The 57671-nt window shown below is 58.0% G+C and carries 46 protein-coding genes (2 of these 46 running past the window's edge); 20 read left to right on the top strand and 26 right to left on the bottom strand.

All coding sequences use genetic code 11. The features are described 5' to 3' along the window. Positions 1-42, bottom strand: the start of a protein-coding gene (locus EMB92_RS06280) for a glycosyltransferase family 2 protein (protein WP_150394174.1). It extends 2400 nt beyond the left edge of the window; the window shows 42 of its 2442 coding nt (coding positions 1-42); it begins with the start codon at positions 40-42; its stop codon lies off the left edge, out of view. A 134-nt stretch (positions 43-176) separates the two neighbouring features. On the opposite strand from EMB92_RS06280, the gene rfbA reads away from it, so the two are divergent. Beyond that, a complete protein-coding gene (gene rfbA / locus EMB92_RS06275; RefSeq protein ID WP_150394173.1) occupies positions 177-1076 on the top strand; it encodes a glucose-1-phosphate thymidylyltransferase RfbA in 900 nt (299 codons plus the stop codon). Between the two features lie 57 nt (positions 1077-1133). Then, positions 1134-2546, top strand: a complete 1413-nt coding sequence (locus tag EMB92_RS06270) for a glycosyltransferase family protein (RefSeq protein ID WP_150394172.1) — start codon at positions 1134-1136, stop codon at positions 2544-2546. Here the strand turns inward: EMB92_RS06270 and EMB92_RS06265 are convergent. The 5 genes from EMB92_RS06265 to EMB92_RS06245 all read right to left on the bottom strand — a co-directional run bounded on the left by EMB92_RS06265 (position 2525) and on the right by EMB92_RS06245 (position 8460). Continuing rightward, positions 2525-3589 carry a glycosyltransferase gene (locus tag EMB92_RS06265; RefSeq protein WP_150394171.1) on the bottom strand — a complete coding sequence of 355 codons (1065 nt, stop codon included), beginning with the start codon at positions 3587-3589 and terminating at the stop codon, positions 2525-2527. The two genes, EMB92_RS06270 and EMB92_RS06265, sit on opposite strands and share 22 nt — an antisense overlap. A 90-nt stretch (positions 3590-3679) precedes the next feature. After that, the gene (locus EMB92_RS06260) at positions 3680-5236 is read right to left on the bottom strand and encodes a sialate O-acetylesterase (RefSeq protein WP_190973581.1); all 1557 of its coding nucleotides are present in this window, start codon (positions 5234-5236) and stop codon (positions 3680-3682) included. 61 nt (positions 5237-5297) lie between these two features. Further along, a complete protein-coding gene (locus tag EMB92_RS06255; protein ID WP_150394169.1) occupies positions 5298-6221 on the bottom strand; it encodes an NAD-dependent epimerase/dehydratase family protein in 924 nt (307 codons plus the stop codon). A gap of 54 nt (positions 6222-6275) precedes the next feature. Then, positions 6276-7625 (bottom strand): ABC transporter ATP-binding protein, encoded by a 1350-nt coding sequence (locus tag EMB92_RS06250; protein WP_150394168.1) that lies wholly within the window; start codon positions 7623-7625, stop codon positions 6276-6278. 1 nt (position 7626) lies between these two features. After that, the gene (locus EMB92_RS06245; RefSeq protein WP_150394167.1) at positions 7627-8460 is read right to left on the bottom strand and encodes an ABC transporter permease; all 834 of its coding nucleotides are present in this window, start codon (positions 8458-8460) and stop codon (positions 7627-7629) included. Between the two features lie 130 nt (positions 8461-8590). On the opposite strand from EMB92_RS06245, the gene EMB92_RS06240 reads away from it, so the two are divergent. The 5 genes from EMB92_RS06240 (at position 8591) to EMB92_RS06220 (ending at position 17744) form a co-directional block, all read left to right on the top strand. Continuing rightward, positions 8591-10498 carry a DUF4422 domain-containing protein gene (locus EMB92_RS06240; protein WP_150394166.1) on the top strand — a complete coding sequence of 636 codons (1908 nt, stop codon included), beginning with the start codon at positions 8591-8593 and terminating at the stop codon, positions 10496-10498. Between the two features lie 3 nt (positions 10499-10501). Further along, on the top strand, positions 10502-11665 hold the full coding sequence (locus EMB92_RS06235; protein ID WP_150394165.1) for an acyltransferase family protein: 1164 nt from the start codon (positions 10502-10504) through the stop codon (positions 11663-11665). A gap of 130 nt (positions 11666-11795) precedes the next feature. Next, the gene (phoA, locus tag EMB92_RS06230) at positions 11796-14147 is read left to right on the top strand and encodes an alkaline phosphatase (RefSeq protein WP_150394164.1); all 2352 of its coding nucleotides are present in this window, start codon (positions 11796-11798) and stop codon (positions 14145-14147) included. Positions 14148-14328: 181 nt separating this feature from the next. Then, positions 14329-16239: an alpha/beta hydrolase fold domain-containing protein gene (locus EMB92_RS06225; RefSeq protein WP_150394163.1), complete on the top strand. Its 1911-nt coding sequence runs from the start codon at positions 14329-14331 to the stop codon at positions 16237-16239. A 431-nt stretch (positions 16240-16670) separates the two neighbouring features. After that, complete coding sequence (locus tag EMB92_RS06220) at positions 16671-17744, top strand: hypothetical protein (protein WP_150394162.1); 1074 nt, start codon at positions 16671-16673, stop codon at positions 17742-17744. Between the two features lie 282 nt (positions 17745-18026). Here EMB92_RS06220 and EMB92_RS06215 read toward each other — a convergent pair whose 3' ends face one another. Both EMB92_RS06215 and EMB92_RS11690 read right to left on the bottom strand, forming a co-directional pair. After that, positions 18027-18335: a hypothetical protein gene (locus EMB92_RS06215; RefSeq protein WP_449727606.1), complete on the bottom strand. Its 309-nt coding sequence runs from the start codon at positions 18333-18335 to the stop codon at positions 18027-18029. Positions 18336-18462: 127 nt separating this feature from the next. Further along, positions 18463-18786: a hypothetical protein gene (locus EMB92_RS11690; RefSeq protein ID WP_223847599.1), complete on the bottom strand. Its 324-nt coding sequence runs from the start codon at positions 18784-18786 to the stop codon at positions 18463-18465. A 175-nt stretch (positions 18787-18961) separates the two neighbouring features. On the opposite strand from EMB92_RS11690, the gene EMB92_RS06205 reads away from it, so the two are divergent. From EMB92_RS06205 to EMB92_RS06195, 3 genes are all read left to right on the top strand, one after another. Then, positions 18962-20365 carry an AAA family ATPase gene (locus EMB92_RS06205; protein WP_190973579.1) on the top strand — a complete coding sequence of 468 codons (1404 nt, stop codon included), beginning with the start codon at positions 18962-18964 and terminating at the stop codon, positions 20363-20365. Next, positions 20352-21020 (top strand): retron system putative HNH endonuclease, encoded by a 669-nt coding sequence (locus EMB92_RS06200; RefSeq protein WP_190973578.1) that lies wholly within the window; start codon positions 20352-20354, stop codon positions 21018-21020. Before EMB92_RS06205 ends, EMB92_RS06200 begins: the two co-directional genes overlap by 14 nt. Before the next feature lie 246 nt (positions 21021-21266). Beyond that, complete coding sequence (locus tag EMB92_RS06195; RefSeq protein ID WP_150394159.1) at positions 21267-21770, top strand: hypothetical protein; 504 nt, start codon at positions 21267-21269, stop codon at positions 21768-21770. Between the two features lie 629 nt (positions 21771-22399). Here the strand turns inward: EMB92_RS06195 and EMB92_RS06190 are convergent. The 8 genes from EMB92_RS06190 to EMB92_RS06155 all read right to left on the bottom strand — a co-directional run bounded on the left by EMB92_RS06190 (position 22400) and on the right by EMB92_RS06155 (position 31029). Beyond that, the gene (locus EMB92_RS06190; protein ID WP_150394158.1) at positions 22400-23224 is read right to left on the bottom strand and encodes a hypothetical protein; all 825 of its coding nucleotides are present in this window, start codon (positions 23222-23224) and stop codon (positions 22400-22402) included. A 35-nt stretch (positions 23225-23259) separates the two neighbouring features. Beyond that, positions 23260-24546 carry an AAA family ATPase gene (locus EMB92_RS06185; protein ID WP_150394157.1) on the bottom strand — a complete coding sequence of 429 codons (1287 nt, stop codon included), beginning with the start codon at positions 24544-24546 and terminating at the stop codon, positions 23260-23262. A 704-nt stretch (positions 24547-25250) separates the two neighbouring features. Next, positions 25251-25508, bottom strand: a complete 258-nt coding sequence (locus EMB92_RS06180) for a hypothetical protein (RefSeq protein ID WP_150394156.1) — start codon at positions 25506-25508, stop codon at positions 25251-25253. Next, positions 25505-25768, bottom strand: coding sequence for a hypothetical protein (locus EMB92_RS06175; RefSeq protein ID WP_150394155.1), 264 nt, complete (start codon positions 25766-25768; stop codon positions 25505-25507). Before EMB92_RS06175 ends, EMB92_RS06180 begins: the two co-directional genes overlap by 4 nt. A gap of 774 nt (positions 25769-26542) precedes the next feature. Then, positions 26543-27376 carry a carbohydrate ABC transporter permease gene (locus tag EMB92_RS06170; protein WP_190973605.1) on the bottom strand — a complete coding sequence of 278 codons (834 nt, stop codon included), beginning with the start codon at positions 27374-27376 and terminating at the stop codon, positions 26543-26545. 41 nt (positions 27377-27417) lie between these two features. Beyond that, positions 27418-28371: a carbohydrate ABC transporter permease gene (locus EMB92_RS06165; protein WP_150394153.1), complete on the bottom strand. Its 954-nt coding sequence runs from the start codon at positions 28369-28371 to the stop codon at positions 27418-27420. 152 nt (positions 28372-28523) lie between these two features. Next, positions 28524-29774, bottom strand: coding sequence for an ABC transporter substrate-binding protein (locus tag EMB92_RS06160; protein ID WP_150394152.1), 1251 nt, complete (start codon positions 29772-29774; stop codon positions 28524-28526). A gap of 208 nt (positions 29775-29982) precedes the next feature. Beyond that, on the bottom strand, positions 29983-31029 hold the full coding sequence (locus tag EMB92_RS06155; protein ID WP_150394151.1) for a LacI family DNA-binding transcriptional regulator: 1047 nt from the start codon (positions 31027-31029) through the stop codon (positions 29983-29985). 209 nt (positions 31030-31238) lie between these two features. Between EMB92_RS06155 and EMB92_RS06150 the strand changes: the two genes are divergently transcribed. The 4 genes from EMB92_RS06150 to EMB92_RS06135 all read left to right on the top strand — a co-directional run bounded on the left by EMB92_RS06150 (position 31239) and on the right by EMB92_RS06135 (position 36689). Continuing rightward, the gene (locus EMB92_RS06150) at positions 31239-33377 is read left to right on the top strand and encodes a beta-galactosidase (RefSeq protein ID WP_223847598.1); all 2139 of its coding nucleotides are present in this window, start codon (positions 31239-31241) and stop codon (positions 33375-33377) included. A 39-nt stretch (positions 33378-33416) separates the two neighbouring features. Then, on the top strand, positions 33417-34454 hold the full coding sequence (locus EMB92_RS06145; protein WP_223847619.1) for a GmrSD restriction endonuclease domain-containing protein: 1038 nt from the start codon (positions 33417-33419) through the stop codon (positions 34452-34454). 266 nt (positions 34455-34720) lie between these two features. After that, positions 34721-36019 carry an HsdM family class I SAM-dependent methyltransferase gene (locus EMB92_RS06140; RefSeq protein WP_190973577.1) on the top strand — a complete coding sequence of 433 codons (1299 nt, stop codon included), beginning with the start codon at positions 34721-34723 and terminating at the stop codon, positions 36017-36019. Next, on the top strand, positions 36000-36689 hold the full coding sequence (locus EMB92_RS06135) for a hypothetical protein (RefSeq protein ID WP_190973576.1): 690 nt from the start codon (positions 36000-36002) through the stop codon (positions 36687-36689). Before EMB92_RS06140 ends, EMB92_RS06135 begins: the two co-directional genes overlap by 20 nt. 5 nt (positions 36690-36694) lie before the next feature. On the opposite strand, the gene EMB92_RS06130 is transcribed toward EMB92_RS06135, so the two are convergent. After that, the gene (locus EMB92_RS06130; protein WP_150394148.1) at positions 36695-36952 is read right to left on the bottom strand and encodes a hypothetical protein; all 258 of its coding nucleotides are present in this window, start codon (positions 36950-36952) and stop codon (positions 36695-36697) included. Positions 36953-37416: 464 nt separating this feature from the next. Between EMB92_RS06130 and EMB92_RS06125 the strand changes: the two genes are divergently transcribed. Then, positions 37417-38688, top strand: coding sequence for an ATP-binding protein (locus tag EMB92_RS06125; protein WP_107044950.1), 1272 nt, complete (start codon positions 37417-37419; stop codon positions 38686-38688). 830 nt (positions 38689-39518) lie between these two features. Continuing rightward, positions 39519-40769, top strand: a complete 1251-nt coding sequence (locus tag EMB92_RS06120; protein WP_150394147.1) for a nucleotide sugar dehydrogenase — start codon at positions 39519-39521, stop codon at positions 40767-40769. 272 nt (positions 40770-41041) lie between these two features. On the opposite strand, the gene EMB92_RS11825 is transcribed toward EMB92_RS06120, so the two are convergent. Next, a complete protein-coding gene (locus EMB92_RS11825) occupies positions 41042-41164 on the bottom strand; it encodes a hypothetical protein (protein ID WP_258175730.1) in 123 nt (40 codons plus the stop codon). A 273-nt stretch (positions 41165-41437) separates the two neighbouring features. Here EMB92_RS11825 and EMB92_RS06110 point away from each other — a divergent pair, with 273 nt between their 5' ends. Both EMB92_RS06110 and EMB92_RS06105 read left to right on the top strand, forming a co-directional pair. Next, positions 41438-42811, top strand: coding sequence for an ATP-binding protein (locus EMB92_RS06110; RefSeq protein ID WP_150394145.1), 1374 nt, complete (start codon positions 41438-41440; stop codon positions 42809-42811). Between the two features lie 273 nt (positions 42812-43084). Next, positions 43085-44575, top strand: coding sequence for an MATE family efflux transporter (locus EMB92_RS06105; RefSeq protein WP_190973575.1), 1491 nt, complete (start codon positions 43085-43087; stop codon positions 44573-44575). Positions 44576-44916: 341 nt separating this feature from the next. Here EMB92_RS06105 and EMB92_RS06100 read toward each other — a convergent pair whose 3' ends face one another. From EMB92_RS06100 to EMB92_RS11975, 6 genes are all read right to left on the bottom strand, one after another. Then, on the bottom strand, positions 44917-46371 hold the full coding sequence (locus EMB92_RS06100) for a sugar nucleotide-binding protein (RefSeq protein ID WP_150394143.1): 1455 nt from the start codon (positions 46369-46371) through the stop codon (positions 44917-44919). Positions 46372-46492: 121 nt separating this feature from the next. Continuing rightward, positions 46493-47515: a dTDP-glucose 4,6-dehydratase gene (gene rfbB / locus EMB92_RS06095; RefSeq protein ID WP_150394142.1), complete on the bottom strand. Its 1023-nt coding sequence runs from the start codon at positions 47513-47515 to the stop codon at positions 46493-46495. Between the two features lie 81 nt (positions 47516-47596). Then, a complete protein-coding gene (locus tag EMB92_RS06090) occupies positions 47597-50224 on the bottom strand; it encodes a family 78 glycoside hydrolase catalytic domain (protein ID WP_449727605.1) in 2628 nt (875 codons plus the stop codon). After that, positions 50187-50387, bottom strand: a complete 201-nt coding sequence (locus EMB92_RS06085; protein ID WP_150394140.1) for a hypothetical protein — start codon at positions 50385-50387, stop codon at positions 50187-50189. The genes EMB92_RS06090 and EMB92_RS06085 overlap by 38 nt, the downstream gene beginning before the upstream one ends. Before the next feature lie 181 nt (positions 50388-50568). Beyond that, positions 50569-51747, bottom strand: coding sequence for a UDP-galactopyranose mutase (gene glf, locus EMB92_RS06080; RefSeq protein WP_150394139.1), 1179 nt, complete (start codon positions 51745-51747; stop codon positions 50569-50571). 100 nt (positions 51748-51847) lie between these two features. Beyond that, positions 51848-53512, bottom strand: coding sequence for a glycosyltransferase family 2 protein (locus EMB92_RS11975; RefSeq protein WP_150394138.1), 1665 nt, complete (start codon positions 53510-53512; stop codon positions 51848-51850). Positions 53513-53964: 452 nt separating this feature from the next. Here EMB92_RS11975 and EMB92_RS06070 point away from each other — a divergent pair, with 452 nt between their 5' ends. After that, complete coding sequence (locus tag EMB92_RS06070) at positions 53965-54510, top strand: hypothetical protein (protein WP_150394137.1); 546 nt, start codon at positions 53965-53967, stop codon at positions 54508-54510. Positions 54511-54537: 27 nt separating this feature from the next. Here EMB92_RS06070 and EMB92_RS06065 read toward each other — a convergent pair whose 3' ends face one another. Continuing rightward, entirely contained in the window at positions 54538-55611 is a 1074-nt protein-coding gene (locus EMB92_RS06065) for a glycosyltransferase family 2 protein (RefSeq protein WP_150394136.1), read from the bottom strand. A gap of 226 nt (positions 55612-55837) precedes the next feature. After that, entirely contained in the window at positions 55838-56614 is a 777-nt protein-coding gene (locus tag EMB92_RS06060; RefSeq protein WP_190973604.1) for a TetR/AcrR family transcriptional regulator, read from the bottom strand. A gap of 593 nt (positions 56615-57207) precedes the next feature. Here EMB92_RS06060 and ftsY point away from each other — a divergent pair. Continuing rightward, positions 57208-57671: the 5' end (the start) of a signal recognition particle-docking protein FtsY gene (ftsY, locus tag EMB92_RS06055; protein ID WP_395951903.1), read on the top strand. It continues 880 nt past the right edge of the window; 464 of the gene's 1344 nt are visible here — the first part of the coding sequence; the start codon lies at positions 57208-57210; the stop codon falls past the right edge of the window.

The following is a 57671-nucleotide window of genomic DNA, read 5'->3' as shown; positions in this document are numbered from 1 at the left end:
CTTGCCGCTACCACGGCAAAGGCCCAGCATCTTGATGCTCATCGTTGTTCTCCGTTTCCGTATAGCTGTACAGACTCTAGCATTGGGGACGGAACCGATCGTTAGCACGAACTGAAGTGACAAAAGCTGTACGGCTGTATGATTGCCGTATTCGCCTTATGTGGAAAGGAAGACAATTGAAAGGCATCATTCTGGCCGGAGGCTCGGGCACGAGGCTGTACCCGCTCACCTCGGTGACCTCCAAGCAGCTGCTTCCCGTCTATGACAAGCCGATGATCTACTACCCGCTGTCCACGCTCATGCTGGCCGGGATCCGTGACATCCTCATCATCTCCACACCGCACGATCTGCCGAACTTCGAGCGTCTGCTCGGCGACGGCTCGCGCTTCGGCCTGAGTCTGAGCTACAAGGTCCAGCCCTCGCCGGACGGCCTCGCACAGGCCTTCCTCTTGGGCGAGGAGTTCATCGCCGGCGACGCGTGTGCGCTCGTGCTCGGTGACAACATCTTCTACGGCAACGGGCTGTCCAAGCAGCTCAAGGAGGCAGTCCGCTACGCCGAGCAGGGCGAATCCAGTGTATTCGGCTACTACGTGGACGATCCGGAGCGTTTCGGCGTCATCGAGTTCGACCGTGACGGGCGCGCGATCTCCATCGAGGAGAAGCCCGCTGAGCCGAAGTCGAACTATGCGGTCACCGGACTGTACTTCTACGACAATCGCGTCGTCGACTTCGCCAAGCAGGTGAGGCCGTCCGCACGAGGCGAACTTGAGATCACCGACCTCAACCGCATGTATCTGGAGGACGGTACCCTGCGTGTCACCACGCTCGGCCGCGGCTACGCGTGGCTGGACACCGGCACGATGGAATCGCTGTACGAGGCCGCCGAATTCGTGCGTTCCGTCGAACGCTCGCAGAGCCTGCCCATCTCCGTGCCGGAGGAGATCGCCTACGAGCATGACTGGATCAGCAAGGAGGCGCTGGTCGAGGCGGCCCACGCCTACGGCAAGTCCAATTACGGCAAGCATCTGCAGCAGGTCGCGGAGGAGAAGGTCCTCCTGAACAGGAGAAGCCATTGACGATGGTATGAATCTTGAGCAGTTTGGTTGACCATTGACATTAGAGGATAAAATAAGATGAATACCATCAGGAGAGTCCGTCATAAGTTAATGAGTCATGATGCTATGCCGCAACGATTGCTGCTTGCTGCTTTTCTGGTGGCATATTTTGTCATACTGTGCGCGCTTTCGGTGAGAGCTCCTATTGACAAGGATTTCTTCCCCGATGAGAAGTGGCGTCTGACGCTTCCTCTGTACTTCTATGAACATGGATCATTGCCGACGGGCTACGAGGAAAGCACACGCATGACTCCATGGGGATTCTCCTATGCGAGTTATCCCCTGATGCTGAGCACCGTCCTTGGTGGAATACTCATGAAGATCATGGGATTGATGACGTCCAATATCAATTGGATCGTCTTCGCCGGGCGATTGGTGTGTATCGGCGCCGGAGTCGTATTCGCATATTTCGTGATACGTATCTCGGAATTGCTGTTCGATGCACCCATCAGTTACCTATTCGCATCTACGGTGATTTTCCTGCCGCAGATCGTATTCTGTTCCCTGTATTTCAACAACGACATCATTGCCCTTTGCGGCAGTTCCATGATTCTGTATTCATGGCTATTGGGATTCAAAAACGGCTGGTCCATACGAAGCGGCATCCTACTGACATTGGGAGTTGCTGTCATCGCGTTGTCGTATTACAACGCCTATTCGTGGATCCTGATGAGCATATTCGTGTACTTTCTGGTATGGCATCGCTCTTCGGATAGCTTTGTTTCATTATTCCAGAATCGACGATTCTATCGCATGACGTTCATGATCATCGGCATCGTATTGGTGCTGATACTTCCGTTCTTCATTCGCGCTGCGATCATCAACCATGGAGATTTTCTGGGATTTTCCACGGTCTCCCGTATGAGCGAGCAGTACGGCGAAAGCAGTTACAAGCCGTCGGGACGCCCTACGCCACAACACCTCGGCATGAGCCTTTGGGGCATGCTGACCACGAACCATTATCTGGGTGGTACGAATAGCTGGCTGCTCTTCACCTATCGGAGCTTCATCGGCGTATTCGGCCCCATGAAGGTGTTCCTGCCGCAGATCATGTACATACTGTTCGGACTGATATTCTCGGTTGGCGTGGTGGGTTGCATTGCCGGAACCATATTCGATGCCGTACATGGGGCGTACGGGAAGCGCTGGTGCTTCGATGCGGTGATGCTGTGCAATATGGTGATCGTGATCGCCCTTGCCCTGCAGTACAGCTATGCCACGGATTATCAGGCGCAGGGACGCTACATTCTGCCGATGGTGTTGTCCTTCATGTATTTCGTCACGCGAGGCTGGTCCTATGCACTCAACGCCGTTGGTGTCGTCACTAGGCGCAAGGAGCTCATATATCTTCTGTGCGGAGGTGTGATCGGCGTCGAGTGCTGTCTGGTGATCGTTTCGTTCGTGGCGTACTACCTGCCGGCGGTGCGCTGAGCCGCATCGTCTGAATCATCTGAATCATTGAAATCCGGAATGTACTCTCCCAAGGGCCCCTGCTTGGGGTCCTTGGCGATGAGATACAACGGCATGCCCATCGAGGAGCGGACGCTGATGCCGATGTATTCGGCCACGATACCGATGGACAGCAGAATCAGACCGCTGAACACCAGGAATACGATCATCAGCGAGGTCCATCCCGGTACCTTGATCGCATGGCTGAACAGCTGCATGAAGAACAGTACGATGGCCCACACGATGCCGGCGAAGGATGTCAGTCCGCCGATGGCACTGACGAAACGCAGAGGACGCGTGCCTCCGGTGATGACCATGCGCCAGAAATGGCCCAAGAGACGAATCAGATTGTACGACGACTGATGATCGCCCTCGGATCGCAGCGCAACAGGGCAGGTGGCGATGCGATTGCCAACCCATCCCAAAGCAACGTCGAGATACGTGTCATTGCCGGCATGAACGGCCAGGGCACGTGCCACATCGCCAAGGATAAGACGGAAACTCTGGTACTTCGGTGCATCGTTCGAGCCGAGCAGGTGCTTCGCGACGAACTTGGCGCCCCATGAGGTGAGGTTGCGGAACAGCGAATGCGGGGCCGCATTGGTCGGCTTCGCATAGATGATGTCCGCCTGCTCGCGCATGGCGACATCCAACATGTCCCCGATGGCATGAGGATCGTGCTGACCATCCTCATCCATGGTCACCACCCAGTCTCCCGTGCTTTGCGAGATGCCGGCGAGAGTGGCCGGGTGCTGGCCGTAATTGCGGCTCAGCCAAACTCCATGGACGAAGGGATACCGCCGTTCAAGCTCTCGGATGACGATATCGGAGCGATCTCGGCCATGATCGAATACCGGCAGGATTTCGCTCACTCGGTACAGGTGTCCTTGGGAGGATCGCCGAACGGTATGGAAGTCAGCCAGCTCTGTGACCACCTTCTCAAGGGTCTTCTCTCCTCCGTATACCGGGATGACCGCGGAAACGTTGTGGACATACTGATTGCTTGTCGTCGATGACTGTTCCACCGAAACACCTTTCTGTTTGATGGGCCGAATACGTCTTCTCACCGTGTAAAGATACTCGGGTTCATACCCTTGACCGCGGTTTAAGCAATGTCATGATTCATCATTCAGAACACTGAGAGTAAACGGACTTGCTGGAAGATGATAGGAATTGTATAAGAGCGTGTCGCATTCAGGATTTGCGGACCATAGATAACGCACTTGACGTATGTCGTCTACTGCATCTGAAAAAACGGAGATGGTGTCATCCTGAATGACAGCTTCGGCTGAATGGTAGACACTATCGCTCCCCGCCACCTCAAAGCCGGTGAGAGACTCATCAGTTGCACGCGACAGATTCTTTGAGGTCGCGTTTTTGGAATAGTTCGGCCTGCGAACATTCAGACCGTTAGCGGTATCTTCACGGAAGGTGATCTCCGCTACCTGACCACGATGACGAGAGACCGCTTTTTGCGCCAGTGGACCGCTAGGAACGGTACGGTTATTGTTGATCGCCTTCCACTGGCTTGCCATGCGCTGGGCCAGTATTTCCTTTCCAAGCGGATGGATGATGCCGTTGGTTCCCTTATCGGTGTCGAGGCTCACGGTCATCGCTGTACCATCCTTGCCATCGACGTTTGTTGCGACAACGAACTGTGCTTGGCGCACTTTGGCCCAATCGTCGTTGCCGGGGAATCGAGCGAGTTGCACGTATAGGAACGGTAGCTGTGAATTATCGAATAGTTTCCGATACTGCTGGATAAGTGTGGAGAAGTTGTACTGGTAGGCAAGCGCCATGTCGTCTGACATACCGTCTTGTTCGCCCTGATACCAGAGAATTCCAGCGATATTGAACATTTTGAGCGGGGCGACATGGTTGTTGTAGATATCACCTCCGGCCATATGTCGTGCGATTTCAGTGCCGCCCCACGCCGTTTGGATAATGCCTATGGGGATTTTCGGGCTGTTGGACCGTAGTTGCTCTGCAAAATACTGCGGTAGATAGCCAAGGTAGTCAGCATTGACGGTATTCGCAGGTAGCCAGGAATCCGAATTATACTCTCGGAGTGGAAGATTGTCTTGTGTCTGCTCCGAGGATTGATGATCGGTCACCAGAAAATACACATGCGTGTCGTTGATGGGAGCTGGCAAATCAGTGACATCTGCTGCGTTGCCGAGATTCGCACGTTCCTCAGATTCTGTATTGTAGTAGTCGTAGTAGTTGACTTCCATATTAGACTGTCCTGCAGCAAGAAAAACATTGCCTACATACGCATGTTTGATTTGCCGCAGGACTTTGTTTCCGCTTGAAATGGTAAATGTGTATGCTTTGAGCTGGGCAGGTGGGGCCGGTAATGCGATTTCAAATCGCCCTTTGTCATCGGCAGACGATGTCTGCGAACTCTGCTCCGTTTTTGACTGTAGAGTTGCGGTAAGAGTGCCATTGGGCGATGTCTTTCCCTGAATGGTGATGGTCTTTCCTTGTTGGAAAACCATGTTTTCCTTATAGTAGTTTGGAAGGATGACCTTGTTGGCTTGGGTAAATGGCGTCATTGGTTCTCTGGCGAATGAGCGCTGATCGAAAAATAGATATACCGAACCGATGGTGATGATCACAACAAGCATCGCGCTGATAATAGCAATGACTTTGTGCGACCACTCTGCGTTCATGAACGCCGTGCCATTTGTTTCTTGGTCCTCGTTAGATGACATGGTAACCGCCGGTTAATTCTTATTCGGAGTGAGTGACGAAGAAGTTATGAGTATGCTTAATGCCTTCTGCCAAGGGAATGAATTCGTCGATGGTAGATATAGCGCGATATTTCGAGATATCCAAGACTGAATATGGCGCGTCAACTTTACGCGCTGGCTCGTACATTATGTTAAGCGATTCCGGCAGTGCAGCTTCTATTGTCGTGATCACATCGGCAACGGAGACTCCGGTTCCGCGTCCGAGATTGTATATGGAGTTCATTTCGCCGTGTTCGATGACATCGATGATTCCCTGAATGGCATCATCGATGTAAATGAAATCGCGTACTACCGATCCGTCGCCAAAGATATGAATGGTGTCGTGGTTGGTCGCCTGGTAGACCAGTTTCGTAATCAGCCCTAGTGGACCGTGCGGGTTCTGCCCGGGGCCATAGGGGTTGGAAAGCCGGATGATCTGGTACTGCATGGAGCTGTAATGCGAAGTCAGTTGCAGCGCCTGTTCGATCATCACCTTTTGCAAACCGTATGTGTTATATGGTGAGGGCGGATCCGTCTCGCGATTGGCGCGATATGCCGAACCGCCATAGATCGTGCCACCGCTGGAAAGGAACAGCAGCCTTGCGACGCCTTCGGCAACGCAAGCGTCAAAAAGCTCCACGGAAGGAATGACATTGGCGTGGATCTCATCCAATGGTCCTTTTTCCGTTCCGGGAACTGATGTGCTGATCAAGTGAATAACAAGGTAAGCGCCCCGAACTAGGCTGGCGAAGTCGTACCCAGTGACGAATTCGCCCGAAATGTACTTGACGTTGGCTAATCTCTGATTGCTTGAGGGCAGCTTGCGATCGTAGACGACTACGGCATTAGTGGGAATTTGGCTGAGTTGTTCAGTCAACTTTTTCCCAAGAAAACCGTTTCCGCCTAATATGACGATCTTTCGCATCTGTTGCCCCTCTTAGCAGCTATTTGCATTGCAATTGCGTATGCTCAGTAAACGTTATCGCTGCTTGATGACTGTCTGCCGTACTGCGAGATCGGCATCAAGAGACTGGTACTGCAATACTGACTTGTTGATCAGCGCGAAGTTATCTGCACCCTTCGGATCGCGCAGCGAGAAGTCGCACGAATTGCCTTCGTTGGTGAAAGCCACCATCTGTACATGCTCATGGTCGTCCGTGCTGTTCAGGTATTCGTGCATTGATGCCATGAGTCTGAACTCCCCGTTGTTGAAGAGGTTCATCGGCAGATGGAAGTGCGCTGTGTGGCGCCCGCGCTTCGCGAGATCGAAGCTGTCTCCGTACGAGACGCCTCCTCGGCGGATGTCGTGCAGAGCCAGTGCCACGTAGAAATCCTTGTCTCCGCGGTAGTCGTATTCGACTTCGAAGTCGAAACCGTCCATCGTGCACACCGGTTCCTTGCTGGGCCGCACGGCCAACAGCGGAACCGTCTCGTTCAGACCGGTCGGGTACGAGCCGTCGGAACGCTGACCGGAATCCGCGGCCTTCCCTTCGCGCTTGAGATTCTCCAGCGTGTACCGATCCGCCACGTCGTTCTTGTTGCCGCTGACGATGATCTCACCGTCCTTGATGAGGATGGCCTTGTTGCAGTATTTCTTGACCGCGTCCATCGAGTGGGTGACCAGGATGACGGTCTTGGTGGGGTCCTTGCGGATCTCGGCGAAGAAGTTGTCGCACTTGCGCTGGAACGCCTCATCGCCCACGGCGAGCACCTCGTCGAGGACCAGAATGTCGCCCTGCGCCTTGATGGCCACGGAGAACGCGAGTCGCACCTGCATGCCGGAGGAGTAGTTCTTGAGCTTCTGGTCCATGAAGTCGCCAAGTTCCGCGAAGTCGACGATGTCGTCGTACATCGCGTCGATCTCCTCGCGGCTGAAGCCGAGGAGCGCGCCGTTCAGGTACACGTTCTCACGGCCGGTGAGCTCCGGGTTGAAGCCAACGCCCAACTCGATGAACGGCACGAGCTTGCCCTTGACCGTCACGTGGCCCTTCTCGGGCATGTAGATCTGGGAGATGATCTTGAGCAGCGTGGACTTGCCGGAACCGTTGCGTCCGACGATGCCGAAGAAGTCGCCCTGATGCACCTCGAAGTTGATGTCGCGCAGCACCTGCTGCTCGGTGTAGCCCTTGATGCCGCGAGTCCAGTTGAGGAACGCCATCTTGAGACCCGTGGCCTGTTCGGTGGGCAGGCGGAACGACTTGGCGACGTGCTCGACCTTGAGCACGACCGGACGGTCGTCATTGGAGTCGTTGGTGTTCTCGACTTCGGTCACGCTGGTCTTATCCGTCACGTTCGAGGTCTCCTTCTTCTCGATTGCGGAATCACCCATATCACAGCACCTCCGCGAACTTCGCGCTGTACTTGCGGAACACGTGGATGCCGGCCCACAGCACGATCACGGACAGCACGTACGGCAGCAGGCACAGCCAGCGGTTGTCGATCATCGTCCAGATCGTCGGCACGTACTCCGGCGAGAGCAGGTTGTGGCGGATGTCCATGATCGTCTGCGTGGTGGGCGAAAGCATGAGCAGATCGGCGGCCCAGCTGAACTTGGGGTTCTTCTGGACCATCGAGATCGGGTAGATGATAGGGGTCGCGTAGAACATCGCCTGCAGGACAACCTCCCAGATGTGCCCGATATCACGGAAGTACACGTACAGGGAGCCGAGCAGCAGCGCCACACCAAGGGAGATCGCGTACAGCTGGATGATGCTGGGGATGACCAGCAGCACGCGCCACGTGTAGTGGGCGTGCGCGAACGTGCCGAAGAGGATCACGACGCACAGGTTGATCGCCAGCGAAATCATCGAACCCATCGTCGTCGACGCGACGATGATGTAGTTCGGGAAGTGGATCTTGCGCAGCAGATCGCCGCGGTCGACGATCGCGCGCATGCCCATGCTCGTCGATTCGGAGAAGAACTGCCACAGGCAGGTGCCGCACAGCAGGGAGATCGGGAACGTGGGCGTACCGTCGGAGAACTTGAGGAACTTGACGAACACCACGTACATGACGGCGAACAGCATCAGCGGCTGCAGCACCGACCACAGGACTCCAAGGAAGGAGCCCTGGTAGCGCAGCTTGAAGTTGGTCTTCACCAGCTCCTTGAACACGATCAGCGCGTAGTGGTACCTCTGCTGGAGACTCTTGACTAGGTTCTTCACAAGCGTCCTATCCTATCTCATGCGTATCTCATGCGAAACTTTCGGGGACGGATCCGCCGCCGGTCGCTCGGCACTCCCATATATTCTAAAGTGTTAGTCGTATTTGTCGAAGTAAGACGGAGTACTACACATGGCTCTTACAGCGCAGTCTTCCAAGCCGCAGCAGCCGGCCCGCATCAAGCTGTTCGTGTCGGCGCACAAGCCGGCGGCCGTGCCGGACGGTGCGAGCATCGTGCCGATCCAGGTGGGAGCGGCCAACGCGCCGAGGCTGTTCGAGGATATGCTGCACGACGATGACGGCGAGAATATCTCCGAGAAGAACCCGATGTACTGCGAGCTCACCGCCCAGTACTGGGCGTGGAAGAACGCCGACGCCGACTACTACGGCTTCTGCCACTACCGCCGCTACTTCGACTTCACCGAGCTCGAGCACCAGCAGAACGATTACGGCGAGATCATGGACAGGTACATCGACGATCTGGCGATCGCCGAGTATGGTCTGGACGACTACAGCATCGCCCGCGAGGTGAATGGCTGGGACGTGATCACCTCGCCTCTCAACGACGTGCGCGCGTTCGGTGGATTCGCCAATCTCAAGGATCATTGGGATGGCGATGCGCACCTGCGCCTCAAGGATCTGCGCCACATGTACGACATCCTGTGCGCGCGCCACCCGGAGTACCGTGAGGATGCGGATACGGTGCTGAATGGCCACAAGGCGTGCTTCTGCAACATGTTCATCATGAGGAAGGCGATCTTCAACGAGTACTGCGAGTGGCTGTTCCCGCTGCTCGACGAGTTCACGGAGGAGTGGGATCATTCGCTCGCGGACGTGCAGACGCTGCGCACGCCGGGGCATCTCGCGGAGCGACTGCTCAACATCTTCATCGCGCATCACCAGCGTGTCTCCGGTCCGGAGCATGGCTGGAGGATCAAGCAGCTGCAGTGCGTCCACTTCACGTACCCGGAGCCGGTCGGCTCTCTGGAGCCGCTGGACCGCAATCCGCGTGACGTCGTGCCGGTGATCTTCGCGGCGGACGATAACTACGTGCCGATGCTCACCACCACGATCTACTCGATGCTCGCGAATGCGAACCCGGAGCGCTTCTACGACGTGATCGTGCTGGAGCGTGACATCTCCGAGCAGAACAAGCAGAACATCACGCAGTTCCTCGCCGAGTTCCCCAATGCGGAGATTCGCTTCTACGACGTGAGCCGGGCGATGGCCGGATACGAGCTGACCACGAGCAACGCGCACATCAGCGTGGAGACCTACTATCGGTTCATTATCCAGGACGCGCTGCCGTTCTACTCGAAGATCCTGTACCTCGACTCCGATCTCGTGGTCAACGCGGACATCGCCGAGCTGTACGACACCCCGCTCGGCGACTGCGCGCTCGGCGCGGTGCGTGATCTCGACTTCCTTGGCAACCTCAACATGAAGGACGGCAAGCGCTTGGAATACGTGGATGCCAAGCTGCACATGAAGCAGCCGTTCGACTACTTCCAGGCGGGCGTGCTGGTGATGAACCTCGATCGCATGCGTGACATCCACACGGTGCAGGAATGGCTGGATATTGCCTCGCAGCCCGGATTCATCTACAACGATCAGGACATCCTCAACATGGAGTGCGAGGGTGACGTGACGTATCTGCCGTACGACTGGAACGTCATGCACGACTGCGCCGGCCGCGTGCACGGCGTGTTCGACTTCGCGCCGGCCGCGGTGTATCAGGCGTATCTGGAGTCTCGCAAGCATCCGAAGATCGTGCATTATGCGGGCTTCGACAAGCCGTGGAAGAACCCGTGGTGCGATTTCGGCCCGCTGTACTGGAGCTACGCGCGCAAGACCCCGTTCTCGTTGCAGACGATGGCCGTGCTTGCGGACGTGAAGCGTCCGAAGCCCGCCGTGCATCACGAGCGCGCGATCGCCGAGGACAGCCCGATCAGGAAATACGCGGATGCGATCGCACCGAGCGGGTCGAAGCAGAGGGAACTGCTCAAGGTGGTGGCTCGGAAGCTGCAGGGGAAGAAGTGATTCGTGGTATTTGACGCTGAGCATAAGAGCTTTGGCAATATGGTTGCGGGGCAGAAGACAGCATCGCTGCATCGTGTCGCGGCATATGATATGGCGCGAGGCATGGGAATTATATTTGTGGTCATCGGCCATACTTTGCCAATGGACACTTATGGTAGAGCTCTCATATACTCTTTTCATATGCCGCTCTTTTTCATTATTAGTGGCGCTGTTATGAGACGAGAACGGCTTACTGGCTCATTGTGGGATAGGATTTGTGCGTCTCTGCATAGTGAGAGAAAGCTGTCTGCAAATTATATTTTTTATTCATTGTGCTTCTTGGTCTATGACCTAATAGTGCGTTATTTCTACTTGCGGCAGATGGGGAAGCGCGATCTTGTATGGGATGTTTATCAAACTCTTGTTCTGTATGGTATCAACGTACTGTGGTTTTTGGTCACGCTGGTAGTTGCAAAAGCAGTGACTTCTATACTGGCTTCATATGTTCAATCAGAGCTGTATCTAGTTGGCATTGCCATACTTATGTATATGGTTTTTGCGTTTGTGGGTAACTATGTAACTGCAAGAGTGCAGCCATTCAGTGTGATGAAGGTAATTTATTATCCACTGACTGCCTGTATTGAAATACTTACTATGACTCCGTTTGTACTTTTGGGATACGTGGCTCATGTATACCTGCCTGCGGTCATAGATCGTTTTAAGTTCTTGTTGCCATTGTTGATTGTGCCCAATGTAATATGGTGTTTTGCTTTTGGTGCAGTGGATTATCATATGCTCAGAGCGAGCTTCCCGCCACTTTCTTTATTGCTGGCTATTACTGGCGCCATGGCTGTATTTGGCATTGGTGCAATTGTTTATAATATTCCATTGATTAGTGATATTCTGAATTGGTCTTCTCGTAATTCATTATTTATTATGGTGACACATGAGTATCTTCTTATAGGGTACTTCATTATTGAACCGATTCTTTACCGATTTAATATAGGGGATAATGCCTTATATATTGCCATACATGTGATCTTGCTGATGGTTATCGAGGTTCCCCTGTGTCATTATTTTAAGCCGATGGCGGATAAGTGCATTGGACGAATGCTTGACTTGACCGGCAGATGTGGGCGGCATTCTTGTTCTTCTGATGAGAAGGTTGCTGGCATTCCCCGGTATTGATTATCATTCTCAGAGTATTCCAAGAATTCACCAAAATATCCCCAAGGTGCCCCATAGGTGTCGTTCAGGCGACGGATACGATTCCTAACGTGAGCCTCGTACTGAAATCAGAGGTACGAAAGGACCAATCATGGGGAAGCACAATGGTCTGAAGGCGGCAGTGGCCGCCTTCGCCGCGGTGGCCACGCTCGCGGGTGTCGCGGGCACGGCGAACGCCGCCGACGGTAAGGACGTCGCGGCTCTGTCCGTCCACGGAGGTGCGCAGCGCATCGCCGCCGTCGGCTCGAAGAACGCGAAGAACGTGATCCTGTTCATCGGCGACGGCATGGGTGATTCCGAGATCACCGTCGCCCGCAACTACCTGCACGGCCTCAACGGCAAGTTCGAGGGCATCGATCGCCTCGGCCAGCCCACGCAGGGCGTCGAGACCGGTGTCGGCCAGTACACCACCTTCTCGCTGGGCAACAGCTCCAACGATGGCCTGCTGGCCAAGAAGTCCGACGGTACGCTTGCCGGCTCCAAGACCGCAGGCGTCCTGACCCCGGTCACCGACTCCTCCGCCTCCGGCTCCGGCTGGGCCACCGGCACCAAGACCTACAACAACGCCGTCGACATCGACGTCAAGGGCAACCCGCAGCTCAACCTCATCGAGCTCGCCAAGGCTGCCGGCAAGGCCACGGGCAACGTGACCACCGCCGAGATCCAGGACGCCACCCCGGCCGTCCTCGAATCCCACTCCTCCGAGCGCGCCTGCTACGGCCCGCAGGGCAAGTGGGACGGCAAGACCGACACCAACAAGGACGGCAAGATCGACGCCTCCGACGGTGCCGCCGAAGCCGCCAAGCGCTGCCTCGCCGACCAGCTCAAGGCCAACGGCGGCATCGGCTCCATCTCCGAGCAGCTGCTCGACACCCGCGCCGACGTGACCATCGGCGGTGGCGCCAAGTACTTCAACCAGTTCGGTCTCGACGGCAAGACCCTGTGGGATCAGGCCGCGGCCCGTGGCTTCCAGACCGTCAAGTCCGGTGACGTGAACGGCTTCAAGAACCTCTCCTCCGCCGACCAGACCAAGCCGGTCCTCGCCCTGCTCGGCGACGGCAACCTGCCGACCGAGTTCAACCCGTCCGTCGCCACCAAGCAGGACCCGAAGAAGGACGAGAACCCGACCGTCTGCACCGTCAACCAGAAGTGGCTCGGCAACCAGGGCGCGTCCCTCGCCGACTTCACCAGCAAGTCGATCGACCTGCTGCAGAAGAACCCGAACGGCCAGAAGAACGGCTACTTCCTGCAGGTCGAGGGCGCCTCGATCGACAAGCAGGACCACAACGCCAACGCCTGCGGCCAGATCGGTGAGACCGACGACCTCGACAAGGCCATCTCCGCGGCTCTGAGCAAGGTCGACCTGAGCAACACGCTCGTCATCGTCACCGCCGACCACGCCCACACCTCCCAGATCGTCGAGTCCCAGCCGATCTACGCCCTCAGCACCGTGCTCAAGAACCGTGACGGCTCCAAGACCGTCATCTCCTACGGCACCTCCGAGGACGACCTCTACGGCAACGGCAAGGACACTTCCAACGACGTCGAAGGCAAGGCCGATCCGAGCAAGACTCAGGGCAACATGAGCCACACCGGCACCCAGCTGCGCATCGCCGCCTCCGGCCCGAACGCCTCCCGTGTCGACGGCCTGACCGACCAGACCGACAACTTCTACACCATCGGCAACGCGCTCGGCCTCGCCACCAGCACCGACGCCCAGAAGAAGCTGTCCGACGGCGCCCAGGTGAGCGTCGAAGGCAAGGACGGCGCCTACACCGCCAAGGCCACCGGCTTCAACGGTGACGCGGTTCTCGCCTACCAGCTGACCGACGCCTCCGGCAAGGTCGTCGACCAGTCCGCCTCCAGCACCCCGCTCTCCGGCGTGCGCGTCCAGACCGCCGGCATCACCGAGATCGCGCTGAAGAACGCGAAGGAAGGCTACAAGCTCACCGTCACCGGCCGTCAGTCCGGCAAGACCGTGACCGTGACCCTCGGCAAGGGCGGCCAGACCCCGGGCCAGCCGGAGCAGCCGACTGAGGGCAAGGTTCCGGTCTACCGTCTGCACAAGGGCAGCCAGCGTCTGCTCACTGCCGACGAAAACGAGTACAAGGTTCTGCAGGCCAACGGCTGGATTGGTGAGGGCGCTGTCTTCGATGGTGTTCCGACCGACACGAAGGATGCGACCAAGGTCTACCGTCTGCGCAAGGGCACGGTGTTCCTGTACACGGCTGATGAGAATGAGTACAAGTTCCAGCAGAGCCATGGCTGGACTGGTGAAGATGTTGCCTTTGCTCTGCCGGCTGACGGTACCCTGTCTGTATACCGTCTGCGCAAGGATGGCAACTTCCTCTACACGTCCGACGAGAATGAGTACAAGGTTCTGCAGAACAACGGCTGGATTGGTGAGGGTGTTGCCTTCAAGGCATATGATCCTGCCGAGTGACTATCAGCCGCTGTCTGAGGCGATAATTGGATAACTTAGTCAGATAGGTGGGTGCCGGAGGCGAATTCCCCGGCACCCACCTTTATTGGTTGTATGAGAGCATTCGAATAATGCGATGTACGTCCATCGACTATAGTGGCTCAAGTATTTGTTGAGAGCCGAGACTGTAGGTGATGGCTATATGGGTGGACGTGCATCCTCTCGAATGACGCATGTCGTATGCGCGGTACTGGCCGTGATGGCAATGTTTGCTGCTGCCGTAATGCCGGTGCGGGCACTGGCTGATTCCGTGGTGCCGGAAAGCGCTGCTGCGTCTCTTCAGGAGACCGATCGCAACACCGGAGCTGCCTCGAATGATCAGGAATCGAGTACCGAGGCCGAGGAAGACAAGTCTGCTGAAACGGATGACGAGGATGTTCCATCCGCTAATGAGCTGAACTCGGAATCAGACAAGAATGCTAGTGCCAATGATGGAAACTCTGTCGATAGCACGACAGGTGCTACGAACACAGGTACTGAAGCCAGCGCCGGCACAAGCGACGATAACAGTGATTCGACGACTTCGGATGGAAACGCAGATTCCGATAAATCTGACGCGGCACCGGTCACTCCGTCGACCGGCACCACGGTAGTCAATGGGAACATCGTTACTCACGCGGACGTTCCCTATATGGCTCCGTGGAGCGCGGAACAGACACAGAAACTGGATGTCTACAATGCGGCGAGTGCTGCGACGGCTGCAGACGGCAAGGGGCAGCCGGTTGTCGTCTTCATCCACGGCGGCGCATGGATCCACGGCGATAAGTCGTTCCTTTCCGAACGCATGCCGCTGGTGAATACGCTGTTGCAGAGCGGCTATGTCGTCGCATCCATCAACTATCGACTTGCCGCGGAATCCCCTTGGCCGGCTCAGATCAATGATTGCAATTCCGCCGTGCGCTTCCTGCGTGAGCACGCTGCAGAATACGGCATCGATCCAGATCGTATCGCCGTATTCGGAGAATCTGCCGGCGCGCATCTGGCGATGATGATGGGCGTGACTAACGGGAGTCGCCAGTTCGTCAACACTCAGGATGGCAACAAGGCAGCCGTCTCCAGTGACGTTCAGGCGGTCATCAGCGGCTTCGGCATCTCCGAGGTCGACGACTGGGGCAAGCTCTCGGGGGACGATGTCTCCACTGCCGTATATGCGAAGAATCTGCTGTTCGGAGTGACGGAGGGGAAGCAGTACACCGAAGCGCAGGCCAAGGAGGCAAGTCCTCTGACCTACGTGAGTGCCAAGGCAGCCCCGATGCTGCTGGTTCACGGACAGAACGATAGGACCGTGTCCTACCGTCAGACGGTGATGATGGAACAGGCTCTTAAGCAGGCTGGCGCCAAGAACGTGTCTACGTGGTATCCGGAGTATGGGCCGCATGGCTTTACCGATGTGTTCTGCGAGAACGTCACGGCTCAGCAGCGCTACCTCGATTTCCTCTCAAAGGTGTTCCCACAGTCGCAGCAGGGAAGCACTGACAGTACGCACACTATTGAAACGGTTCCCGTATACCGTTTCTATCAGTCTTCGCATCGCACTCACCTGTTTTCTGCACAGGCCAATGAGACCACGGTGCTCGGTCAGGATTGGACCGGCTGGCTTAAAGAGGGAATCGTATTTCGAGTGCTGCCTGATGCGGAATCTGGTCCGGCTCAGGATTCGGGTGAGACTTCGAATAACTCAAACAAGGATGCTGTTTCATCGGGGATTTCTTCGGCGAATGGGATCTCCGCAGACGAGACGGGCGTCTCTGCCGCTCAGCCTTCGACTGTGACCATCAGTCGTATGCATAATACGAGTACTGATGACTACATCTACACAGGGAATACGGATGAGATTAATGTGCTGAGGCGCAATGGATGGGTGGAGGAATCAGTGTTCCGCACTATTGCTACTGGCGGAATCTCCATTCATCGTCTGTATGATGTACGCACGAACCGCCACATGCTGGTCAGCAATGACACGGAAAAGCGAGGGTTGATTGCACACGGTTGGCGTGATGAAGGTATTGCATTTCATGCTTATGCTGTTGATCAGCTCTCAGTATCGCGCTAATGCCAGTGAAGATGACTGATAACTGGTAGAAGAGTGTGGCCAGAACCAAGATGCGCATCACATAACGACAATTATGTGATGCGCATCTTGGTTCTGGCCACGAATGTGATGATTGCGATGTAGATCGTGGTCCAATTCTTGTTGCTTATACGTGACAGGCAGGTTTAGCTGATGGGGCCGTCCGGGTACACTAGGAGTTATAAGGATTGAAGTCTTGTTCCGTCGTTGGGGTGTGTGCGGCGGATGCTCGGAGAGGGAAGAAGACTATGATCGGGTATCGCGGGAGGCATTCCAGCAAGGCGAGGGGAAGCGGGATTCTCTCCGTGCGAGGTCGTCATGCGGCGCGCGCTTCAGCCGGCTTCGGCTGGCAGGCGTCTTCGACGCCTATGTCACTGTCTCTGCAGTATGTCAGAGGACGTACAAAGCCCGTTGTGATCGTGACTTCGGCGCTGGCTGCGATCGCTGTATGCGCGGTTCCCGTCGCTGCGCAGGCGTACGAGGGGCAGTCGCTGCGGCAACAGTATGATCGTGCGCTTGTCGAAGCTCAGGATTCGCGGGCGACATTGGCGCACGCTACGGGGTATGCGGCATCCGTCTCCTACTCCACGGGAGATCTTCCTGCGAGCATGGCCATCATGGTCAGCTCTCTGCAGTCCCAACTCGCCAAGGCTGACGCGATCGAAAACAGGGATGCTGGGGAATTGAGCAATCCGTCGGTTGATGGTAATGAAGGGCTGTCCCGGACGGTTACGGCTCTTGATCGGGAGTCGCGCGACCAGAACGGTACCGCGCAGACGATCGTGCAGATCGTGAATGATCTCGGGCTGTATCGCGATCTTAAGCAGACGAGTGACGCTCGCAAAGCGCTCGATTCCGCTTTGTCCGCTGCTCAGGCAGCGATCGATGCCCCCAACTGGCGAACCGGCGACGGACAAGTGAAGGCAGCGCTCGATGCACTGTCCGAGGCAGTGAATGCCGCCGGTGCTGTCGATCGTCATGATCCGGCGGCGATGCAACAGGTGACTACTGCTCTGACGAATGATATGAGAGCGTTGACCGAAGCGATCGCCACATACGATGCTGCGTCTAATGCGGCTGCCGCTTCCGCAGCGGGTGATCGGAACCCTGCCGGTGAATCCTCATCGTTGTCGAAGCTGCAATCCGGCCAATCCGCCTCCACTCGGACTGCCGAGGGGTACACGCTGGCGGGTGACTGTTACACGGCCGCCGAATGCCAAGCGAGCATCGATGTCGCCGGGCGTAATCAGTTGCATGCACTGCATACGCCAAAGGGATCCACGTATTACGAGATCCACAACGACCATGGCGGCTCATCCACGTGGGGTAAGAGCACCGTGACCATAAACGGAGTCACTCACAACCTTGGTCAGTGGAGGCCTGCGCGCTACAACTCTGCGGGACAGCCGATCGAGGAATCCGAGCAAGGCACATACTTCCAAACCTGCGACGCCAACGGCAAAGTCTGGTTCGCGCCTGTGGAGTGACAGGGCGCCATCTACCTTTCAGCTCAGGTGATGGTTTCTGAGAGCAATGGGGATATTACACTATTGTCGTGGTGGTGGTTCGTGGTTGAGCTGTGACTCGCTGGTGCCGGTCAAGGTCTGCATAGACCTACACTGGCCCGCCGTTCTGCGCCTACGATGCGATCCTCGCCGATCGGGAGCCCGCCGACGGCAATGCTGCCATGTCCCGCGGTGCGCTGTGCGAGAATCACGTGTTCCAGCAATTCGTATCGGCCGACCTGTCGCCACACTCGCGTCACCGCTTCACGTATCCTGCACCAGCGAGTACGAGCCTTTGTATCCTTTCTCCGCCACGAGCCGGTCGTACACGCGTTTGGCGGTGTGCCGCTGCTTGCGCGGCATGAACCGGTCAGCCTCCAGCCACCCGTCGACCGTCGTTTTGAACGGGTCGAGCTTCGACGGCCTCGGGGCCGGACGCTCCGGCCCGGGCGAGCAATCCTCTTCCTTGGCGTATTTCGCGACCGTGTCGCGGGCCACGCCCACCTCCTTCGCGATGCTTCTCCGTGACACGCCGCGCGCGTCAAGCACCCTGATACGTTGTTGCACGGACACCGGTACCGTCATTCCTTTCCTTTCCCGAGAAACCGGATGGTTTGCTTTCAACTCGGGAAACTAGTCCGGGCAGGACGGGCCGGTGTTCATCTCTCACCACACGCTGAAGTGGACCAGAACCTGCCGCTCACTTGGAGACTGTCCACACGTCCATGCGGCCCACTTTCAATTGAACACACACATTGTGAGTCCCGTAGTTGTCGCACACCACGTGCACGTCGAGCCCGTCGGGAACCTCCGCGTCGATCTTCCTGAGGAACGAGACGGCCTCGGCGTCGCCCGCCTTCCGGCAGTCCGCTCGGCTTCCTGCCGGCCTCGGCGTGCGCCGCGTGGTGCTTCTGCCGATCTTCAGCACGGAGCACATCTCGTCGAGGATGCGTCCCTTGTCCTTCTTCGAGGCCTTCATGTACTCGTCCCTGAACCTCAGGGCGACCTGCCGCTTCGTCGCCATGCTGATCTTGCCTTCCATACGACAAGCCAAACAGGACCGGTACCGTTCTCGCTCATTCCCGATGAGGCACCACTAACCATTACGCGCTCAAAAAACGTGAGTCACGTCGCCGGACCCCGCATGCGTGTGACATCATGACATGATAGAGTGCAGCTAAACTATCAGGAGGTTTTCGTTGCCTAATAAAGAATTTTATCTCAAGCGCTTGGAGTTGACGAATTTCCGAAAATTCGGGCATCTCCATGTCGACTTCGATGAGCATCTTACCGTGCTGATTGGGGACAACGGTTCCGGCAAGACTGCCATACTTGATGCCGCAGCCATTTCTTTGGGAGCATTGCTGATTCGAGTGACCAGCCCGTATAGCGCAATCGACGGCCGCAATATTCAACCTTCTGACATGCGTCTGCTACCGGTCAAGACAGGCAGCACGATTTCGAATCAACCGCAGCCGGTGGATATACAGGCTGATGCGATGTTCCGCACTCGGGAGATTCGTTGGTCCAGAACGATGAATGAGCGTCAACGTTTAGGTGGCACGTTGAAAGAGGCGACCGCGGTGTCGCAGACCTTGCAGGATGAGATCACGCAAGGCAGACAGAGCGTGCTGCCGTTGCTGGCTTATTACGGTACAGGACGTTTGTGGTTTCACAAGCGTGAGAAGAAATACTCGGAGATGGTGTTCTCTCGCGGCTATTCACGATCGAACGGGTATATCGATTGCCTGGATTCCGCTAATAATGAGAAACTGATGCTGAACTGGTTCGAGCGTATGACTTCCTTGGAAATCCAAGGGCAACAGTTCGGCACGGGAGAAAGACTTCCTGAGTTGGATGCGGTTCGCAAAGCCTTGTCGCTATGCTTCCGGGATTTAACTGGCGCTGATAAAATGACCGTCATATTTGATCTTAAATCCAATTCGCTGATGCTAGTCGAATATGATGAGACCGGTTCCAGCATGCTGCCATTCGAGAATCTCAGCGACGGCTACCGCAATACGCTGAGTCTGATAGCCGATATAGCATACCGCATGGCGGTGTTGAACCCAAATGCCGAGGATATACTGTCGTCTCCGGGTGTGGTGCTCATCGATGAGATTGACCTGCACCTGCATCCGCGTTGGCAGGAACGCATCATTCAAGATCTGACCTCCATTTTCCCGCGAGTACAGTTCATCGTCAGCAGCCATGCCCCCTCGGTCGTCGCTTCAGTGAAGGCGGCTAATCTGCGTGGAATTCGGCCCCTTCATGAGAATGAAGGTGTAGAGAACATCGACGGTTTGGCTGAATTGTCCGGAATATTCGATGATGCGTATACTACCTATGCCCCATCGGATGAGTCGTACGGTCATGACGCCGGAGACGTCCTTGAAGATGTGATGAACGCGAACGAGCGTCCCATTCAGGTAAAACGTCAGATCGAAGAGTTCCATCATGCGTTGGACGACGGCAAACTTGATTTAGCTGCGAACAAGCTCGCGGACTTGGAGAGGACGGTCGGCCCCCGCGACCACGCTGTGGTCAGCGGTCATGTTGCTCTTGATCTGGAACGAATGGACTCGGATTATGTTGCTGATTAACAAACACGGCGCCCCGAATTCACTGATAAGCAACGTTAAACGGCTCAGGGCAGGCGAGAAGACGAACTCCGGTTCCCGTCAAGTTCAATACCGAAATCTCGACCCAGATGTGAAACATGACATCGATGCCGCTCTGATCATCGAACAGGGCGGGTTATGCGCATATTGCATGAGCCGTATCTCCAGCGAGACCATGCACATCGAGCATTATCATGCACAGCATGCCGGAGCGGACGACGACGATGAGCTGTCAGTCCGATATGACAACATGCTGGCCGTATGCAGCGGTGGAGAAGGTAATCCTCGACCACAGCAAACCTGTGACAAACACCGTGGGAATGAGCCCTTGACCGTCGATCCACGTAGGGAGGACCACATCCGTTCCATCACCTATAAATCCGATGGAACCATAAGCTCACTCAATAGCGACATCAACAAGGATTTGAATGTGACATTGAACCTGAACATGCGTCAGCTAAAGAACGATAGAGCTGCGGCGTTAGATACATTGAAAAAGCAATTACTGTCGCATGGAAGCAAGAAATTTATCGACATGTGCCGCTATTATGCGCAGCGGTACGAGTCCCAACAGAAGAAGACTGAGTATGTAGGGATTTTACTGGACTATCTGCATCGTAAATTACAGCGCCAATGAGCGGCGAGTGCGGATGTATTCGGGCGGCTATGCAGGCAAATCCGAAGTAGACCTTTTATCGTTTGCGGTGAACGGTTGATAAGTCTAGGCGGCGATGACACCCTCGATCGAGGACGATGTTGGCGCACCGGCGAATCTGGGACTTGTACGCTGCCCGTGTGTCACCATAGTGATCTACGGCGGTGTTTCGCAAAGTTTTCACTGGTTGGATTTATAGTTAGCAGTACCCGTCGTTTGGAGATCGGTATGTTGAGTGTAGTTGTTGATGAGCAGCATGTCATGCGTTGCAGTAATCGTGACGAGGCTTTCGAATCTGCTTTGAGGGTGATTGGTTATGGACAGAAGCCTTGGGCCGATGAGAGGGATTCAGTCAAGATCGAACGTGCTTCGGACGGTGCGTGGATCGTCATTCCCCTTGATTTCTCTATATCGTCCGAGTCGCATTCCATTCCAACGAATCCGGGGATCAGTGTCGATGGGCGCGGTGTGCCTGTTGACGGTCATGTGGACTTTACCGGTGATGAACCGGATAGCTACCATGTCGTTTTCGGATCCACGTTCCTGCATCCCGACTGGTTAGTGTTGGGACCAGTTCGTAGCTTTCTGGATGGGAGTTCCGACACCCTGTTCTTGTATGCGATGCCCCTTGAGATGCATGATGAGAACGGTGTGCCGTTCGAGGGTGATAGCGGCGAGGATGGCGGCGCAGGTGTCATCTGCGCGAGCAGCTCCGTGCATGCCTTGTGGTGACGTATTTTTCGGTGATTTCGGTTCAGTTTACCGGTTTATCGGTTTTCGGTACAGGAGAACTCCGCTCTCCTCATACCTCACATGAAAAAGCCCCGGCGAAGATACCAAGACCCAATACCAAGACCCAAGTACGCACCACACAAACTGGCGAAAGCTTAATTACCATCAACCTGCGCGCGCCCGTCCCCGTCGGCCTTCCTGGTCTCCCATCTGACCGCGTCGAAGGGTTTGGAGGGCAGGGGCTGCATCCGGGTCTTCTCCTCGGAGAGCGGTTCCGCGGTTGGCGTGCCCTTCTTGTAGCGGGCCGTCCCGGCCAGTCCTCGACGCGGGGCGTGGAGACCACGACGTTGGCGGGCAGGTGCAGCATGCGCTTGAGCGCGCCGGCTGATATGGTTGGCACAGGCGTTCCCTTGTTCCGGTTCTATTTCTTGGCGGAAACAAACCATACAGGAGAACGCCCCTCTCGTATCCCACACACGAAAAAGCCCCGGCGAAGACACCGAGATCCAACACCCCACCACACAAACTGGCAAAGACTCTTATTTGCCCCCAAAAAACGCTTTTCTCTTAATCCTCCAACGACTCACCACGAACCATCACCCACGTAAACATCAATAGCATCAAATTAATCAAATAAAACACCCAATCGATTTGAGCCAACTATTAAGACAAAGAAACATGCGCTCACTATCAAGAGTTTGAGAAAAAACTAACTGCCTCAACATATGAAGCTCCAAATCCGAAAAATGAATATTTTTATTAGGGGCTTTAGATTTGTATAAATGTTTGAAAACTTGAGCGATATCATGACCGTAAGCAAATGACTTGGGATTCTTATTAATAAGTGAATCAAATATCTCTTTTACATCCGAATTTGAACAAAGATTGTTCGTGCAGTTTCTTATAAAATCTCCTTCTTTACCAACATTTTTGTACGAAATGGGAGGCAAAGTATCAGCAGGGCCAGAATATTTTTTCCTCAAAGAAAAAAGATAACACAGCTTATTCTTCATCTGTTCAACAATGACATCTCCTGAGGGAATTTTATTATCGAATAAAATCCTTAAATCATCAAAAATACTAGCATCAAAAGCATAGCTCTCGATTGCAGGATAATCAGTAACCACAATAAGGGCATCGTTGTCGTAAGGATTTGACTCCCAGCAATCCTTATCTACAATACAACGAATATTATCGGCAATAACAGGATTCTCGGAATTGCAAAATAATGCAAAGGCGATAATAAGATCCTTATTGCAGTGAGGTCTCAAATTATTACGGCGTAAAACTGTCTCATCTACTTCAATATTGCTTGCCGCAATAATATTAAGATCATTATTGACCTCAATCCCCCTTTTCCTGAAGTATGTTTCAAATAATCTACGATCAGATTCTCCTTCAACAATTAAATATCCTCTGTGAGGATTATCTTTGATATTAAGAGAGATCTCCATGGACAATTCTTTAAAATGATATTTTGGTCTATGCACTATCGAGACACCACCGTAAGATTTGTGTCAACCACCTCCACGAGATCCGTTTCGTTAATTCTCGTGATGATAGAAAGCGAATGAGAAGCTAGAAGGAACTGCGTGCCACTTCCTCTAGTGCAGCCTCTTAATACATCAATTAATCTTCTTTGCCACTCAAGCCCCAAGGACAGCTCAGGCTCATCAATAATGACAAATCTTTCTCTACGACTGGCCAAAAGTGATGTAACTAAAATCAATAAAAGCTGACGCTCTCCACTCGACAGATCTGACGCTTTAAGGGGTGCCATCTTGCTGCCGGCTATGCTAAAACCGCGCTTAGTGCTGTAGTTTATCATTTTACGAGAGAATAGCTGATTAATTGAGTTAACAAAGCTACTAATTGACTGATAAGTCACATCCATTGCATTAATCTGTTTTATTAGTCGAGCAAAATAAGGATCGAGGATTGGATATAGAAATTCAAGGGGAAGTGACTCAGATAGCTCGCCAGTTATTTCCTCTTTAATCTTATTCACTTGGTCAAGTTTAATTAAGCCATATTTCTCAAGAGGGGACCCCTTTTTAAGTACTTCATCAATATCTTCAATAATTTTATCTCGTGCATCATTTTTTCCAAGACCATTTTTTACGGAATTCTTGATTATCTTTAAGTAAACATCGTCAGTTTCATTAGACAAAACAGCAGCAGTTTCGCGGGCGAGAATATAGCCCAACTCGTTCAGCCTCTCTTCAACCGCATCGTGATAATCTACTCTTCCGCGCATCCCATGCGTTACCATTACATCATCATCATATGCACCATCAAAATCTTTTCCACCGCTTAACCTATCAGCACCGAGATATACAATTCCCGATGTTCTTTCCTTTAACTGCTCACAAACAGTTAACAGTTCTGCTTTTCGCTTAGAAAATCTAATTGCGCGCAAAGATTCCGCCTCAAGTTGAACAATCGTCGACCCGATTCCAAAAGAACAATGATCATCAAAGGCATCTTCCTTGTTATAAACGACCTTATCTCCCTCATCAAACTCGATCTGCAAAATACGGATAGGTATCTGGAGAAGTGCTCTCGCATACATAATCATAGATCGGTTTTCTGGAATAGGACAGTTTAATAAAATGCTAATCGATTTTAGAAGATTAGTCTTGCCGCACCCATTCTCGGCATAAATTACTTTAACTACTGAATCTTCAGTTTCAGTTTTGCTGTCAATAGGTGTCCAATAATCGATTTCATAATCAAATTCATTTAATACACCTTTAGCAATTATTTTTTTTATCATCTTTATTTCTTTCTATAATAGAATAATTTATAAGATTCCAACAATATACAATAATTTAAAAACAATATTTGAACGTCTACTCTTGTTGCCTCTTTTTGCTATCATATGACCCAAAACTGTTTGACCCAAAACTGTTCAGGTAATATGAGATAATTTTTAGCATATACTCCTTTAAAGTATCCTCAGGTTGCGATTCTGTCGATCTTTTTACATTATCAAGATAGGAGATTAGAATTGTTCTTTCTCATTGACTGGTAAATAAATCACACCGTCTATTTGACAAACTTCATTAATGAGGTATATACCACACAATCTCAGTCTGAATCAACCTTTTCCGTACCTCATCAGTTGACTTCGTCATCAGCACCTCCGGCTCATCCTGTTAAATCAGGTCTTCCGATTTTGTCGTGTTGCAGCCGAGCACGGCTTCATTCACCGCGTGATTGAAAAGCGAAGGAAGTTGTACGGCTTGGTAACGAGTTTAACGCGCTCGCTGGTCAGATCCTGCTCGATTTGGAGGCATGCCGTGTCTCAATTTCATCTCGCAGAGGGCATATGGCTGACCGGCCGCGAGATCGTGGACGGCACTTCCCGGTACTGCCACGGGTGCGGGTCCATGGGACGGGAAGAACAGTCGAACGCCTTCTCGCCGTGGTCCTCGTGCATTCATACGACCCTGCCGCGGTCGTGGTCGACGGCCACGGTCATGACCTGTGGCCCTTGCGGTATCTGGTCTCGTCCACGCCGATGGTACGCAGATGGTCGAACAGGCCCGCGCCCTGTTCGACCCGCAGGTCGTCGGCCATGCGCCGGAAGATCGGCCCCACGCTCTTCCAGTCGACGCGCGTCAGGGCCGACACGGCGCTTCTGGGCGCATGCACGTTCGGCCACGCGGCCTGCTGTTCGAAGTCATACGTGTACGCGCTCTTGTGTCTCGCCCGCGACACCATCGCGACCGTCACGCGCCGTGGCGCGTACTCCAGGAAAAGCCTCGCGCAGCCGATGTCGAGATGCCGCCATCGTCGCGTGGGCAGACGGTCATACGGCCGGCCATGCCCGCCGCATTCGGCACACCGGCCCGCGTGTCCCTCGCATACGGGCGGACCGGGACGACGACGATCTCACGGCCGGCGTGATCCCGTTCGATGCGGGGCGTGCCGATCACGACGTTGGCGGGCAGGTGCAGCATGCGCTTGAGCGCGCCGGCTGATATGGTGGGCACAGGCGTTCCCCTGTTCTTCGGTTCTATTTCTTGGCGGAAACAAACCTAACAGGCGAACGCCACCCCTTCCATACCCGCATACACAAAAGCCCCGACGACGAGACTCGATCAATCACCACACAAACTGGCGAAGGCTCAAAAAAGTGTGTCATGCTGACATGTTGAGCTTCAGCGGATAGTTGAGTCGTTATCAGGGTTGTGGCTGTTCCCGGGGACTAGGATGCTTGGGATGAAGTGCACGGGTGCGGCGTGGTCGTTGCTGACGTGCAGTGGGCACCGGCGAGTGGCTGAATGCGCGTGACTGATGGCCGTCGCGAACCAGATCGACTTGTGAGCCTCACCTTGCCCTCGGAGCGAGTGGTTGCGCGCGGCGTGTTGCCCGACATTTCAATTTATTGCGCTGTACTTGACGCATTCCCTTCTTGCAATCCGGCAAGCATCTGCCGGCTGTCTGAACAAGGAGGGATGCTATGGGTAACCGTCGGACTGGTCGTCATACCGCCAACAAGCATGGTCGCCGCGCTGGTAAAGGCTGTGATCAGCGTGTCAATGTCATCGAGGTGTGGCGTATCGTAAGCATTATCGAGGCTGTACTCAAGCTGATTGGATCGGTCTCTGGTCTGTGATGACCTGACCTCTGCGACGCGTTTCTGTACGTGTCAGAGAACGCCATCAAGCGCCGGAAGTTCATTGCACCCAGATCGCTTTTGCGGAATTCCCAAGGCGATGGGTGTGAGCGAACTTCCGGCGCTTGATTGAGGAGAATCCTTCCTGTCAGCCTTTGACGGATCCGGCGACGAGACCGGAGACGATCCATTTCTGGCAGAACACGAAGAAGATGAGCACGGGCAGGAGAGCGAGCACGGTGATGGTCATGAAGCTCGGCCAATCGGTCGAGAACTGGCCCACCGCGTTGTACACCTGCAAGACGATCGTCCTCAGGTCCGAGGAGGACAGGAACACGTTCGCGTTCATGAAGTCGTTCCACGTACCCATCGTCTGGAACACGACCACGGTCGTGAGGATCGGACGGATCAGTGGCATCACGATGCTCCAGAAGATCCGCAGAGGACCCGCGCCGTCGATGCGCGCCGCCTCGATCAACTCGAACGGCAGGCTCCTCATGTAGCCCACGGTCAGGAAGTAGCAGAACACGGCGCCGCCCAGGTAGATGATCACCAGACCGGCGAGCGTGTTGACCAGACCGGCCTGCGCCTCCATGCGGTACAGGGGAATCAGCGTGGACTGGGCCGGCACCACGAACGCGACCATCAGGATCGCGCCCACGCCGGCGGTGAACACCGACTTGCGCAGGATCATGCCGTACGCGGCCAGGGCGCCCACGATTACCTGGATCGCGACGCCGAAGAACGTGACGATCAGCGTGTTGATCAGGGAGCGCACGATCGGTACGGTCTCGAACGCCTTGGCGTAGTTCGCGAACGTCCACTCCTTCGGCAGACCCAGCGGGTTCGCGGCCATGTCAGGGATCGTCTTGAACGTGTTGATCAGGATGTACCACAGCGGCACCGCGCAGATCAGCGCGACCACGATCATCACCACACTGGTGACCGCCGAGCCGATGCGCCTGCGGGTGGTGAAGTTCATGCCGCCCGATTTCTTGGTCGTCTTGTCGGTTGCGTTGCTCATCACTGGAACCTCCTCGAGATCAGGTTCGAAATGCCCATCTGCAGGAACACCACCACGCCCGTGGCGATGAAGAACAATACGGCCAGCGCGGATCCGATGCCGTACTGGGACTGGCCGATGCCCTGCTGGATGATCGACTGGGTCACCGTGTACGTCGAGTAGCCCGGACCGCCCTTGGTCATCGTGAACGGCAGATCATACACCTTCAGACCGCCGCTCATCAGCAGGAACGTGGAGGTCACGATGCCGGGCATCAATTGGGGCAGGGTGATGTGCACGAACTGCTGGAACTTGTTGGCGCCATCCACGGTGGCCTGCTCGTACAGGTCCGCCGGGATCGCCTGTAGGAACGCGAGATACAGGGTCGCGTGCCAGCCGATCTGGGCCCAGATCGCGATGAAGATCACGCAGAACTGGGCGAGCTTCGAGTTGCTCAGCCACGGGACCGGATCCACGCCGAAGATCGACAGCACGCTGTTGACCACGCCGGTCTTCATCGGGGAGAAGATGTACTTCCACACCATGCCCATGATCGCCAGCGACGGCACCGAGAAGAAGAAGAACAGCGAGCGCACGAAATTGCGTCCGATGAACTTGCGGTTCAACACCACGGCCAGCGGGATCGCGATCACGGTCACGCCGACCATCACCACGATCGCGTACAGGATCGTGAAGCCGAGGCCCTGCAGGGTCGACGAGTCGGAGAACACCTTCCTGTAGTTGTCCAGACCGACCCAGTTCATATCCATGCTGTAGCCGTTGAAATCAGTGAACGAGAACATCAGCGTCTGCACCAGCGGCACCAGGAACAGCACCACGAACACGGCCAGAATCGGCAGCAGGAACCAGAACGACGTCAGATCGTCACGCAGGCCCTTCATCCTGCGGCGCTTGCGATACGCCCGTTCATCAAGCGGCGGCAGGTTCTTCACCACCGCGATCGACTCACTCATGAACATCCTCCTTGCTCAATCAAGTCCATATGAATTCGTGTCGATATCGAAGATCCCCGGATTATTGTCCGGAAAGAAAGAGAAAAGAAAAAGAGATGGGCCGGTCTTATGGACATCTGCGTTGAGCTACCGGGCCGGCCCATCATTGATGGTTACTGAGCCGAGGACATCTTCTCGTCGAGGTTCTTGGCGTACTGTGCAGGGGTGATCTGGCCCTGCACCAGCTGCTGATTCTGCGCCTTCAGCTCGCTCTTGAGCACGTCGGGCTTGGAGTAGTAGTTGGTGTGCAGGTAGTACTTGCCGGTCTGGATGTTCTGCTCGAACACCTGCTTGTACTGATCCATGACCGTGCCCTGATAATCGGTGACGGTGACCGCGTCTCCGGCCTTGTTGTGCGCATCGAGTGCCCACTTGCTGGACATGAAGGTCAGGAACTTCTCGGCGGCCTTGAGCTTGTCGCCATCGAGCTTGGAGTAGATGGCCCAACCCGGTGAGGCGGAGCCCTGCACCCACTGCTCATAGTCGTCGCCGAGCTTCGGCATCGGAGCGAATCCCCAGTTCATGCCGGACTGCTCGTATGTGGAGAACGCCCATGCGCCGTCGACGATCATCGCAACCTGTCCGGTGGTGAACTGAGTACGCATATCATCACCGCCGATGCCGACCGTATCGCGGGTTACTCCGCCCTCGTCATATAGGCGCGCGTACGCCTTGACGGCATCCAGCTCATCCGTACCGGGCTTCTGAGGGTTCTCGTTGATCAGCGTGGTCGGGTCGATGTTCTTCTTGGTGAGAATGGAACCTTGGAAGGCGTCGATGAAGCGGCTCGGTTCGTCCGCGTTCGGTTCGAGCAGCGGCTCGATGCCGGCTGCCTTGAGCTTCTTGCACAGCGTGAGGAAATCGTCCCAGTTCGCCGGAGGCTCGTCGTATCCGACCTGCTTGAGCAGGTCCTTGTTGTAGGAGACTCCCGAGGCCCAGGAGATGATGGACATGCCGTAGACCTTGCCGTCGCGGGCGAGGAAGTCCTTGTTGGCCTGCGAGATGTTCTTCATGAACGGCTCGTCGGTGAGGTCCTTGGCATAGCCGTTGTCGATGAGGTCGTCACGGTTCTCGGAGGTGATGATGAACACGTCCGGTGCCTGATTGCCGACCAGACGGGTCTGCAGAGTGGACAGATACTCACTGGTGGGCGGCGAGTAGCTGAAATCGATCTTGATATCCGGGTTCTCCTTCTCGAACTCGTCGATGTACGGCTTCGACGTCTGCTCGTTGTCCCAGCTCAGGTAACTGAGCGTGATCTTGCCGGCGTCGTTCGTGCCGCCGCCACATGCCGCGAGCGGAACCAGCATCGCCGCCGAACAGGTCAGAGCCAGCGCCCTCGCAGCCCAAGTCTTCTTTGACATCACAATCTCCTTCGTTTGGTGTCATGCGGGTGGATGCATCAGCGACCACCCTGTCTCCTGCAGGATCAATTCGTTAAACCGATTTGATTCATGCGATTACTTTTATAGCACGTTCTGTAAAACGAGTCAAATCGCTTGGAATGATTGGAATATGAAGAGTTTATGGCCGTCTTTTGGTGGATACTTGAGCAAAAAGAGTTAAACGCGTTTAATGGATTCGTGCCGAAGACTCACGCACGACCACCTCGTAGCCGACGGTGACGTGCTTCGGCATCGCAGGCGCGCCATGCCGGCCTTCATTGATGCGTCGGCACAGGATGCTTACGGATTGCCGCGCGATCTCGTCGATATTCACCGCAATGGTGCTGAGTGACGGGGTCACGTATTCTCCCGCGTGCACGCCGTCGAACCCGATCACCGCCACATCATCGGGAACTCGGATGCCGTGCTCACGCAGAGCGCGCAGCACTCCGAATGCCACGGCGTCGGTCATGCAGAACAGGCCGTCGAATGTGAACCGTCCCCCGCTGATTGTTTTGGAAACCGCCTCGTACGCATCGTCCGTATCCCAGTCATCCAAGGGAACGACCGCCGATTCGGCCAGTTTGAGGCCATGACGTTCAAACGCGCGCAGACATCCGATCAGGCGACGATCAACGACGCGCATGGACCGCAGCGCCTGGTCGAATGGGCGGAATTCCGCGCCAACCAGACCGATGTTTTGGCATCCTATGTCGAACAGATGGGTTACGGCAGCTTCGGCGCCGTCCTCGCAAGGAGTGAACACGGAGTCGAACGGCCCCTGATACGACTGATCGTCGAGCAGCACCACCGGCTTGCCTTTGCTGAGCTCCATGATCTCGGCGTTGCTGAGGCCACCGGCGCTTAAGATCACGCCATCGCAGAACTGATTGGCCACCTTTTCGAGAATGCTCTTCTCGTGACCGATCTTGCCTGTGGAGATCTGCTGGGCCACAGCCTGTACTCCGTGCTCCAGCGCGGCATTCGAGATGCCGGCAAGCAGTTGCGAATAGAACGGCCTATCCAGCTGAAACACCGCAGCCTCGATGACGCCGGTGCGCCCTGACCGCAGGCTCTTGGCAGTGGCGTTGACCGAATAGTTCATGCGGTTGGCGATATCCCTGATCCGCTGTGCCGTTTCGGGCTTGATTCTCGGGTCCCCGCGCAGTGCAAACGATACGGATGCGGGGGAGACGCCGGCTGCCTTCGCGACATCGCGCATGGTCACTTTCATCACCGGTCTCCTTCCCGTTGGTTGTTTGCGGTAGCTGCGTTAGGCTGAAGCTGGGGCGGGCGTGTTTTTCTTGGTAAACGCCCGTTTTGACAAGCTAAGTCTAGCATGGCATACTGCAACCAACAGTTAAATCGGTTTAATGACTAATGTCCACTAGAGGGAGCCGGCGAGGTAGCCGGCTTTCCGAACCTATGTCGAAGGAGCATATCGTGGCTATTCCAAGCATGTCCGACCGTCGGTCCCCATTCCCGTCCCCCTCTCCGGTCCGAATCGCTGCTCCGGGCGATCGCTTCGTCTTTGGCGGCGACTGGAATCCTGAGCAATGGGACGAATCCGAGTGGGAATCGGATATCGTCAAGCTTGAGCGTGCCGGCATCAACGAGGCCACGATCAATGTGTTCTCATGGGCGCTGATCCAACCTGATGAACATCATTACGACTTCTCCATGCTCGACCGCATCGTCAACCTGCTGATCGAACACAACTTCGGTTTCGTGCTTGCCACCTCCACAGGTGCGCTTCCCGCGTGGATCGCCCGGCAATATCCCGATACCACCCGTACCGATTACGAGGGACGTCATCACCTATTCGGAGTGCGCCACAACGCATGCCCGAACTCCCCAAATTTCCTGCGATTGTCGGCATCGCTGGCGGGCAATTTGGCCAGACGCTACGGGTCGAACGACCATCTCATCGCATGGCACGTCTCCAACGAACTGGGAGGTGCTTGCTACTGCGACAACTGCGCTGAGGGCTTTCGCGCATGGCTCCGGCGTCGGTATGGCACGATCGAAGCCGTAGACCGCGCGTGGAATGCGAATTTCTGGAGTCACACCTACACCGACTTCGACCAGATCCTGCCGCCTAACGCCATCAGCGACGGGATCGCCGGAGGCAAGGCTACGCTGTCCGGATGCGATATCGACTATCGCCGATTCCAGTCGGATTCCCTCCTCGCCACCTATACCAACGAGCGGGACGCCATCCGCGAGTTCGACTCCGTCCATCCCATCACCACCAATCTCATGGACACCTACGAGGGAGCGGACTACTTCCGCTGGGGTAGGCAGATGGACGTGATCAGCTGGGACGACTACCCGTTCCCGCACACCACCGTATCCGACAATGCGTTCAAGCACGATCTGATGCGCGGAGTCGGTGAGGGCAAGCCGTTCATGCTTATGGAATCAACCCCCAATCAGACCAACTGGCAGGAATGCAATGTTCTGCGCGAACCCGGCAAAATGCGTTCGGAGAGCTATCAGGCGATCGCTCATGGCGCCGACACCATACAGTATTTCCAGCTTCGTCAGTCTCGAGGCGGATTCGAGAAGTATCACGGCGCTGTGATCAGTCATGGCGGACGCGAGGATGAACGCGTCTACAACGAGGTTCGGGAGCTTGGCCGTGAGCTGAGCGCGTATGGACGGTCGTTCATGGGAGGCCTGATCAATGCGCCGGTGGCGTTGATGTTCGATTGGGATTCCTACTGGTCGACGGAGAACATCTCCCTGCTGCCTGAAGGATTCGACTATCCGGATCAGGTACGGCGCTGGTATGCGCCGTTCCATAGGCGCAACATCATGGTGGATGTGGTGTCCGAAGACATCGCTCCGGAGGAACTGGCGCGCTATAAGGTGCTGGTGGCTCCCGCGATGGTGATGGTGAAGCCCGGGGTGGCGGAGAGGATCGAGGAATTCGTGCGGGCTGGCGGCACGTTCCTGACCACGATCATGTCCGGCATGCATGACGAGCATGACAACGTCATTCTCGGCGGATATCCGGGTGCATTCCGTGACGTATGCGGCATGCGTGTCGAGGAGCTGGACATGTATCAGGTGGGACGTGATGTACGAGCGGTGTTTGCGGCGGGAGTGGAATCCGGAGCGCTAGAGGGCGACGAGACGGGACATGCTATCGAATCGGCGATCTCCCTGACGGGCGGCATACTCAAGCTTGATGGAGGAGCCCGTGCGCTGGCCGTATACGGCGGAGATGCGTTCTACCGTGGTACGCCGGTCGTGACCGTCAACGATTTCGGTGCCGGTACGGCGTATTTCGCCGGTGCCGTGCTGGATGAGATCGGTACGGACAAGGTGGTCGAATCCGTGATCCAACAAGCTGGAGTCACGGCTATCGCTTCTCCGGAATCGGTGGAGGTGACATCTCGGTACTATCCCGATCGCGACGAGGAGCTCGTCTTCATCCTCAACCATGCGAACACTCCGGTTACTTGGGCGGACGCCCCGGTCCGAGGAGCGAAGTCGCTGTTCGACGAGACTGTACTGGATGAGGACCTGGAACTCGAGCCATATGGCGTCATCGTGGCGGTTCGCCGCCTGCAGTGAGTCACCCCGGCATCGCTAGTTTCATTCGTTGTATATCGTCTGTACAACCCATACAACGGACAGCATCATTACACGGCTAGCGCAAGTGAAAGAGACGCCTTGGTGACCGTTCATCAGTGGCAATACGAAGGGGTGGCGTGGCATGTGAGCGATTCGTCGAACATACCCGTATACCGCTTATATAACACTGCCAATGGTGAACATCTGTGGACAACCAATCCGCTGGAATATCAGGTGCTTGGCGGCACTGCATCCGATCCGGCTAACAGAGCCAAGGCCGCGAATGTGCTGGCCGGTCTGAAAACCAATGACACGCTCGCGCCGGGTTACGTCCGCACGGCATTCGGCGACGGATGGGTCGACGTGGACGGTAACGGGTGCGGCACTCGCGACGATATCCTCTCCCGCGACCTGACCAACCCCACCAAGCTGGACACCTGCCGCATCGGTTCGGGCGTGCTGCACGATCCGTACACCGGCAGCACCATCTCGTTCACGCGCGGTTCGGATGATGACAATGATGGCGGCGTGCAGATCGACCATGTGGTCGCCCTGTCGAACGCGTGGAAGACCGGCGCGAACGCGTGGTCCAGCGAACAGCGGATCAAGTACGCGAATGACCCGTACGTGCTGCTCGCGGTCGACGATCAAGCCAATCAGGACAAGCGCGACTATGCGACCGACAAGTGGCTGCCTGCGAACACGGGTTACCGCTGTAACTACGTGGCCCGTCAGATCGGTATCAAGGCGAAGTACTCGCTCAACGTGACCAACGCCGAGCGTGCCGCGATGAGCCAGATGCTGGCCTCCTGCCCGGCGCAGACCGTGCCCGCAGAGTCGGACACCGCGATTCCTCCGGTCTCCAAGCCGTCGCCCTTGCCGGCGCCGTCGCCCAACCCCTCGCCCTCGCCGTCTCCCTCGCCGAATCTTGCCCCCAGTCCGAAGCCCAACGTCCAGAACGGCATCACCCCCGGTGCGTTCTGCTCACCCGAAGGTGCAAAGGGCATCGGCAAGAAGAACGGCGTCACCTACACCTGCAAGAGGGACAACGCCGGACGTCTTCGCTGGCGGCGGTAACGTCATGTCGTGGGATTAATGAATGGGTTGTTCTAATTGTTGAATTTCAACAATTAGAACAACCCATTGTCACATGCGAGTGTCCCTGAGCAAGGCAAGATAGTCGGCTGCAGAAGGATGCTGTGACTTACGGCCTTTCGCTGGCCCGGCCATCGCGTCAGGGGCGCTCGGGGCGATGTCGGTCGCGTCCGGTTCGAGAGTGGCGTCCGCTTCTATGCTGGGTAGAGTCGTCATGATGCCTGATAATGCGGGCCAAAAGACAAAGGATGGACAATGCGGCCCCGGCGATGGCCGAAATGAGTGACATCCAGTCTCTGTTGGTGATGGCGCTGGCGATACTGAACGCGGTTTGGACTAGTTGCAGTATGACAGCGTTGTATCGGTATCTTGTAAACGTGTTGATGGCATACCCGGGATGCGATCTGTTCGGGGAGCTGCTCGCCTTGGTCTCGTATAAACTGTGGAAGGATGGTACTTGCCCAGCCGCTCATACTGTTGTCGGCAGGTCGAGATTCGGGGAGCTGCTTGGCCGAGTTGGGGCTGACTGGCCTGATGTGCTTTGCCGGACTGAGACGGTGCTGAATGATGAGGAACTCAGATCATGTTTGAAACGAGTGCAGGAGTCGGGTTTGAGCCGGAAGCGGACGGAATTTCTCGATCATCTGTTGGAGTGCATCGTCTCTGAATCCGATCAGGCGGCGAAAGGCCAGTTCTTCACGCTCAGACACGTGGCGGATTTCATCATACGGATGCTTTCACCTCGGCCAAAAGAGATCTTGCTCGATCCGGCGTGCGGTTCTGGGATGCTGTTGCTCAGTGCTTTGAGGCAGTGTCCGAATTTGAGAGAGGAGAACTGCGTCGGTTTTGATTATGATGACAAGGCTATTCGCGTGGCGCGATTGTTGATGTACGTCGAGGGGCGACAGCATTGCTGTTTCGAGGCTTTGGATGCTCTGAAGCCACCCTCTATCTCTGATCGGTTTCCTGAAATCGGCGGCAGTCCAGCGGAGTATGTGTTGCGTAGACGATTGGGTGAATCGCAAGTCGATATGATCGCAACGAATCCGCCGTTCTCGGTGCTCGTTGACAGTGGCTCTTTGCCGGATGAATATGTTCTCTCGAAACGTCGAGGGCGCGTTTTAAGAGAGGTCCTGTTTTTGGAACGGTGCGAGCGGTTGTTGAAACCGAGCGGCAAACTGGCGATCATTCTTCCGAGTCGCGTGCTGAGTTCAGTACGGGACCGTTACATTCGAGAATGGTTGTATGACCGATTCCGTGTGTACGGAATTGTTAGCCTACCAAACACGATGTTCCAGCCGTATACAGAGATACAGACTGACATCATCTTTGCGCGTAAGCGGTCGAGGCCATTATCTGCTGGGGCCAGCGCTGAAACGCACGAAAAGGTCATGATGGCCATATGCCAGCAATCAGGCAAAGATGGACGTGGCAATCTTCTGTACCGGAAGAATCAGCGTCGCAGTACCGAATCGGTCAGACATGACCTTAATGACATCCGTGACGCGTTTCAGCGTTTTGTCAGTGATGAGACGCTGGAATGGTGAATCGGAAGAGCACAGCAAGATGAGCTTGATAGTTATCAAAGGCATCGCTGATCTGGACCCCGGTCTCGTATTTTCTCCGCGGCATTACGGTGTACAGGAACGGCATGCGCAGTCCGTGGGGATACGTATTGGCGATTTCGCCGAAGTGGTCGAAACACGCGTGTCGGTAAAGGATCTGCCGCAGAGACGCATCCTACGTATTGTGCATGCCGCCGATCTGCAGTCCGGATATCTGGACAGGCCGGTAAAAACACGTCCGAATGAACCGCTGATCAAACTCCGGGCTGGTGATCTCGTCATTATGCGGACTCGTCCTCGGTTGCAGCAATTCGCTGTTGTAGACGAGCAGGCGATTGAGGGCAAGTATGGGTTATGGGCCGGTGACGCGGTTCATGTGTTGCGGGGCATCGGAGCATGTTCGGGAGAGCCATTGGCGTTTCTTGTGCCGTTCCTCCAATTGGAACAAACACAGAACCTGCTCGAGGATTGCCTGCAAGGCAGCATCAACCCTCAGGTCAAACCGAGTGACTTGCTCGCTGTCGCTGTTCCTAAGACGTTGTTCTTGGATCGTCACAGATACACGACTGAGGTGATCACTGCGATGAACGCCATCCACGAGGCGCGGTCAACTCTGAGGAGTGTGGCCCGATCCGTAGGGAAGATGCAGTGAATCAGTCAGTCTTCTGTCTCCCTGGTCTTTTCCTGTTCGCCCGGCGGCGAGGCGACGAATTTATCGAACGTCCGACGGGCTTCCTGTAGCAGTTCTCGGACCGTGGCGATCAGACAGTAAACGGCTACGGCGAAAACGATGAAGGTGTGAACGCTGGGAGCTGACAGGAACGAGTCGGCTTCGTGCAGGACGTCATAAACGGCCGAATCGAACTGGACGAAGGTCTTGACCACGATAAGGAGGTGCATGATGAAGTTGTTCATGCCTCTCTCATGCGTCCCCGAGATCGCCGAGGTGACCGGGAAGATCTGTGGACGCCAGCACGACATCCTCAGAACCGTTGAACTCGGCTACTCCAACGCAAGGCACGAGGCATTGAAACAACTAATCAGGGCCACTATTCGTCATAGCTGACGCCCTTCATCACGTCACCAGCTTTTATCGTTAGCTTTATCGGTCTCGTCGTGCTCGGATGTGACCGACTACCCCAACCCGCCAACTCGTGATCAGTCGGGTCGTGAGCCGCGCGGCCGTCGAGGTCCAGAGCACCGCATCAGCAGATTCAACGAGCTCGGCGCGTGCTGTGCGCCCTATCCGAGGAACCTGCATCATGAACGATGGCACCATGTCCCAGCGTCACTGAAAAAGATGGTTGTGAACATCATTTGATGGAATCTTTGTACATTCAGTGTTGTATTTTTTGTACATTTAATGTATGCTATCACTCATGGGTGATTACATCTCGAGGCCGTTGGCGGACGCGTTGCTGCGTTCGCGGCGCAAGGTCGTGGTACTGGAGGGGGCGCGCGCCGTGGGCAAGACGCTGATGGCCCGACGGCAATTGGCGCCGGCGGGGTTCTCGTATGAGACGTTGGCGGACCCGAACACGTACGAGTTGGCGCGTTCGGACCTGCGTGGTTGGCTGGAGGGCCTGCAGCTGCCGGTGATCATCGACGAGGCGCAGCGGGTCGCGGGACTGCCGTTGGAGGTCAAGGAGATCGCCGACTCGTTGCCGTCGGACGGGGGCATCCGGTTCCTGCTGACGGGAAGCGCGATCATCAACCGGGGCGGCCTGGACGGGCAGGACCCGCTCGCCCGCAGGGCGCAGCACTTCGAGATGGGGCCGCTGACCCAGCGCGAGCTGCATGGCGTGCCAGACAGTGTCGTGGACGACCTGTGGGACGGCGAGCCGAATACCGGGTTCGACCACGGCATATCGCGCGCGGGGCTGTACGACCTGATGGCGGCGGGCGGGTTCCCGGAGTATGCGATGCAGTATCCGATGTACGAGGACTGGGAGCGCGAGCGGCTCGTGGCCGACGACGTCCGCGCGGTGCTGGGCGATACGATCCTGCCCGGCGAGCGTCTTGACGTGCTCATCGCCGAGAACGTGCTCGACCGGCTTTTGTGCATGCCGGGCGGCATCATGAACGCCAGCGCGCTCGGCGACCTGCTCGCTTTGGACCGGCGGACCGTGGAGCGCTACGTGGGCGTGTTCCTGCGCCGGTTCCTCGTGCGCGCCCTGTCGAACCTGCGCACCGCGCCGAACCGTCAGGTCTTCACCCGGGCGAAGATCCATCCCGTGGACACGTCCCTGTCCGCGCAGACCATGCTCGCTAAAGGCAGGGATCCGATGACGTCGCCGGTCGACTACGGCAACCTGCTCGAATCGTTCGTCGTCAACCAGATCCTGCCCGCCGTTCAATGGTCGCGGACGCATCCGGACTGCTTCTACTGGAGGGAGCCGGGCTCGAGTCCCAAGGAGGTGGATCTGGTCATGAGCCGACGCGACCGGCTCGTGGGCGTGGAGGTCAAGTCCTCGTCCCGGGTCACGCGCGAGGACTTCCGCGGGCTCGCCGAGCTCGCCAAGGACCCGCGGTTCCACCGAGGCTACCTCGTCTACACCGGATCCCGCGTCATGCAGTGGCCCGGAGGATTCTGGGCCCTGCCCGTCACCGCGCTCTGGGAGCCGGACGCGTTCACGCCTGCGGAATCGTAACATGACCGTACGGTGTACCGCCTGATCTTGGTCACCATCTTGATCCGATGACCATCCGCTTCGTAGAACGGCCGCGGCCGGGGCAGGTAACGTTCCTCGATGGCACGCCTCCGGCTTGTCCGCGACACCCATCTTTCCAAGAACCCGTCTTATGGGGGTCATTCTTGCGAAAAACAACGACAATACCACCCATAAACCGGGGATCCTTGGCGGAATGATCATCGGACGGCCTTTAGGCACCGTGTCGCCAGATGGGACAACCCCCTTGGGGGCGGCGGGTCTATCAGGGCACCGATTCTCTTGGAATCGTGTGGTTTCATGGTTAGTTTCATTTGGGTTTCGTGTGAAAAAGGCTGGTTGTTCGCTGCGGATTCGTGCTTTGTGAAATAAACCCACGGCGATGCTGACCAAGTTCGCGGACCGCAACACCGCGAAGGTGCTGCCCATCTTCGACGACATCCTCGCCCGATTGCCCAAGCACGTTTTTCTGTAAAAAAGTGGGCCATGATGACACTTTTCTTCAAGAAAAATGGTCATGCAGTTATCTAGGTCAGAGGACCGCTGACGCCGTTCGCTTTATCGGACATCTATCGGACACTTATCGGCCATGTCCGATAGATGTCGATAAAGCTTCACCATGTATCGCCACCTACGCATATGTAGCGCCGGATCGCCATCGTCGGCATCGGCCTGATGTGCATCGATCCCTTCCCGACTACACTTAGGCCCTAACGACTCCGGCGGGCTTCGTGAATTCAATGAGTCCTGCGAGCCCCGCCCCAACGAGCCGAGCCAGACGAGTCCCAAAACTGAGGAGACTAAGGAGCCATATGAAAATCGCGGTTGCAGGTACCGGTTACGTAGGACTGTCCGTGGCGCTGCTGCTCTCGCAGCACAACGAGGTCCACGCGCTCGACATCATCCCGGAGAAGGTGGAGCTGCTCAACAACGCCAAGAGCCCGATCGTCGACAGGGAGATCACCGACTTCCTCGACGAGAACGCGTCCGGCGAACGCCCGCTCGACTTCCACGCCACGCTCGACCCCGAGCAGGCGTACACGGGCGCCGAATACGCGATCATCGCCACGCCGACCAACTACGATCCGAAGAAGAACTACTTCGACACCTCCAGCGTCGAGGCCGCGATCAAGGCCGTGCGTACATACGCGCCGGACGCGTGGATCGTCATCAAGTCCACGATCCCGGTCGGCTACACGAAGAAACTCCACGAGCGCTTGAACGACAACCGCATCCTCTTCTCCCCGGAGTTCCTGCGCGAGGGCCACGCCCTCTACGACAACCTGCACCCGAGCCGCATCGTCGCCGGCGCTCCGCAGGACGATCCCGAGGCCGTCGCCGCCGCGCACACCTTCGTCGGGCTCCTCGCGGCCGGTGCCGCGCCCGAGGAGGCGACCCGCGTCAACCCGGACGGATCGACCGGCATCCCCGAGCTCGTCGTCGGACTGACCGAGGCCGAGGCGATCAAACTGTTCGCCAACACGTACCTGGCCCTGCGCGTCGCCTACTTCAACGAGCTCGACACGTACGCCGAATCGCGCGACCTCGATACGAAGTCGATCATCAGCGGCGTGTGCCTCGACCCGCGCATCCGCAACGACTACAACAACCCGAGCTTCGGCTACGGCGGCTACTGCCTTCCCAAGGACACCAAGCAGCTGCTCGCCAACTACGACAAGGTGCCGCAGAACCTCATCGAGGCGATCGTCGACGCCAACCGCACGCGCAAGGACTTCATCGCCGACGAGATCCTCGAACGCGTCGAGGAATCCGGCGCCACGAACCCGGTCATCGGCATCTACCGCCTCACCATGAAGTCCGGATCCGACAACTTCCGCCAGTCCGCCATTCAGGGCGTGATGAAGCGACTCAAGGCCAAGGGCCTTACCGTCGTCGTCTACGAGCCCACACTCGACGCGCCTGACTTCTTCGGCTCCAAGGTCACCCACGATCTGGCCGCGTTCAAGGCCGAATCCACCGTGATCGTCGCGAACCGCTGGAACGACGACCTCAAGGACGTCGACGAAAAGGTGTTCACGCGCGACCTGTTCCGCCGCGACTGACGGAATCTGACGGAATAGAGTATTCCGCGCGCCGCAACTACCTCTCAGTCCCGCCTATCCTTATTTTCCGGGCGGGAGGAACGATGCCGTCATCCACCTTGAGCGTGTTCGCGGACGAGAGCGGTGAATGGGGCAAACGGTCCGAGTGCTACCTGATCACGCTGGTGTTCCATGGCCAGTCGTTGGACATCGCGCCGATGCTGGAACGGTACCGACGCGCTGCGCAGGGACATCGGGGACGCGTTGTTGCACGATGTGGTCGTCTACCGCGACTACTTTCCGGCGGTGCCGCACTCCCGCTCGATCCGGCGGCGTTCACGATCGATGTCCTCACGGGTGAGCATCATCGGTTCGCCGATACGACGCGCCTTCGCGGCCGGCACTACGACGGACATGACGCATCTCCTCCACTATCGGAATCCCTTACCGGACAATCCTATTCGCGTCACGCGCGACCGGCAGCCACGATGCGCGGCGGATGTGGGTCTCGGCGATGGTTGTGAGTACTGCTCACGTGACCGGCACAGTGAAAATTCGCTCATGAAATGTGGGAATCACCTCAAAAATGGCTCATGAAATGTGCAGACATGAGGAAAACTCGCTCATGAAATGTGGATCCAATGGTAGTCTGACCTTGCGGAGACAAGCGGATCCAAGGAGGCGTGGACATGACGTATCTCGAACGCAAGGTGGACTGGTTCCTCGAGGAGTGGAAATCGGACCCGGACCGCAAGCCCCTGATCGTCAGAGGGCCGCGTCAGGTCGGCAAGACCGAGGCGATCCGCCGCTTCGCCTCACGCAACTACGGCAGCGTCATCGAGATCAACTTCGTGGAGGATCCGCGCTACAAGGCCATCACGGCCGACGGGTACGGGGCCGACGCGATCGTGCGCAGCATCTCGCTGATCGACCCGTCCAAACGGTTCGTCCTTGGGGACACGCTGATCTTCTTCGACGAGATGCAGGAACATCCCGACATCGCCACGGCGCTCAAGTTCCTCAGGATCGACGGCCGGTTCGACGTGATCTGCAGCGGGTCGATGCTCGGCATCAGCTACAAGCGCATCGAGAGCAACAGCGTAGGCTACAAGACCGACTACGAGATGCGGTCCATGGACTTCGAGGAGTTCATGTGGGCCAAGGGCCACGACCACGGCGTGGCGGACCGTATGCTGGAGCGCCTCGTGTCGGCGTCCCCGTTCTCTCGGGTCGAAATGGACGTGTTCTCCTCAATGTTCCTGGACTACTGCACGCTCGGCGGCATGCCCGAGGTGGTGAGCTCCTACGTCGACAGGGGCACGTTCGAGGGGACGCTGGACATGCAGCGCCAGCTCGTGCTCGACTACCGGGAGGACATCCGCAAGTACGCCCAGGGCATGGACCAGGCGCGCATCCTGAACGTGTTCGATCACATCCCCGTGCAGCTGGCTAGGGAGAACAAGAAGTTCCAGATCAGCAAGGTCGCCCGCGGCGCCAGGTTCCGCGACTACCGGGGCTGCGTGGAGTGGCTGGAGATCTCGGGCATGGTCAACATCTGCCGGTGCCTGCACTACCCGGAACTGCCGCTGAAGGGCAACTACGACGACAACAAGTTCAAGATCTACTTCGGCGACACCGGGCTCCTGGTGGCCATGCTCGACAACGAGGCTAGCGATGACCTGCGCGCCAACCGCAACCTCGGCGTCTACAAAGGTGCCCTGTACGAGAGCATCGTCGGCGAGGCGCTGAGCAAGAGCGGATACGACCTCTACTACTACTCTAAGGAGGACTCAACACTGGAGCAGGACTTCTTCGTGCGCACGCGCGACTCGCTGGTGCCCGTCGAGGTCAAGGCAAGGAACGGGACCGCGAAATCATTGCGCACGCTCGTCTCGTCCGACGCGTATCCCGACATCCGGTTCGGCGTCAAGTTCTCCGCCGGCAACATCGGATCCAGCAACCACCTGTTCACCACTCCCTATTTCACCGCGTTCCTCCTGCAACGCCTCCTCAAGGCCTACGACAACGGGGACGCGCCCCTCATCGACAATCCGGACCGCTGACACCGTACCGACGAAGGAACCGGCAAAGCCATTCGCGACGGCCGTTCCGTCACGGCATTCCCCCATACGCGAGACCGATCCCCGCGGGCCTGATGTTCGTTCATGCCGACGAACGCGCCTTCGCCGGCATGAACGCGTCCGACTCCAAGTCGCCGGGGTCCCGGACAGCGCCCCTGACAAGGGATCCCAAAAATCTGGCGCAGAGCCCCGGTTGTTCCGATGGTGGCGTATCGTATCCGCGATACGCCACCATCACTCGTATTCGGAGGGCATATGCGCCGAGGTCTCCTGCTGAACCTGATCAGCAACATCGTGTTCTTCGTCAGCGGATACGCGCTGCACTTCTTCCTCGGCAACACGATGCCGCCGGCCGCCTACGGCGTGGTCGGCACGATCATCACGGTTCTCGACTTCGAATACATGTTCGTCTCCAACGGCGCCCGCCAGTCCGTCGCCAGCGAGATCTCCCGCCGCCGATACGCCTTCCGTGACGTCGTCGGCAAGACGCTCGCCTTCCAGATGATCGTCGTCGCGTTCTTCTTCTGCGTGAACTTCCTCGGCGCGCCCCTGTTCGGCATCGTGCTCAACGATGCCTTACTTGATCGATACTTCCGCATCGCCGCGTTCCTCGTCGTCGTCAACGGCCTGCAGACCGTCCTGCTCGGCGTCAACGACGGACTGCAGCGATTCGGCACGAGCGCGCTGCTGAGCACGTTCTACCCGATCTCCAAACTCGGCGTGATCCCGCTCATCATCTTCGTGTTCCGCAGCGACCCGGTCATCGGCGTCGAAATCGGCTTCCTGCTCGCCGTGGTCCTGACGATCCTGCTCGGCTGCGCGCTGCTGTTCGCACGGCGCGGGGAGCTGCGGGAATTACAGGCGCTTGATGGAGACCGACGGGCATCGGAGCGCATCCCGTTCCGCTACGTCGCCACGCACACGCTGAGCTTCTCGTTCTTCTTCATCATGGTCTCGCTCGTGCTGAGCGTTGACACCCTGATCGTCAAGGCGGTCGTCGAACCCGCCTCGATGGCCGGCTACTACACCGGCGCGATGAACTTCGGCAAGATCGCCTACTACCTGCTGCAGGCGTTCTCCACGATCATCCTGCCCGTGGTCGCGAAGCTGGTGGGGGAGGGGCGGCGAGACGAGGCCGTCTCGCGCACTGCGGACCTGCTGCTCGTGGCGTTCGTGTTCATCCTGCCGATCTGCGCGGTCGTCTCGGCGAGCAGCTCGGACCTGCTGGCGGCCTTCTACGGCCCGTCGTTCGATGTGGCCGCGCCCGCCCTGTCATGTCTCGCGTTCTCGAACTTCTTCATGGGCATCACGGTGATCCTCAACATGGTGCTGAACTCGTTCGGTTCCAGCCGGTTCTCCGACGTGCTGTCCATCGTGTCTCTCGTGGTCGTGATCCCGGTGTTCATCATCGCCGCGCGGATGTTCGGCATCACGGGCATCGCCGTGGCCAGCGTGACCTGCACAGGGCTCGCGATGTTGGTCACGTTCCTGCGCGTGCGGCAGAAGGTCGGCCACGTGATGCTGCGCCGCACATGGATCGTATTCGGGGCGAATGTGGCCTTGTGGCTGGTCGTGCGGCTTGGTTTCACATATTTTGGCGGTGCTCTTGGAACAGGAGCCGCCGGCAAGGGCTTCGAGCTGCTCGCGCTCGCCGCGGCGTATGCGTTCATCTACGTCGCCTACTTGGTGGTGCTCTTCGCCGCCAAGGTCATCACCGTGAACCAGCTCAGGGCATTGGGCAGGTAGCACGTGAGTGCTGGAGACAACGATGTCATTCGACGCGGTTTGAGATATTCGAGACCGTGCTTTCGTTTGTTCTGACGTAATGCTTGTTCCGCGGGTTCTAACTCTGTTATGAGGGGTACTTTCGCCCGCTTGCGGACATCTATCTGCGTTACGAGGGGTACGTGTACCAAGTACAAAGGCTCGAAAACCGCTTGACTGTGTGACCATTATGCGGTTCCCGAGCCTGTATACCTGAGGTATGTACCCCTCATAAGCAAGATAGATGTCCGCAACGAAGGAAAAGTATCTCTTGTAACGCGGGAAGCAACCAAAACGGCGCCTTCTCTTGTGAAAGTTGGTGTTTACTTCCCGAGTTCCCGGGCGACGTATTCCTTGAGGCTGTTCTCCCAGTCGGCGGGTGTGTATCCGGCCTGTTCGATCTTGCTCAGGTCGAGCGCGGAATGGACCGGCCTTGGGCTCACGGGGTTCTTCGCGTTGGCGAAGTACTCGGCGGTCGAGATGGGCTTGACCTTGTCGCCATTGCCGTTGGTCTGTTCGAACACGGCCGCGGCGATCTCGGCCCAGTTCCTGACCGCACCGCTTCCGGTGAGGTTGTACGTGCCATACGGCGCGTGCGTGTCGAGCAGGTGGAAGATCGCCTCGGCCATGTCCTTCGTGAACGTCAGACGACCATACTGATCGTCCACCACGGTCACGTGATCCAACGCATCCGCCGGGTCGGCCACACGGTTCGACAACATCATCATGGTCTTGACGAAGTTGTGACCCTCGCCGATCACCCAGCTGGAACGCAGGATGTAATGCTCCGGCGCATTCGCCACCGCGATGTCGCCCGCGGCCTTCGACTGCCCGTACACGCCCAACGGCGCAAACGCCTCCGACTCCGTATGCTCCTCACACGTCCCATCGAACACGTAATCCGAACTGACGTGCACCAGCGTGATGTGATGCTCCGCGGCCACGCGCGCCAGCAGGGCCGGGCCGGCCGCGTTCGCCTTCCACGCCACCGGGCGGCCCTCCGCGGTCTCGGCCCGGTCGACGGCCGTGTACGCGCCCGCGTTGATGATCGTCCCGTACAGCGACCAGTCGAACCGCTCGTACGCCGTCGGATCGGAGAAGTCGAACGTGTCGATATCCGTGTACTCGAACCCCTCCAAGTGGTGCGCCTCGGCGTAGGCGCGGATCGCATGACCCAACTGCCCGTTGCAGCCCGTCACCAACGTGCGCTTCGGCGCCATCGGCTTCGCATCGGCGAGCATCGGGTGATGCAGGTCCGCCTCAGACCGCTCCGACTCCTCGAGCGGGATCGGCCACTGGATGTTGAGGGTCGGGTCGGCGAGGTTCACGAACGTGTACGTCTTCTTCTGCTCCAGACTCCAGTGCGCGTTCACCAGATACGTGTACACCGTCCCATCCTGCAAAGCCTGGAAGCTGTTGCCCACGCCACGCGGCACATAGATCGCACGCGACGGATCCAACCGCGTCGTATACACCTGACCGAAGCTCTCGCCCGGACGCAGATCCACCCACGCGCCGAAGATCTCACCGGCCGCAATGCTGATGTACTTGTCCCACGGCTCCGCATGGATGCCACGCGTCACGCCCTTCGTCGCGTTGAACGAGATGTTGTTCTGCACCGGACCGAAATCCGGCAACCCCAGCGCGGTCATCTTCGCACGCTGCCAGTTCTCCTTGAACCAGCCGCGATTGTCCCCGTGCACCGGCAGATCAAACACCAACAGGCCCGGAATATTCGTCTCCGTGACCCTCAGTTCCTTCTCGAACTCAAAAGACATGATCTTCGTTCCTATCGTCGAATTTCTACGTTGTTCGTGACCGCCTACAGTGGCGTGCCTGTATCTCTCCCCCAGTCAGCTCCGCTGACAGCCCCCTCGTCAGAGGGGGCCGAGGGCGGACTCACTGTCCCTGCTGCTTGTACTTGGCTTCGGTGGCGGCCTTGGCGGGCTCCCACCAGGCGCGGTTGTCCGTGTACCACTGGATCGTCTGCTCGAGACCCTTCTGGAAGTCCGTGTGCACGGGCCGCCAGCCGAGCTCCGTGCGCAGCTTCGTCGAGTCGATCGCATACCGGCGGTCATGACCCGGACGGTCCTTCACCCAGTCGAAGTCGTCCGGATCCTTGCCCATGACGGTCAGGATGTCGCGCAGCACGGTCAGGTTGTTCCTCTCGCCGTTCGCGCCGATCAGATACGTCTCGCCGATGCGCCCCTTCGTCAGGATCGTCCACGCGCCCGTCGAATGGTCGTCCGTGTGGATCCAGTCGCGCACGTTCGACCCGTTACCGTACAGCTTCGGCCTAAGGCCGTCCAGGATGTTCGTGATCTGACGCGGGATGAACTTCTCCACATGCTGGTACGGACCGTAGTTGTTCGAGCAGTTCGAGATCGTCGCGCGGATCCCGAACGTGCGATGCCACGCACGCACCAGCAGATCCGAACTCGCCTTCGTGCTCGAATACGGGGACGACGGATGATACGGGGTCTGCTCGGTGAACTTCGCCGGATCATCCAGCGCGAGATCGCCGTACACCTCGTCCGTGCTCACGTGATGATAGCGGATCCCGTACTTGCGCACGGCCTCCAAGAGGCGGAACGTGCCCTCCACGTTCGTCTTCAGGAACGGCTCCGGGTTCGCGATCGAGTTGTCGTTGTGCGACTCGGCCGCGTAGTGCACGATCGCGTCATGACCCGGCACCAGCTTGTCGAGCAGCTCCGCGTCGCAGATGTTGCCATGCACGAACTCCACACGATCACCCAGAATCGAACGGATGTTTTCAAGGTTGCCCGCATAGGTCAGCGCATCCAGGACCGTGACATGCACGTCCGGATGGTTGTTGTACACGTAGTGCACGAAGTTCGAACCGATGAACCCACAGCCACCGGTCACAATGATGTTATGGGGGGTAAACACTTCTTCAGCCATACCTTACAAGTGTACAGGCGGGCCTTCCGCGGTCCCGGCGGTAGCGCGAGCGGGAAGACCGTCCAGAGTTGGTTGCCCACCCTACCCGATGCGTATCTCGTGTTTGCCCGCGGACAAGATGACCGGTGACACCTCGCTCTTAGCCGACTCTCCGCCAACCGTCTTCCCATCGACGACGATCTCCCCTCCATCCGCCGGCTCCAGCAACGTAGCTCGCATGCCATTGGGGACGCTGACGGTCGCCGTGATCCGCCCGTTGGTGGCCTGCGACGCCTTGATCCGAACCGGCCCCAACGGCGTTGCGGTCTCCGTCGTGACGGTCTGCCCATCGCCCAGTTGCAGCCGTATCTCGGCCTTCGACCATCCTGCGGCGGTCGGTATGACTCCGGCTGTGCCCTGTGCCAGGGCGGTCGGTCCGCCGGCGCCCCACGGGTGACTGAAGGTCATGTTGGGCTTGAGTTGCGGATTCCACGCCTCCGGCGCGATGGTCGCGCCCAACGCCTTGATGATAGTCAGATAGGATCGGGTGTCGCCCGAATCGTCGGTTAACAGACGTTGCGCCAACTGTCCGTTGCCGGTCCGATACAGTCCCATGTACAGGAAGTAGGCGGCATAGATGCTGCCTTCGGTCTGATGTCCGCTGTCGGTGACTGCCTTGGCGATGCTGTCCGCCTGTGCGTCGTCGGCGTATACGCCCGCCCACAGCGCGTAGTAGTCGTTCTGCGCGATGTGATGTTCCACGAGACCGCCATTGGCGTTCAGCCCGTCGTGGAACGACGCGGTGGTGGAGTCGTAGAGTTTCGCGAGCACGGTCGTTTTGATGGACTTGGCCATGTTGTTGTACAGCTCCGCATCGGTCTGCGACCCCACGATTTCGGCGAGATGCGCCATCGACGTATACGCGCGATACGCGACGGCGTTGACGGCGGTCTTGTACCGTGTGTTATCGAAGTCGTATCCGACGGTTTCGCTGCGCGGCCAATCCACCAGATCGGTGGTGTCCGCGGTCGTCCGCACCAGCCCGATCGCCTCGTCGTAGGTCACCGTGTCGAGCAGAGGCTTCAGCCGCTCGTAGACGCTGCGCACGTACGTGTCGTCGCCGGTGTGCAGCCAATCCTCGTACACGCCGATCGCGGTCATGAGCCGGTATTCGGTGTACTGCGTCGGCGAATCCAGCAGATAGTTCCATGTGTTGCGGATGGGCAGCGGATCGTCTTCCATGGCGTAGGAGAGGTCGGCGATGATCAGCGCGTCTCCCTCGTAGATGCCTCGTTCGCGGGTGACGCTGTCGGGGATCGTGTCGATGGTGGTCGCGTCCGCAGTGCGCCACCCGAACTCCCACAGGGTGTTCAACGCCGTGACATTCGACTGGAATGACGATGTTCCCGCGCCGCCGTCCATAACGACCTGCAACCCCTTGATGCCGCGAGCATCGAGCGTTCCCGGGTAATTCGTGATCGTCGCATAACGGAACCCCTTGAGGCTCATGCCGCGCCAAGACATGGTGCCCTGCATATGCCACGTCTCGTGGTAATGGTTGCCGGTGCGCAGCGCGCTCCTCGCCTTGCCGTTCTCCAACTCCTCGCCGAGATCGATGGTGATATCTGTGGCGGGCGCATCGGTGACGGACAGTTGGACGTCCCCCTCGATCTCCCTGCCGAAGTCCACCGTCCAGGAGCCGTCCGCGTTATGGGTGATCGACGCGGGATCGACGATTGTGCGGCTGGTGTTGCTGGTGATGGCGGGGCGCAGGGTCCTGTCCTGTGGGAATGTGGCGTACGTGGGCTGGCGCCAGGATGTGGTTGTCTGTATCGTCGATGACAGTGTGCCCTGCTTCTGCCAGTCGGCCGGCCATCGCGTCACATCCACGTTCTGTGCGAGTTCGGCGTAATACATGGTGCCGATGCTCTGCGTCGGGTCACTGTAGACGATGTCGTCAGTCTGCATAGCCTGCGTGATCGCGTGATCTCGCGCGGAATTGTAGACGACGGCGCTGGTGCCATCATCATAGAAATAGGTCAACTGCATCAGCAGTCCCGCGGCGTTCCCATCCGACGATGAATAGGCGTACGCGCCGATCATGTTGGAAGACGTGCGACGCAGATGCTTGGTGATGTCGTAGGCGTTGTAGTGCACCGTGCCGCCGGAGCTCCGATTCGGCCCCACGCCGATCTCCTCGCCATTGACGTACAGGTCGTACACGTTGCGTCTGGCTGCCTCCGTATTCAACCCCGTGACGGTGAGAACAGCCTTGGCTACCTTCGCGCTGGATCTCACGCTCGCCCGGAACAACCCCGAATGGCCGCCGGCCCACATCAGATCCGTGGACTCCCACGCGCGTCCGACCGCGGTGACGAAAGGCGTTTTGGATGAGGACTCCTGACTACCGTCCTGGTATTTCACGTCGACGGTCCAGTAGTAGAGCTGATTGTCCTCCGTCTTCTCCCGTAGCCCCTCGACGGTGACCGCCGTCTGCCGGGAGGACTTCACCCATTCGCCGCGGAAGACCGGGCGCTCGCCGTCCGCGTGGGAATACACCGTGATGCGATACGCCTGTTGCGGTGACGTTCCCGGATTCACCCAGCTGAAGGTCAGGGCGTACCGGTCCACTGCGGTGGCATTGGCGAGCAGGCTGGTTCGCGTCCCCGTGATCGTGGAGGAATCATCGTTTTTATTCAGATTTTGCTTCGGGGGGGGGGCTTGCCACAAAGCCTGCTATGACGATCGTCACGATGATGACCGGAATCAGCACGGCGACAATCCATTGCCGCCTCCGACGGGTCTGCCGGGTCGCCTTGCGTGCCTTGTGAGTGCCGCGATTGGCTCCGCGCATGATGGGTCCCCTTCCTCCCTGATTCTCGGTCTGTTCCATCGGTCTGTTTGTTCTCGGTCTGTTCCCGGTACGGGATGCCCGATACGGTCGATCTGAATGATCTGAATGAGGATGGCCGGTTCGATCACCTCGGGAAGACCAATCGAACCGGCCATCACACAGCTGAATCACACGGTCGAATCAGATGCGTCGAATCGACTCCGACCGAGCCTGCGGGCCCTCACTTCGCCAGCAGCGGAGCCACCTGCTCCTCGTACGCGGTCAGCGCCGTGTCGATGACGTTGTGCATGTCGTAGTACTTGTACGTGCCGAGACGGCCGCCGAACACGGTCTTCGGCTCGGCGGCGGCCTTCGCAGCGTACTGCGCGTACAGGGCCTTGTCCTCGTCGGTGTTGATCGGGTAGTACGGCTCGTCGCCGCGCTCAGCGAATCGCGAGTACTCCTCCCACACCACGGTCTTGCCGGGCGTGTACGACGCGGCGCGCTCCGGGTTGAAGTTCTTGAACTCGATCGCGCGGGTGTACGGCACGTCCGCATCGGAGAAGTTCATGACCGGGCAGCCGAAGTGGTCGTCCTCGTCGTAGCGGACCTCCTTGAAGTCGACCGTGCGCCACTTGAGGTCGCCGAGCTCGTAGTCGAAGTAGCGGTCGACCGGACCGGTGTACACGACCGGCACGCCTGCCTCGCGCAGCGCCTTCTTGTTGTACGGCTGCGTTTCGTCGAAGAAGTCGACCCCGAGCTCCACCGTGATGCGCGGATCGTCGATCATCTTCTCGAACCACGCGGTGTAGCCGTCCTTCGGCAGGCCCTCCCACGTGTCCTTGAAGTAGCGGTTGTCGTAGTTGAATCGCACCGGCAGTCGCTTGATGATCGACGCCGGCAGTTCGGCCGGATCGGTCTGCCACTGCTTGGCCGTGTAGTTCTTGATGAACGCCTCGTACAGCGGGCGACCGATCAGCTGGATGCCCTTGTCGTTGAGGTTCTGCGGATCGGACCCGGCCAGCTCGCCCGCCTGCTCCTCGACCAGCGCGCGAGCCTCGGCGGGCGTGTAGTGCGCGCGGAAGAACTGGTTGATCGTGCCCAGGTTGATCGGCAGCGGGTAGACCTCGCCGTCGTGCGTGGCGTACACGCGATGCACGTAGTTCGTGAACTCGGTGAAGCGATTCACGTACTTCCACACGCGTTCGTTCGACGTGTGGAACAGGTGCGCGCCGTACTTGTGGATCTCCGCGCCCGTCTCCTTGTCGAAGTACGAGTACGCGTTGCCGCCGATGTGATCGCGCACGTCGATGATGTGCACCCGCGCGCCCGCGTGCTCCACCGCCTGCTGGGCGATGGTCAGGCCGAACAGGCCCGCGCCTACGATCACCAGATCCGGGTATTGCGTGTTTTCCGCCATCAATATTCCTTACTGCTCAGGTGCATGTGGACGCACTTGCGCCGCATGCACGTGACATCCATCCTCGATTAGACTACCTCTCAGTCCCGCTTTGCGTTTGTCACGCCAGCTCCTCACCATCCGGCGAGTACGTCGGTTTGGCCAGCGACGCGGGCAGGATCCGCTTGACACTCTCCTCGAACAGTCGCATTCTTCGCACGCCCATGCACTGCATGCGCTGCGCGAACGTCAGCTTGCCGCGCAGCTCCTCCAGTTCGGCCGTGTCGAGCGCGAACTGCTCCTGATGCTCCGGCACGTCGAAGTCGGGCGCGGATTTCGCCTGTTCGTACGCGGTCACCATCGTGTAGTAGCTGCGGGCGGGCAGGATCCCCTTGTCGAACGCGAACCGGAAGTTCGCCGTCCCCGCCGTGAACCGGTCGTGATAGTAGCGGAATCGCCGACGCTCATCCGCATCGCCATCCAGCACCCGGTACAGCACGACATCCATGTCCGCGACCTTGCTCATCCGCGAATACAGCTCTCCCGCGGCCAGCAGCTCCGGCGAGTAGATGCCCTCCGGCAGTCGCACGTCGTCCCACACCGACGCGCGATACAGTCGTCCCCAGTCCTCGTCGTTCAGATACCGCGCCTCCGTGTTGTGCCCGAACTCGTCGCCGAGCACGCGCACGCTCTTCAGGAACACGCTCTGATACGCCTCGAGCGCGTCGGTGAACACCGTCACCGACTCCGGCTCGCGCGCGCCCTCGGCCGACACCTCGGACACCGCATACAGCTGGTCGGGCGTGAACCGCTCCCAGTGCGACTTGGCCATATCCGCACCGGTCTTGATCAGCGCGTGCAGCAGCAGTTCGATGGCGCGGCGATCCAGCACTCCGTCGCTGCCCACGAACGCCACGTACTCGCCGTGCGTCGCATCCAGTCCGGCGTTCCTCGCCCGCGCCGCGACGTCGCCGTTCTCAGCCGCAGCGTCGTCGATCGCATCGATCGCACTATCGACGACGCCGATCGCGGAGGCATTGTCGTCTACGTGGTCGGGGGCGTCGTGATCGACATCGTCGACGGGAACTGTATCGTCGACGGGGATCGCCGCGTCATGCGTGCTGGGCTCTGTCTCGCTTTCGGGACCCATGACTTCGCTCTCAGGGTCCGTGCCCGACTTATCAGGCTTATCGCCCCGCTCCCCGCCGCCGTTCGATGCATTGAGATCGCTCAGCATGATCGTCTTCACACGGTCGTCGCGACGCGCGTACTCGTCGAGAATCGCCGGACCGTCGTCGTTCGACCCGTCGTCGACCAGAATCACCTCGAGATTCGCGTACGACTGGCGCAGGATCGAATCGACGCAGTATCGCACGGTCTCCGCCGCGTCGTGCACCGTCACGATCACCGACACCAGCGGCGAGACGGGGGATTGGGACTCATCGCCCGCGGCCACGAACTTCGGCATCACCCGGTGCGCTCGATTGGCGCGATCCGCCCGGCGCGCGGCGCGTTCCTCGCCCGTCGGCGCATACGACGGCTCGATCGCGGCCGGTGTGGTCGGAGTGACAGACGCAGCCGAAGTAACGGGCACAGTCGGCGTGGCGGACGCAACCGGCGTGCCCGGAGTGGCCGAGACGGCCGGTGCCTCCGCCGCGTCGGCCGTGGCCTGCGGCGGTGTGGTCGGAATCGCGTCGCCCGACGGTCCACTCTGAACCCCCGCCTCCGCCGAAAGCGGCGACTCAGGACTCGGCGATGCGTACGGTTGCAGAGGCTCTTGCGGCATATATTCCCTCAGACTTCCTTCCCGACGGTGACTTCCGACTACGACGATTCCAGATTCCAGCAATGATTCCAACTACAGCGACTCATAACCTATCCTCCCCGCAGCCCCGCCACCCCAAAATGTTCGAATCCATCCCAATAACTCCATGACGCCTTCATACGAACTTCACGATTTGTTCGATTTTGCCCCCCTCGGTCGTGTTCGTGCAGTGCCCTCTGCGGGCTATTAGTCCTAGGCGCCCCCGCATGTTCGGTGCCGCGGTGTCTGAATGGAATATGCGGCAATCATCTCGGCAAACCATCTTGGCGGGGCTTGGCGGGGCGCGGTCCTGAATTTGCGGACGGTTTTGTTCCGCGTGGTGAGCGATGGTTGCGGTGCTATCCGGAATGAGTAGTCTATTGCGGGTTTCCCTGTGCGAAGGGTGATAAAAGAAACGAAGGAGTGCATACGCTATGACGAGCGAGCAGAGCGAGCAGAAGAACGAGAACATTACCGAAACTACCGGCGTCGCCGAGAATGCGAAGAACGCCGAAACCGCCACCCCCGCCGCCAAGCAGTCAAAGAAGGACCCGATCATCGGCATCATCGTCGCGATCGTGGTGGTCGTGATTGCGGTCGTCACGTTCATGCTGATCAACGGCGGCGACAAGGCGAGCGCCGAATCCGTCGAGAACTGCCAGCTGCAGGTCGAGGCCCTGAAGGCGCATCAGGAGGCGCTGAAGACCACGCAGGAATCGGCCGACGAAGCCGCCAAGCTCACCGCGAAGGACGTCGAGGACGCCTCCCTGCTGGACGACCTCAAGACCGCGCAGGCCGAGGTCGACAAGCTCGGCGACGCCCCCACCTGCCCGGCCGACGGCTCCCAGCAGGAGGTCGACGACGCCACTCAGACCATCCGCGACTACGCCGACAACCTGCGTGGCGCCACGAGCAGCCTCGACGCCGCCGCCAAGGCCGCGATCGCCTCCAACGAGGCACTGACCGGCACCGCCGAGTGATCGGGGGATTACTATCGGGTAAGAGGTTTAGTTGAACCCGACCACGCGCTCGGCCACGCGATACCCCCAGCGGATCACGAATCGCCCGGCCGAGCCGTGCAGGTTCAGTGCCCGAGACATCGGCTTGCGTCGCACATCCCGATAGATCGACGACGAATGATCGCGGATGTCGGACCACAGCTGCTTCTTCTTCGCGTAGTTCTCCGAGTCGCGCGAGAGAATCAGGAACACGCTCGCCACCGAGCTCTCGATCGCGAGGAAGTGGATCATGTACCGGTACAGGCCGTCCGGCACGGTCCCACGCTCCGGCGTCGCCTCGACCATGCGATGATTGACCAGAATCAGCTGGTCGACGCGGCGGATCATCACGTCGGTCTGCACGCTCTGCCCGTCGCGTCCGGTGAAGTAGTGGTAGAACGGCGTATCCAGATATCGCAGCGACTTCACCCACGGGAACGGCTGGTACGCGTAGATGAAATCGACGTAGAACGTGTGCTCCGGCAGCTGCATCCCCGACTCGCGCACGACGGCCGTGCGGAAGATCAGCGCATGCATCAGGATGTATTCGGCGAGTCCGAAATGTCCGAGATCGTCCCAGGTGAGGCGCTCGCCGGCCTTCATCGCGTGGCGGAAGTTGACTTCGTGCTTGTGCCGCTTGCCGACCTTGTCGTACACGTAGTTGGTCACGAGCATGTCGATCGGGGCGTCCGCGTCGATGCCGCCCTTCTCGACCTCGTCGCGCAGCACGCTCATCACCTGTTCGAGCGATTCCGGTCCGACCCAGTCGTCGGCGTCGACGACCTTCACGTACATGCCGCGGGCGGCGGCGATGCCGGTGTTGACCGCGCCGCCGTGCCCCTTGTTCTCTTGATGGATCGCCTTGACGACTCCGGGGAATCGCCGTTCGAATGCGCGCGCCACCTCCAGCGTCGAGTCCTTCGATCCGTCGTCGACGACGAGCACCTCGATATCGTCGATGCGTTTCGCCGCCGTGAGCGAGAGCACGCAACGCTCCAGATACGTTTCCATGTTGTAGGCCGGAACCACGAAGGTGAGTGTCTTGGGCGTCCTGTTGGCCGTCGTCGTCGCCGGTAGTGTCATATGGTTTCGGTCCTCAACGTCACAAATCGGGTGGTACTTTCAACGCCACAGACTAGCACTCATTCGACTAGGCGGGCATTAGGATACATATTCTGCACATCGCGCAGCACAGTATGCGGCCCGTCGGGAGATTGATCATCGGGGAATCGGGGGCCTCTTCATCCCGCCGATATAGGCAAGTTGTGACAACGATAATTGCCACGACGTGCCGAAAGGCGATCAGGAATCACGTTGTGGCATTCGCCGCATCTGTCATACCCGTCGTATCCAGTGCATCCGCCTCTCCGCCTACGTCACCATTCGCGTCCGTGGTCTCCGTGGTTTCATCGGGATCCGCGGTTGCGGTCGTCGCCGTGCCCCTCGTCGTCGCCGCGGCCTTCTCCGCCGCCCGCCGCGCGCGCTCGCCCTCGAACAGCAGTTTCGGCTTGGAATCGAGGCGACTCAACCCGTGCCACGCCAGATCCACGATGTACGCGGCCAGCTGCTCCTTGCTCACCTTCGGCCGATCCGCCCAGTACTGTCCGGTGAACACGGTCATGCCGACGAGCATCTGCGCGTAGTACGGCACGCCCTTCGGCGAGAGCTTCTGCCGTTTGAACGCCGCCGTGAGCAGGTCCTCGACGCGCAGGGAGATGTCGCCCAGCAGCGAGCTGAACGATCCGGACGGGTCGGTGCTCGGCGAATCGCGCGAGAGCACCTGGAACCCCTCCGCGTTCTCCTCGATGTAGGTGAGCAGCGCCAGCGCGGTGCGTTCGACGATCCGCCGCGGGTGCATCGTCGGATCGTCGAGCGCGGCGGTGAGCGTGGAGGTCAGCGCCTGCATCTCGCGATCGACGATGACGGCGTACAGGCCCTCCTTGCCGCCGAAATGCTCGTAGACGATCGGCTTGGAGACCTTCGCGTGACTGGCGATCTCCTCGACGCTCACCGCCTCGAATCCCTTGGCCGCGAACAGCGACCGTCCGATGCGGATGAGTTGCTCCCGTCGCTGATACGACGTCATACGTGAGGAAGTGACCATATGAGCGCAGTCTAGTCGGCGGCTTGGTCGGGGGCCGGGATGCCTTGCGGCGTACGTTCTCTGTGGTTGATTACGGCCTGATCCCGGAATGCGTACGTTGAGCCCGGATCAGCATACGTTCCTCGTGGCGATATTGGCCCTATCACCCGTGTTCGTACGCTGCCGTCGGCTTGGCGTACGTTTTCGGGTGATAGGGAGGCTAAAGCCACGATCTGCGTATGTTGAGCTGTGTCTGGCGTACGTAAGTCGTGGCTGGCGCCGAGATACCCCCGATCAACGTACGAATGTCGTCGGGCCTGGTGGGGTCAGCCGGGGCTGGACCGGGACTGGCCGGGACTGACCGGGTCCTGCCGACCAGCCAATAGACGCCCTTCATTAGACTGGGGATCATGGATAGCAATACTTTGGCCATGATTGGCGTCGGCGTAGTCGCGATCGTTCTGATCCTGCTCGCCGTGTGGTTCTCCAAGTCGCGTAAGCGCGATCTTGACAAGGTCTTCGAGGAGCGCGAGCAGCTCCGCGAACGGGAAGAGCAGGACGAGGAACGGCGCAGGGCCGATGAGGCCGCAAAGGCCGTGAAGGAGTCGACGACCGTCGAGCCGACGGAGACATCGTCGAAGCGACCGGCAGAGGAACGTTCCGATACGTCCGAATCGGCCGGTTCGGACAAGACCGCCGAAGTATCCACCTTCGATGGGGAACCGGCCGGAACGGGCCCGTCGACTGCGTCGGCCGATCAATTCGAGGAGACCGAGGGATCCACCGTTTCCGAGGACTCCGAAGTCGCGGCCCCCCAGCCCGCCGCCGAAGAATCCAAGGCCGATGAATCGGCTCCGGAAACCCAGCCCGAATCCACGCCTCGTCCGGCACCGTCCGCCCAGCCCGAATCCAAGACTGAGCAGCCCGCACAGCCGGTTCCTGCCCCCCAGCCCGTAACTCCCCAGCCCGCACAACCAACCCCCGAACCCACAGCCCCCAAGTCCGAAGCCCCGGAGAAGGTCGTCTCCCGACTGACCCGCCTCAAGGAGAAGCTTGCCAA

The sequence above is a fragment of the Bifidobacterium callitrichos genome, from assembly GCF_008698085.1.
GTDB classification, from domain to species: Bacteria; Actinomycetota; Actinomycetes; order Actinomycetales; family Bifidobacteriaceae; genus Bifidobacterium; species Bifidobacterium callitrichos.
This window is presented reverse-complemented; position numbering and strand designations above follow the sequence as displayed.

Coding starts and splice junctions, on each gene's coding strand:
- rfbB (WP_150394142.1), bottom strand. CDS start 47,515: ATGGCTGAAGAAGTGTTTACCCCCCATAACATCATTGTGACCGGTGGC.
- EMB92_RS06140 (WP_190973577.1), top strand. CDS start 34,721: ATGGACAATGCGGCCCCGGCGATGGCCGAAATGAGTGACATCCAGTCT.
- EMB92_RS06100 (WP_150394143.1), bottom strand. CDS start 46,371: ATGTCTTTTGAGTTCGAGAAGGAACTGAGGGTCACGGAGACGAATATT.
- EMB92_RS11825 (WP_258175730.1), bottom strand. CDS start 41,164: ATGTCCGTCGTAGTGCCGGCCGCGAAGGCGCGTCGTATCGGCGAACCG.
- EMB92_RS06085 (WP_150394140.1), bottom strand. CDS start 50,387: ATGGAACAGACCGAGAATCAGGGAGGAAGGGGACCCATCATGCGCGGA.
- EMB92_RS06260 (WP_190973581.1), bottom strand. CDS start 5,236: ATGAACGCAGAGTGGTCGCACAAAGTCATTGCTATTATCAGCGCGATG.
- EMB92_RS06170 (WP_190973605.1), bottom strand. CDS start 27,376: ATGAACTTCACCACCCGCAGGCGCATCGGCTCGGCGGTCACCAGTGTG.
- EMB92_RS06110 (WP_150394145.1), top strand. CDS start 41,438: ATGACGTATCTCGAACGCAAGGTGGACTGGTTCCTCGAGGAGTGGAAA.
- EMB92_RS06225 (WP_150394163.1), top strand. CDS start 14,329: ATGGGTGGACGTGCATCCTCTCGAATGACGCATGTCGTATGCGCGGTA.
- EMB92_RS11690 (WP_223847599.1), bottom strand. CDS start 18,786: ATGGCGACGAAGCGGCAGGTCGCCCTGAGGTTCAGGGACGAGTACATG.
- phoA (WP_150394164.1), top strand. CDS start 11,796: ATGGGGAAGCACAATGGTCTGAAGGCGGCAGTGGCCGCCTTCGCCGCG.
- EMB92_RS06105 (WP_190973575.1), top strand. CDS start 43,085: ATGCGCCGAGGTCTCCTGCTGAACCTGATCAGCAACATCGTGTTCTTC.
- EMB92_RS06135 (WP_190973576.1), top strand. CDS start 36,000: ATGAGACGCTGGAATGGTGAATCGGAAGAGCACAGCAAGATGAGCTTG.
- EMB92_RS06160 (WP_150394152.1), bottom strand. CDS start 29,774: ATGTCAAAGAAGACTTGGGCTGCGAGGGCGCTGGCTCTGACCTGTTCG.
- EMB92_RS06125 (WP_107044950.1), top strand. CDS start 37,417: ATGGGTGATTACATCTCGAGGCCGTTGGCGGACGCGTTGCTGCGTTCG.
- EMB92_RS06185 (WP_150394157.1), bottom strand. CDS start 24,546: ATGATAAAAAAAATAATTGCTAAAGGTGTATTAAATGAATTTGATTAT.
- EMB92_RS06130 (WP_150394148.1), bottom strand. CDS start 36,952: ATGAACAACTTCATCATGCACCTCCTTATCGTGGTCAAGACCTTCGTC.
- EMB92_RS06190 (WP_150394158.1), bottom strand. CDS start 23,224: ATGGAGATCTCTCTTAATATCAAAGATAATCCTCACAGAGGATATTTA.
- EMB92_RS06240 (WP_150394166.1), top strand. CDS start 8,591: ATGGCTCTTACAGCGCAGTCTTCCAAGCCGCAGCAGCCGGCCCGCATC.
- EMB92_RS06195 (WP_150394159.1), top strand. CDS start 21,267: ATGTTGAGTGTAGTTGTTGATGAGCAGCATGTCATGCGTTGCAGTAAT.
- EMB92_RS06120 (WP_150394147.1), top strand. CDS start 39,519: ATGAAAATCGCGGTTGCAGGTACCGGTTACGTAGGACTGTCCGTGGCG.
- glf (WP_150394139.1), bottom strand. CDS start 51,747: ATGGCGGAAAACACGCAATACCCGGATCTGGTGATCGTAGGCGCGGGC.
- EMB92_RS06155 (WP_150394151.1), bottom strand. CDS start 31,029: ATGAAAGTGACCATGCGCGATGTCGCGAAGGCAGCCGGCGTCTCCCCC.
- EMB92_RS06065 (WP_150394136.1), bottom strand. CDS start 55,611: ATGACACTACCGGCGACGACGACGGCCAACAGGACGCCCAAGACACTC.
- EMB92_RS06200 (WP_190973578.1), top strand. CDS start 20,352: ATGTTGCTGATTAACAAACACGGCGCCCCGAATTCACTGATAAGCAAC.
- EMB92_RS06060 (WP_190973604.1), bottom strand. CDS start 56,614: ATGACGTCGTATCAGCGACGGGAGCAACTCATCCGCATCGGACGGTCG.
- EMB92_RS06250 (WP_150394168.1), bottom strand. CDS start 7,625: ATGGGTGATTCCGCAATCGAGAAGAAGGAGACCTCGAACGTGACGGAT.
- EMB92_RS11975 (WP_150394138.1), bottom strand. CDS start 53,512: ATGCCGCAAGAGCCTCTGCAACCGTACGCATCGCCGAGTCCTGAGTCG.
- EMB92_RS06270 (WP_150394172.1), top strand. CDS start 1,134: ATGAATACCATCAGGAGAGTCCGTCATAAGTTAATGAGTCATGATGCT.
- EMB92_RS06165 (WP_150394153.1), bottom strand. CDS start 28,371: ATGAGTGAGTCGATCGCGGTGGTGAAGAACCTGCCGCCGCTTGATGAA.
- EMB92_RS06070 (WP_150394137.1), top strand. CDS start 53,965: ATGACGAGCGAGCAGAGCGAGCAGAAGAACGAGAACATTACCGAAACT.
- EMB92_RS06255 (WP_150394169.1), bottom strand. CDS start 6,221: ATGCGAAAGATCGTCATATTAGGCGGAAACGGTTTTCTTGGGAAAAAG.